The organism is Burkholderia catarinensis (assembly GCF_001883705.2).
In the GTDB taxonomy this organism is placed as follows: Bacteria; Pseudomonadota; Gammaproteobacteria; order Burkholderiales; family Burkholderiaceae; genus Burkholderia; species Burkholderia catarinensis.
Genome location: NZ_MDEQ02000018.1, coordinates 1 through 57671, shown reverse-complemented (window position 1 = coordinate 57671; position 57671 = coordinate 1). Strand labels below are relative to the sequence as shown.

Genomic DNA, 57671 nt, shown 5'->3' with positions numbered 1-57671 from the left:
CTCGGCAAGTCGCTCGACATGGTGTTGCGCGGCGGCCCGCTCGTCGCGCACCTGTACGTGTGCGAACCGATCGCGCCGGGCGGCGACCGGCGGACGACGTCCGCGGCGGCGCGCGATGCGATCGCGGCCGCGCTCGCGACGCTGCAGGCGAAGGTCGGCAAGCCGTCGGCCGAGTCGCTCGCGGAGCTGGCCACGCATGCGTATCCGGCGACCGAGATCGGTGCGGGTGCGGCCGGCGAAGGCGCCGCTGACGAGCCGGTGGCAGGGCGCGAGGGCTGACGCGCCAGTGCGCGGTGTGCCGACTCCGGGGTGGTCAGTCGGGATGGTCGGCGATGCGCTGCGTCTCGATCCCGAGTGCTCCGGATGCGTGTCGCCTGACGACGACATAGTCGTGGTATTCCGGTTGTTCGGACGAATACGCGCTCAGGTACGCTTGATTGTCCCAGTGAGAAATCTCCGGTGACGATGCGCGCTGGTAGACATCCGACACGGGACGGTTGTCGTTCTGCTGCTCGTGCGGATACCAGTCGAGATGTCGGCCGTCGAACGGCGTGTACACGCGCATGCCCGGCTTCAGGCGCCGGAACGGCTGCGCGGAGCGATGCACGGCAAAGGTCGTGTCGATCGGCGCGTGCAGGTGCGCGATCTCCCGGCCGCCGATCGTGCTGATTTCGGGACGCTGGTGCCAGAACTGGCTGATATGGCGGTTCATCACGCGCCCGAAGAGCGGGTAGCTTTTCCGGATGTCGTCAATTTTCAGCATCGGACCGACGCACTCGATGTCCGAAAATGCGTTCAACAGTTCGAGATAGACCACGATCGCATCGGGGCTCGATTCGGCGAGGTCGATATCGCAGTCCGTCACGATGTACGGGCCAGATTCTCGGGACGAAAACACCGCCGATACGGTTTCGTCGACGAGATTCAGTTCGTTGGCGTCCGAAATGGATGCCCGCTTGAACACGCGGATTCGATCGTGCTCGAGTTCGTCGAGCACGCGCAGCGTTTCAGGATCACTGCTGCCATTGTCGTGGACGACGATCTCCACGGGCACGCTCTGGCGCCAGTACGACGCGATGACGCGCCGGAGCATCGCGCCCCGGTTGTACGAAATGACGACCAGCGGCAGGGGCAGGAATCCGGACTCGCCGGGCAGTGCTTCCCGACGGGGGATTGGCGCCGGCAGATATTGGCGGCCTTCACGTTGGCCGTGCTCGAGGTAATGCTGCGCCGGATCGACGCGGGCAGCGCGTACGTCGGGATGCAACAGCAAATACGCTTCGGCAGAAAAGTCGGGCGGCAGGCTGCTCATTGATTTCCTCGATATCCGGACATCGTGTACTTTCCGGAATTTACCGTGCGAAGTCGAGGTGTTTTTCCTGCAGGTTCACGGGGGATTCATTCCCCCGACGTACCGCACGCTTCGCACTGCACCTGCGTGACCGTGCGCTGCGCCGGATCGGCCGTCAGCCGCACGGCAGACAACTGGTTTCCCCATACGCATCCCGAATCGAGCGCGACTACGTTGTCGCGCAGCATTAGGCCGAGCGCGGCCCAGTGGCCGAACACGACCGTCACGTCCGCCGTGCGGCGCCCCGGTACGTCGAACCACGGCAGGTAGCCTGGCGGCGCGCTGTCGGGGCCGCCGTTCGCCTTGAATTCCATTGCGCCGTCGGGCGTGCAGAAGCGCAAGCGCGTGAATGCGTTGAACGCGACGCGCATCCGGTCGCGTTTCTTCAGGTCCGCGCTCCACTGGTTCGGCTCATTGCCGTACAGCTTCTGCAGCGAGTCGCGCCAGTCGGGCGCGCGCAGCGCGCGCTGGAGTTCGTCGGCGAGTTCCAGCGCGAGCGTGGTGTCCCATTGCGGCAGTACGCCTGCGTGGACGAGCAGCATGCCGTGTTCGAAGTGCGCGAACGGGCGGTGGCGCACCCAGTCGAGCAGGGCTTCGGCGTCGGGAGCGTCGAGGATCTCGCCGATCGTGTCGCCCGGGCGTTCGGTGCGCAGGCCGGCAGAGACGGCGAGCAGGTGGAGGTCGTGATTGCCGAGGACGACGGTCGCACGCGGGCCGAGGTCGACGAGCGCGCGCAGCGCGGCGAGGGAGCCCGACCCGCGGTTGACGACGTCGCCGGCGATCCAGAGCGGGGTGTCGGCGGGGGGCGAAAGCTTTTCGAGCAGCGACTGGAAAGCGGAATGACAGCCTTGGATGTCGCCGATGGCGATGGGGGTGCGAGTCATAGGGCGGCGGATTTTGCGCGTGTCGACGGGGTAGGAAGAATTATCCAGAAATGATGGTTTATAGAAATTTATATTCCCGATAATTTAATAAAATGGCAAAAAATTTCGCATTCGGTAAGGGTTCGGAGCGCTGTATCAAGTTGTTAGCGGCGTGGCAATTGCGCAGGGGGGCTCCCTATAATTGTCGGTTCCCCCAACAAAATTAGCATTTCATGACTTTGGAAGCCATGTCGAGCGGTTAAAATTCCCGGTCTGACATAACGGTCACAAGTTGCTGGTTGCTGGCACTTGCGAATCTGATGCGGCAAACGCTTGACGGTGTTCGCCGCGCATTACTAGAGGGAGCCTCATGATCCTGGTTACGGGCGGCGCGGGTTTTATCGGTGCCAATTTTGTACTCGACTGGCTACGCGCATCCGACGAAGCCGTGCTCAACGTCGACAAGCTGACGTACGCAGGGAACCTGCGCACGCTGCAGTCGCTGGACGGGAACCCGAAGCATGTGTTTGCGCGCGTCGACATCTGCGACCGTGATGCGCTCGATGCGCTGCTTGCCGAGCACAAGCCCCGTGCCGTGCTGCACTTCGCGGCGGAAAGCCACGTCGATCGCTCGATCCATGGTCCCGCCGATTTCGTGCAGACCAACGTCGTCGGCACGTTCACGCTGCTCGAGGCAACCCGCCAATACTGGAACGGCCTGAGCGACGCCGACAAGGCCGCGTTTCGCTTCCTGCACGTGTCGACCGACGAGGTGTTCGGCTCGCTGTCCGCGACCGATCCGCAATTCTCCGAGACGACGCCGTACGCGCCGAACAGCCCGTATTCCGCGACGAAGGCGGGCTCTGACCATCTGGTGCGCGCTTACCATCATACGTACGGCCTGCCGACGCTGACGACGAACTGTTCGAACAACTACGGCCCGTACCAGTTCCCCGAGAAGCTGATTCCGCTGATGATCGCGAACGCGCTTGCCGGCAAGCCGCTGCCCGTTTATGGCGACGGTCAGAACGTGCGCGACTGGCTGTATGTCGGCGACCACTGCAGTGCGATTCGCGAAGTGCTCGCGCGTGGCGTGCCCGGCGAGACCTACAACGTCGGCGGCTGGAACGAGAAGAAGAACCTCGAAGTTGTGCACACGCTGTGCGATCTGCTCGACAAGGCCCGCCCGAAGGCGGCGGGTTCGTACCGCGACCAGATTACCTATGTGACGGATCGCCCCGGCCATGACCGCCGTTATGCGATCGATGCACGCAAGCTCGAGCGCGAGCTCGGCTGGAAGCCTGCGGAAACGTTCGAGACCGGTCTGGCGAAGACGGTCGACTGGTATCTCGACAATCAGGTCTGGGCCGATGAAGTCGCATCGGGCGAGTACCGCAAGTGGGTCGAGACGAACTACGCAAAACGTACCTGAGGAGAGAAGCGATGGCACGCAAAGGCATCATTCTCGCCGGCGGTTCCGGCACACGGCTGTATCCGATCACGCACGTCGTATCGAAGCAGCTCCTGCCGGTGTACGACAAGCCGATGATCTACTATCCGCTGTCGACGCTGATGATCGCGGGTATTCGCGACGTGTTGATCATTTCGACGCCCCAGGACACGCCGCGCTTCGAAGCGATGCTCGGCGACGGCAGCCAGTGGGGGATGAATATCCAGTACGCGGTGCAGCCGTCGCCCGACGGTCTCGCGCAGGCGTTCATCATCGGCAAGGAGTTCGTCGGCAACGATCCGTCGGCGCTGATTCTCGGTGACAACATCTTCTACGGCCACGACCTGGCGAAGCAACTCGAGCGTGCGCATGCGCAGGAAACCGGCGCGACCGTGTTTGCGTATCACGTGCATGATCCGGAGCGTTATGGTGTCGTCGAGTTCGACAAGTCGTTCCGCGCGCTGTCGATCGAGGAGAAGCCGGCCAAGCCGCGTTCGCACTACGCGGTGACCGGTCTGTACTTCTACGACAACCGCGTGTGCGACATCGCGGCCGATATCAAGCCGTCGCCGCGTGGCGAGCTGGAAATCACCGACGTCAACTCGCGGTATCTCGCCGACGGCGCACTGAACGTCGAGATCATGGGCCGTGGCTACGCGTGGCTCGATACCGGCACGCACGATTCGCTGATCGAGGCGGCCAGCTTCATCGCGACGCTGCAGAAGCGGCAGGGCCTCGTGGTCGCGTGTCCGGAGGAAATCGCCTATCGCCGCAACTGGATCGATGCGGAGCAGGTGCTGAAGCTCGCACAGCCGCTCGCGAAGAACGCCTACGGTCAGTACCTCAAGAACATTCTCATGGATCAAGTCGCATGGCCATCCAAGTAACGGCGACGGCGTTGCCGGAAGTCAAGATCATCGAACCGAAAGTGTTCGGCGATGCGCGCGGGTTCTTCTACGAGAGCTTCAATGGGCAGGAATTCGCCGAGCAGGTCGAACCCGGTATCGAATTCGTGCAGGACAACCATTCGCGTTCGTCGAAGGGCGTGTTGCGCGGGCTGCATTATCAGATCCAGCACGCACAGGGCAAGCTTGTTCGTGTGGTCGAGGGCGAGGTGTTCGACGTTGCAGTCGATATTCGCAAGGGTTCGCCGAACTTCGGCAAGTGGGTGGGGGTCGTCTTGTCGAACGATAACCATCGGCAGCTGTGGGTGCCGCCCGGCTTTGCGCACGGTTTCGTCGTGCTGTCGGAGGCTGCGCAATTCCTCTACAAGACGACCGATTACTGGTTCCCGGAGCACGAGCGCAGCATCGTGTGGAACGATCCCGAGATCGGGATCGAATGGCCGATCGATTTCGAGCCGTTGCTGGCCGCGAAGGATGCGGCCGGCAAGCGTCTGAGCGAAGCCGAAGTCTATGCGTGAGGTGGGTGTGAAAGCTGAACCGACGATCCTCGTGACCGGCGTGAACGGGCAGGTCGGATTCGAACTGCTGCGTTCGCTGCAAGGCCTGGGGCGTGTGGTCGCGTGCGACCGCTCGATGCTCGATCTGTCCGATCTCGAGCGGGTGCGCAGCGTCGTGCGTGACCTGAAACCGTTGATCATCGTGAATCCGGCTGCGTATACCGCCGTCGACAAGGCTGAAACGGACGTCGACGCCGCGCGTCGTCTGAATGCCGAGGTGCCGCGCGTGCTGGCGGAGGAGGCAGCGCGCAGCGGCGCGGCGCTGGTTCACTATTCGACCGACTACGTGTTCGACGGCACCAAAGAGTGCGCCTACGTCGAAACGGACGCGACCAATCCGCAGAATGTGTACGGGCTGACCAAGCTCGAAGGCGAGCAGGCCATCGCGGCAGCAGGGTGCGCGCACCTGATCCTGCGGACGAGCTGGGTGTACGGGCGTCGCGGCAAGAACTTCCTGCTGACGATGCTGAAGCTCGGCAGCGAGCGTCCGGAGCTGCGCGTGGTCGCTGACCAGATCGGCGCGCCGACCTGGTCGAAAACCATCGCAACGGCAACATCGCACATCGTGGCCCAGGCGTTGGCGACCGATGGTGCGGACTGGTGGGCGCAGCATTCCGGCGTTTATCACTTCACGTCGGCCGGCGCGACTTCGTGGCACGGTTTTGCCGAAGCCATTCTTGCGAATGCGTTGGGTGAGCGTGCGCCGAAGGTCGTGCCTATTCCGGCGAGCGACTATCCGGTGCCTGCCAAACGCCCGTCCAATTCGCGACTGTCGCACGACAAGCTGACCGAAGCGTTCGGGTTGCGGTTGCCGGACTGGGCCGATTCGCTGAAGCTGTGCCTGAGTGAGTAACTTGGGCCAGCATCCCCCGCATCAGGAGCGTACCGGTGTCGTGATCGTGTTTTATCGACCGGATCACGGTTGCGTGGCGCGCGCGAATCGACTTGCCAAAGTATGGCCATGCGTCGTGGTCGACAACACGGAGAGCGTGCCCGCGCCGGACGCGCTTGGGCTCGACGCACGCATCGACTATATCGCGAACGGGGCGAACCTCGGTATTGCGACGGCGCTCAACCAGGGTATCGAACGACTGATCGCGACGGGTTGCCGGTCGGCATTGCTGTTCGATCAGGATAGCGAACCCTCGGACGAATTGCTGGTGGAATTGCCCCGGACGCTAGCGGCCGAGCGCATGCGCAAGCATCGCGTGGCGCTGGTCGGGCCCGCGTACGAGGATGCGCGACTGGGCGGTGTGGCGCCGTTCGTCCGCTTCGGCTACCTGAAGCTGCGCCGCATTCAGCCGGAAGGGGTGCAGCCGATCGACGTCGACTTCCTGATTACGTCGGGATCGTGCGTGAACCTCGACGTGTGGCGCGACATTGGCCCGATGGACGACGCGCTGTTCATCGACTTCGTCGATCTCGAATGGTGTGTCCGGGCGCGTTCGAAAGGATATTCCGTGCTCGGGGCGCCGGCGTTGCGGCTGACGCACGAGCTGGGCGGCGAGCCGGTCAGGGTTTTCGGACGAAGCTACCCTGGCCACGGCCCGGTTCGGCATTATTATCTGTTCCGCAATGCGATCGCGCTGATCCGGCGCGCCTATGTGCCATGGAGCTGGAAGTCGACGGAGCTCGTCAAGATGCCGGTCCGGCTTGCGATCTACGCGTTGTTCATGCAACCTCGCCTCGCGCACCTGCGGTTGTCACTGCTGGGAATCTGGCACGGACTGACCGGTCGTACCGGTGCGCTGTGACGCGCACGGGACGCTGTTTTTCAATCTTCACTCAATTAGAAAGCTTGCATGCTGACTCTTTCACTTGCTGACCTCAAACAGAGCATCGCGTCCTGGCGGTTGTGGACGCTGCTCGGCTGGCTCGAAATCCGGCAGCGCTACGCGCGCTCGCGAGTCGGGCCGTTCTGGCTCACGATCAGCATGGGCGTGATGATTACTTCGCTCGGTGTCGTTTATGGCACGTTGTTCGGGCAGAAGATGAACGAATATCTGCCGTTCCTTGCGTCGAGCATCGTGCTATGGGGGCTTTTCTCGCAGACGATTCAGGAGGGGAGCATTGCGTATATCAGTAGCGGGTCCTACATCAGACAGGTTCCCACGCCGAAGCTGATTTACATTCTGCAGGTCGTATGGCGGAACTTGATCGTTCTGGCCCACAACTTCGTGATCGTCATCGGTCTTCTGGTGATCTTCGGCGTCAAGAGCTGGGAGACGCTGCCGATGTTCATTCCCGGGTTGCTCATCTACGTGCTGAATGCGATGTGGATCGCAATGCTGACAAGTTTGTTGTCGGCACGCTTTCGCGATCTTCCGCAGATTATCGGTGCGCTGCTTCAGGTCGCCTTCTATGTCACGCCCATCATCTTCCGTCCCGATGCGCTGAACCGGTTTTCATTCATCGTCGAATGGAATCCGCTTGCGTACCTGATCGATGTCGTGCGCGGTCCGTTGATTGGGCAAATGCCCAGTGCGCTGACGTGGGAAGTGACCATTGGCATGGCGGTCATCGGATGGCCGATCGCGTTGCTGATGACCGGTCGTTATCTGAAACGTCTGCCGTACTGGATCTGAAGAGGGCGACATGGCACACATCGAACTAAAGAACGTGACGCTGGATCTGCCGATCTACGACGTGCAGGGCCGTTCGCTGAAGAAACAGGTGCTTCGCATGGGACGACGCAACCGGATTGCCGAAGGCAACGACGGTGTCATCGTGGTACGTGCGCTCGACGACCTGAGTTTTCGCTTTGAACGCGGCGATCGCGTGGGGCTCATCGGGCACAACGGCGCAGGGAAGTCGACGCTACTGCGTGCAATGGCGGGCATTTATCCTCCGACGTCCGGTACTCTGTCTCGAGAAGGCAAGGCCGTGCCTTTGCTCGACATCAGCCTCGGCATGGACGAGAACTCGACGGGCATGCAAAACATCCGTTTGCGCGGCCTGCTGCTCGGTATGTCCGACGCCGAGATTCGCGAGAAGCAGAGCGATATCGCCGCGTTCAGCGAATTGGGCGACTATCTCGATCTTCCTATCCGCACGTATTCCAGCGGGATGAAGATGCGACTCGCCTTTGCCGTGTCGACGTCGGTCGATGCCGAGATCCTGTTGCTTGACGAAGTCATGGGTGTTGGCGACGCTTCGTTCATGCATAAGGCTGAGGCGCGCCTCGAAGAGTTGCATGACCGTGCCGAGATCGTCGTGCTCGCGATGCACTCGAACAGGGAAATTCGCAAGGTGTGCAACAAGGCGCTCTGGATGGAGCGTGGACGTGTGCGCGCATTCGGGGAGGTTGAAGACGTTGTGTCGCAATACGCGGCCTCGGTGGGCGAATGATCGCGGTGAAATGGAACGCCGACAGGACGGGGTGCTGAGCTGATGAAGTTGCGTAAAGCACGCTCGTTCGTGAATCGGGTGGCCGGAGACGGTGGGTTGCGACTGGTCGTGCGCAAGGCCTACGGTATTTTCCGCCGGGAAGGCCTCGCCGGCGTGAAGAGCCGCATCGCGTGGTTGCGCGCGGGTGCGCCGGGCGTGGTCGATCCGAATCTGTATGCCGAATGGGTGCGCCGCTACGATCAGATCGACGATGCGACGCGGGTGGCCATTCGCGAACGCATCGCGGGATTTGCAAGCTCGCCGCTGATTTCGGTGGTGATGCCTGTCTACAATCCCGATCCGAAATGGCTTGTGGAGGCGATCGAGTCCATCTGCGGACAGCTTTATCCGCATTGGGAACTCTGCATTGCGGATGACGTGTCGACCGATCCGGCCATTCGCCCGTTGCTTGAGCGCTATGCGGCCCAGGACCAACGGATTAAGGTCGCATTTCGCGAGAAGAACGGCCATATCTCCGCAGCATCGAATACTGCACTCGAACTCGTGACGGGTACATGGGTCGCGCTGTTCGATCACGACGATCTGTTGCCGGAGCATGCCCTTTATTGCGTCGCGGACGCGATCGTGTGTGATCCTTCAATTCGGATGATCTATTCTGACGAAGACAAGATCGACGGATCGGGCAAGCGCCGCGAGCCGTACTTCAAGTGCGACTGGAACCCCGATCTGTTTCTTTCGCAGAACATGTTCAGTCATCTGGGGGTGTATCAGAAGGCGTTGCTGGACGAGATCGGCGGATTCCGGGTGGGTTATGAAGGGTCGCAAGACTATGATCTGGCGCTTCGTTGCGTCGATCGAGCGGGTGCCGAGACAATCCATCACATTCCCCGCGTGCTGTACCACTGGCGCGTTCATGCCGAAAGCACGGCATCGGGCACAGATGCGAAGCCATACGCGGTGGTGGCCGGCGAGCGGGCGCTCAACGATCACTTCGAACGAATGGGAATTCGCGCAGTGGCCGAGTACGCAGGCAACGGTTACCGTGCACGCTATGCGATGCAGAACCCGGTGCCGCTCGTCAGCCTGATCATACCGACGCGAAACGGGCTGGACCTGATACGGCAGTGCATCAAGAGTATCGTTGGCAAGTCTACGTACGGAAACTACGAAATTATCGTCGTAGACAACGGCTCGGACGACCCGGCAACACTTGATTATCTCGCGTCGCTCAAGAGTGACGGGCGTTTTCGGGTATTGCGCGACGATCGGTCGTTTAATTTCTCGGCGCTATGCAATTCGGGTGTCGAGGCGGCGAACGGCGAGATCGTGGGGCTGCTCAATAACGATGTCGAGGTGATCTCGCCCGAGTGGCTATCGGAAATGGTCAGCATAGCAATGCAGCCGGGGGTCGGCGCAGTCGGCGCTAAACTGCTCTACCCAAACGATACGGTTCAGCACGCCGGCGTGGTGCTTGGGCTGGGTGGTGTGGCGGGGCACGTGCACAAGCACATCCCTCGTAGATCGTTCGGCTATTTCGGGCGGGCTAGCCTGATCAGTTCTTTTACCGCGGTCACGGCGGCGTGCATGATCGTGCGTAAGTCGGTCTATCGCGAGGTGGCGGGGATGAACGAACAGAATCTGAGCGTGGCGTTCAACGATATCGACTTTTGCATCCGCTTGCGGGAAGCCGGCTATCGTCATGTGTGGACCCCATACGCAGAGCTGTATCACCATGAGTCGGCGACGCGCGGATACGAGGACGACCCTGTCAAGCAGGCTCGCTTCGCGGGGGAGGTCGAGTACATGCAGACGCACTGGGCGGAATTGCTTCGCGATGACCCCTCCTACAGTCCCAATCTGACGTTGAACGACGAGGATTTCGGCCTCGCATGGCCGTCGAGAGCGCCCGCGCTTGCGTGAGCGCGTGAGCTGAGCGGTGGCGGCCGGGTTCAGCCGGAATCGATGAGTCGTACTGATCTGGCAGTCTGAAATTTGAAGGCATATCGTAACGGAGTTGACGTGAACATCTTCCCTGTAGTTTTGTGCGGCGGTAGCGGTACCCGTCTCTGGCCATTGTCGAGGGGCGGTTATCCGAAGCAGTACCTGAAGCTGGCCGGCGACCATACGCTGGTGCAGCAGACCGTGCTGCGCCTGCAGGGCATGCCCGGCGTCGAAGCACCGATCATGATCACCAACGCGGATCAGCGCTTTATCGTGGCCGATCAATTGCGCAGCATCGACGTGACAGCGTCGGCTGTCGTCCTGGAGCCGGTAGGGCGTAATACCGCGCCTGCGGTTGCCGCGGCGGCACTTCTTGCGATGGAGCAATCGCCCGATGCGTTACTGCTCGTGCTGCCGTCCGACCACGTGATTCTCGACAACGCGGTGTTCGCGGAGCTGGCCGAGAAGGCACGGGATATAGCGAGCACAGGGCATCTCGTCACGTTCGGTATCGAGCCGACGAAACCGCACACCGGCTACGGCTACATTCGCAGCGGCAACGGGCTGGGCACACACGACGGTGCGTTCAAGGTCGACGCATTCGTGGAGAAGCCGGATGCCGATACGGCCGCGCGCTTTGTGGCGGAAGGCGGCTATTACTGGAACAGCGGCATGTTCATGCTGAAGGCGTCCGCCTATCTCGATGAACTGAAGCGCTTCGAGCCGGCCGTGCTCGAACAGGTTGCGCTGTCGGTGAAGCAAGCGAAACGCGACGAGGATTTCGTTCGACTGGACGCCGATGCCTTTCAGGAAAGCCCGAACATTTCGATCGACTACGCGGTGATGGAGAAAACCGATCACGCGGTGATGGTCGCGGCTGCCGGCCTGAACTGGAGCGACATCGGTTCGTGGGCCGCGCTCGCGGAAATTTCGGATGCCGACGAGACGGGCAATACGGTGTCGGGTGATGTCCTGACTGACGAAGTGTCGGACAGCTATATCCGGGCCGAACATCGCATGGTCACGGCCATTGGCGTCAAGGATCTGATCATCGTCGAAACGGCGGACGCAGTGCTCGTGACGCACCGCGACCAGTCCGAACGTGTGAAGAAGATCGTCGAGCGCCTCAGTGCGTCGGGGCGGCACGAATCGGTGACGCACCGGAAGGTCATCCGGCCGTGGGGTTCGTACGAGAGCATCGATCAGGGCGAGCGCTTTCAGGTCAAGCGCATCATCGTCAACCCGGGCTCGTCGCTCAGCCTTCAAATGCATCATCACCGGGCCGAACACTGGATCGTCGTGCGCGGTACTGCACGGGTGTTCAACGGTGACCAGGTCATTCTGCTGAGCGAGAATCAGTCGACCTATATTCCGTTGGGTGTCACGCACCGCCTGCAGAACCCGGGGAAGATTCCGCTTGAGCTGATCGAGGTTCAGTCGGGCTCCTACCTGGGCGAGGACGACATCGTGCGTCTCGACGACAACTACGGCCGGGATGTCGTGCCGGCGACCGGCAAGTAATTGCATACGGAAGATCCGGCGTGGTCCCGATCTCGCATTTGCCGCGAGCATCGCGCGTCTGCGTAGTCGAACGGGGCCGGGAATTTCAACACACTGAATCAACTGGAATGAAAATGACTGTTGCGATCATTACTGGCATTACGGGGCAGGACGGCGCGTATCTTGCAGAGCTTCTTCTCGAGAAGGGCTACACCGTCTACGGCACCTATCGGCGCACCAGCTCGGTCAATTTCTGGCGAATCGACGAACTCGGCGTCAGCAACCATCCGAATCTTCACCTCGTTGAATACGATCTGACGGACCTCGGTTCGAGCATTCGTCTGCTTCAGACGACTAAGGCGACGGAAGTCTATAACCTGGCGGCGCAAAGCTTCGTCGGCGTGTCGTTCGACCAGCCGGCGGCGACTGCGGAGATCACCGGTATCGGCGCGCTCAATCTGCTTGAGGCGATTCGCACGGTCAATCCGGCGATCCGTTTCTATCAGGCCAGCACGTCCGAAATGTTCGGCAAGGTGCAAGCCATTCCGCAGGTCGAAAGCACGCCTTTTTATCCGCGCAGCCCGTATGGCGTTGCAAAGCTTTACGCGCACTGGATGACGATCAACTATCGCGAGAGCTACAACATCTTCGGTTGCAGCGGCATCTTATTCAACCACGAGTCGCCGCTGCGCGGCCGCGAGTTCGTGACGCGGAAGATCACGGACAGCCTCGCGAAGATCCGTCTCGGCAAGCTCGACGTTCTAGAACTCGGCAACCTCGATGCGAAGCGCGACTGGGGTTATGCGAAGGAATACGTCGAAGGCATGTGGCGCATGCTGCAGGCGGATCATCCCGATACCTACGTGCTGGCAACGAACCGGACGGAAACGGTGCGGGACTTCGTGTCGATGGCGGCGCAGGCCGCCGGCTTCGAACTCGCGTGGGAAGGTGCCGGCGAGAACGAGGCCGGCGTGGATACGCGAACCGGCAATACCGTGGTCAAGGTCAGCCCGAAGTTCTACAGGCCTGCTGAAGTCGATCTGCTGATTGGCAATCCGGAGAAAGCGGGCAAGGAACTCGGCTGGGTGCCGAAGACCACGCTCGAGCAGCTGTGCCAGATGATGGTCGAGGCGGATATTCGCCGGAACGAAGCAGGTTTCTCGTTCTAAAGCCATGGCAAAAGTCTTCGTAACGGGCCTGGACGGATTTACCGGCCGCTATATGGCGGAAGAGTTGATTCGTTCAGGTCACGAAGTCTGCGGGATCGTTCACAAGCCCAGTGGCAATGTGCCGTGGCGAACGCACGTGTGCAACCTGCTTGACTCCGATGCGTTGACTCGCGTGCTGTCCGACGAAAGGCCTGATGCCGTGGTGCATTTGGCGGCTATCGCGTTCGTTCAGCACGGTGATGTCGGCGCAATCTATCAGACCAACGTGGTCGGGACGCGCAATCTACTTGGCGCGCTGACTCGCTCCGCGAGTCAGCCGCGAGCGGTTTTGTTGGCGAGCAGTGCAAACGTCTATGGGAACTCCGACCGCGAAGTCATCGATGAATCCACTACGCCGGCGCCCGCGAACGATTACGCTATCAGCAAGCTGGCGATGGAAATGGTTGCGCGAACCTGGGAGGACAAGCTTCCGATCGTCATAGCGCGGCCATTCAATTACACGGGTGTAGGTCAGGACGAGCGATTTCTGCTTCCGAAGATCGTTCGACACTTCCGTGACCGAGCTTCGCGCATCGAACTTGGCAATCTGAACGTCGTGCGGGATTTTTCGGACGTTCGCACTGTTGTTGCGGTGTATCGGAGGTTGATCGAAGGTGAGTTTGCAGGACGTACCTTTAATGTTTGTTCCGGTGTCGGGTATTCGTTGCAGGACGTACTGTCGATGATGCGGGAAATCTCCGGACACGATCTGGATGTGGCCGTCAATCCGCTGTTCGTTCGGGCGAACGAGGTTCATAAATTGATCGGTAGTCGCAAGCAGCTCGAGGGTGCGATTGGAGGGTTCGATTCCATGGATCTTCGCGACACGCTGGCTTGGATGATGGAGAGTCGATCGAATTGAGATCGACGGGGATAGTGCGAAGGCGTCTTCGCTAACGAATGAGTCGGGCTCGCAACAGCAGAGATACGCTGTCCGCCCTTGAAGGAGCACGGGCGGGCCGACTCCCCATCGTCACATAGCGTTGCTGAATGCCGCGAATAACCAAACTGTTTCGTAAGCGACAACTTATGCCTTTTGTTTCCTACGCGCAAAATTTCGAAGACGTCATGCTGTATCGCGCGCTACAGCATATAAAAGATGGCTTCTACATTGACGTCGGAGCGTGGTCTCCCGATCAGAACTCCGTGACGCGAGCGTTCAGTGACAGAGGCTGGCGCGGGATTAACGTTGAACCCGATCCGTTCTACTTTTCTCTACTCCGGAGCAAGCGCCTGCGCGATGTCAACTTGCAGATGAGAGTTGGGGAAAACATTGAGCCGGCCAAGATGGCTGTTGGTTTCGATAGCGAACCTTCACCACTCGACGAAGAAATCGCAAGGGGGCACGTGCCGTCGGGGCGACAGGCGCAAGTGTTGGAAGGGGGACTAACGACGCTCAACGTAATCTGGCGAGAGTACGTCGGCGTTGGTCAGGTCGTGCATTTCCTCAAAATTGACGCCTCGGGGGATGAACGAAATGTCATTGTCGGCAACGACTGGACGCGTAATCGTCCGTGGGTTGTCGTTGCCAAAGCGATGGCACCGCTGTCCCAAGTAGAATCTCATTGCGAATGGGAACCAATTCTTCTGGCGGCGAATTATTCACATGTCTATTCAGACGGGCTCAACCGCTACTATGTAGCGGGCGAGCATAGAGAACTGTTCGACGCGTTCAAGTATCCGCCAAATGTGTTCGACGAGTTCGTCTCTGCCGGATCTACCGAGCTAAACACGGAAGCTGCGGAGCCCTTGCTTCGCCGTGAAGCCTCCCGGCCGTCAGCGCAAACAGAGCCGTCCCCGTTCGATGCGAGATTGGAGTTGGATGAGAGCAATCTGATTCCGACCGCGGACGACAGCCGACCGGATGACAGTGTGTCGGGGGAGATTTCACGCCAAAATCGACGGTTGAAGTATCAAGTGGCGGTTGCAGAAAGTCGTGGCGTCGAAGCCGAGTATCGTTACACCCGACAGAATCGGATAGCAAAAAGACAGATTAGCGAATTGCGGACAACGCTTGCTGGTCGCGATGCACTCATCCAACGGGCGAATCTGCGCGCAGAAGCTGCCGAGCAACAGTATGAGGCCGTGACCCAATCCATGCTGTGGCGCATTGTGTCGCCAGCACGCAGGGTTGGCGCTTTGGTGCCTTCGACGGCACGCGTATATGCACGACGAACGCTCAAGGCAATGTGGTGGACGGTTACGCCATGGAAAATGCGGGCGCGACTGGAATTTATGCGACAGCGTCGCGCCACGCAAGGATATGCGAAAACTATCGTGTCAGAGCCCATCGCCGATTTGCAAGGGCTGAAGACACCTGGCGCGGCGGCGACAGGGCAGTATGCCGAATGGATTAAGAATATCGAGGTTCGAACAAGTGATGTCGATCTGACTAAGGGCACTAAGCCGCTCGTCAGCTTCTTGTTCACAGGCGTCGATTCCACCGAAGAACTGATTCGCACGGTCGGCTCGATTCGAGCACAGTCACAACAAGGTTGGGAGATCATTGTTTCCCGTGCCGCGCTCGACACTTCCGTTGTCAAGAGTTTCGAAGATTGGGCGGTCGTCGACACGCGCATGATTTTGGTTGGCGAATCAAGCGAAAAGTTGGAGCGATCGACCGGCTTGGTCGCCGCGTTCGATCATGCTCAGGGAGAGTATGTCGCCGTGTTGGATGGCGGAGACATGTTGTCGTTCAATGCATTGAACGAAATTGCAGCAACGCTTCGCGACTTCTCGCAGGCGGATATTATCTACGGCGACGAAGATATGCAGTCCGCCGCGCAGTCGCGCGAAAGACCATACTTCAAGCCGTCGTGGTCGCCAGATCTGCTATATGCGTTCAATTATTTTGGCCGATTGACGCTGCTTCGACGCTCGCTGGTACAAATGGTAGGTGGCATCGACGTAACGGCTGGCGCTGCTGTCGAATGGGACATCAATCTCCGCGTGAGTGATGTGGCGCAGAGCATCATTCGTGTTCCTAAGGTACTTTGCCATCGTAAGCACGGTGTTGAGCAGGATCGGCCTGCGCCAGGAACGCGTGAGGCGTCGGATCATCGTGTGGTTATACAGCGGTATTGGAAGCGGAACGGTATCAATGGGGAGGTTACGGTTGCGACTCAATCGAACGGGACCCAACATGCCACCTGGGAAATCGAGCGGCCGCCGCTTGTGTCAGTAATCATCCCAACCAAGAATAAACCAGAACTCCTACGCATGTGCGTCGATGGTTTGTTGCATGCGACTGATTATTCGAACAAGGAAGTGATCATCGTTGACACCGGGTCGGATGACCCGGAGACCCTCGAATATTATCGATTTCTAAAATCCGAGCCGCAAATACGGATCGTTTACTACAGGAATAAATTTAACTACTCCGCAGCGTGCAATTTTGGTGCATCCAGAGCGCGCGGCGAGTTTCTCCTGTTCCTGAATAACGATATTGAAATCATCACGAGAGACTGGTTGCAAGAGCTAGTTCGATTAGCGATGCGCCCAGGTGTCGGTGTTGTGGGTACGAAACTCGTCTACCCGTCGCGAGAGTTGCAGCATGCGGGCGTTTCCATTGGAATCCATCTTGCGGCGCTGATGTATAGAGGTGGTCAAGATGAGGGATGGGGGGTATTTGGTTCACCGGAGCATCCTCGTAACTGGCTGGCCATCATGGGCGCTTGTCAGCTCGTACGACGAAGTGTGTTTGAAGAAGTATATGGTTTCGACGAATCCTATCTGATCGCGATGAGCGACGTGGCGTTGTGTCTGCAAGCCTGGCGCGCCGGATATCGGATCGCCTATACCCCCTACGCTTGCCTGGTGCATCACGAGGGTGCGACGAGAGGTAGTAGCAATCCGGCAGAGGATGTGCGTCGTCTCGCAGACGATATCCGTCATTTTGGTATCGACGAGGATCCGTATCTTCACCCCGAACTGGATGGTCGTCTGGCAATCCCGGCATTGCGTTTGGACGATGCGTCCGTGCGCACGACGCTTGAGCGGCACCTTGTTGAAACCGGGTCACTTCCGTTGTCGACCGGGGAGCTTCGTCTGGAGGACGAGGGTGTTTGCATGGCGATTGTCGACTTGCCGCGCGATTCGGTGCTTTGGCAACCTCAAGCCGCGCACAAGATCTTGGATATCGACAGTGCTGCGCGCTGGTGCTTAGATTTGTTGCGGCGGCGAGATGATCTCCGTGTGAGATTTCCCCGTGCGCTATCTGATGGAGGTGATGGGGAATTTGCGGACTGGCTACTCGGTAATGGCGAACGTGAATTGGGGCTCACGGCCGACGGGCTTCAATCGATCAAGCGATTGTTCGCAGAGGACTTCGGAGCGGCTGCCCGACAAGCATTCATGCAACATGAAATTCGAACGTTTTTGCCTCATGGGCTGACGCCAGCGGGATCTACCGATCTGTTCGAATGGTTTATTCGGCACGGACGTGTTGCGGCCGGTCTTCGACTTGAGCAGATTTGGTGGTTGTTTTGGCAGGCCTCCGAGGATCCTGTTCGAGAGCTCGTCGAAGCATATCGATTTACGCCAGCATGGCAGCGACTTCATTCCGATGGTTTGACGATTTTTGGGCGCGCAGCGTTTGCCGCGTGGTTTGCGGCGAAGTATCGAGTTCACGATCACTGGGTGGTGCCGGAGACATGGTCTGTCGACCTGTCGCCGGCTGAACAGATTCGTATTGCATATAACGCGCGTGAAGACTGGCGTGAACGTTTTCCGGCAGCACTGCGAGACGTGGATGCTGCGCGCGCTTTGATCCACTGGTTGCAAGCGGACGAGGCCCCATTGCCGAGCGGCGCGCGCGCGTGGTGCAAATCGCTCGACACGCTGGCAGTAGCGAAGGCGCTGGCGAAACCCGGCGTCAATGTGATCGGGCACTTCTGTTATCCGTCGGGATTGCGCGTATCCGTTGAGGCGCTGGTGAAGGGGATGCAGGAGGCTGGTGTCCAGACTTCGTTGCGGGATCTTCGTACGGACCGAAAGGATGACCCGTATCACGTCAATTTTTTCGGAACCGAGGATTTTGACGTCACCATCATCCATACGCAACCGGAGCCGTTCTTCAGTTCGGCGTTTGAATTGTCTGATTTGCTCGAGCGAGCACAACGCACCTATCGAATTGCGTACTGGTACTGGGAGTTCGATTCGGTCCCTGACAGCTGGACTGCTCATGCAAGCGGAGTCGATGAAGTTTGGACGGCCACGGAGTTTGTTGCGCAGGGGTTGCGCAATCGCTTGTCCATCCCGGTGAAGACGATTTTTCCTGGTGTGCAGCTCGGCGAATATCGCAGACGTGATCGATCTTATTTCGGCCTGAAGGATGATGAATATACGTTCCTGTTTACGTTCCACATGATGAGCGTGATGGAACGCAAGAATCCGATGGGATTGATTCGAGCATTCAGCGAAGCGTTTCGACCGGATGACTCAGTCTGCCTCGTACTGAAGACCTCATTTGGTGATCGCCACCCCGTGCAGCTTGAAGAGCTCCGTCTAGCAGCGAAGAACGCTGGAGTGAATATCAAGATCATCGATCAAGTGTACACGGCGGATGAGGTTCTTTCGCTGATGGACGCTTGTGACGCTTACGTATCGCTACATCGAAGTGAAGGGCTTGGACTCACCATGGCTGAGGCTATGCTGATGGGGAAGCCGGTGATCGCTACGAGCTATTCAGGCAACGTAGACTTCATGGATGAAACGAACAGCCTTCTGGTGCCGTACGAACTGGTGAAATTGGGGCGTCCGATTCCGCCTTATGACGCGAATCAACATTGGGCCGAGCCATCGGTGAAGGATGCCGCGAATTTAATGCGAAAAGTGTTCGAAAATCAGGAGTGGGCGAAGGAGCTGGGGGCTCGTGCTCGCGTAAGCGCTGAGCGTAAGCTTTCATTGGTTGCAGCGGGCGATCGGGCTGCGAATCGGATTGATGAAATTCGGTCGACTATGCTGGAATGATTTTGGATGGGCTGCATTGAAAAGTAGGGCCGGGAATGGATGGTAAATTAAGCTTGATAGTCGAATTGTTCGTATGCGGTAATTTTATGGTGGTGGAGATCTGATGAGCGAGTATGTTGCGAATGGTCTTGTACATGATGACGGGATCTGCTCTGGAAAAATCAGTGCGCTCGTGATTTCGTATAATCGCGCGAGCCTGATTGAGACGTGTCTTCGCGCGCTATCGTTCGCAGACGAGTTATTGGTTGTAGATAAATCGTCTAATGATGGAACCGCTGAAATTGCTCGGTCGCTTGCGGATCGAGTGATTTCTGTTCCATGGTCTCCTGTCGTTGAGGATACGCGCCAATTCGCTATTTCACAGTGCACCCATGACTGGATTCTATGTCTTGATGACGACGAATGTTTGAGTGTCGGGGCTGCAAAATTTCTTCGAAATGAAGTGGCAAACCCACGAGCGGACGCCTATTTTTTGCCGCAGCGACATTACATTCTTGGTGTCCACGACGAGCGGGCTTACTATTGGCCAGAATATCAGCTGAGATTTTTCAAGAGAGATTCTGTAGAAATTCTTTCGACGGTTCATGGTGGAATAAAGTCAAAAACGAATCGAATATATACCATTCCACCTGAAACGGGTGCCTGCATGCATCATTTATCACATGCAAGCGTGGAGCAATGGATCGAGAAGTCGAATCGTTATACTTCACGCATCGATCGGGCAAGAGATGATGATGGTGGACGTGATCTTATTACTTACGCGCACGCTCGCATTGATGGTTGGGCGAGTTTGTCGAAATCGCAGGGGCGTGGCGACTATCCTGCCGCAGTTGGTTTGCTTCGGGCCGTCTACGACATCATCGATCGATTGAAAACCTGGGAGCTCGAAGAAGGTATCGACGGCGAAAAAAATTTCCAGGAAATATGTCAGTCGCTGAAGGTGGAGTATATCTCTGAGCTGCCTCGGGATGACAAAGGTGAAAGCAAAATGAGTGTGTTAGATACTAACGACGCGTCTCTGGAGGCGGAAGGAAGTCAGAGCATCCCTCGTGCCGCCGCGGAGGTTAATACGCTTCGTGAGAATTTGCGACGAACGCGGATGCTGGTCGATGAACTGCGACGGCATTCCGACGCAGCTGAGTCGCAGCTCGATGTTCGTTTGATCGAGCAAAAGAATGAATTCGTGTGTCAATTGCAGGACGTTGAGTCCCGCTTGCGTGGCGCACAAGAACACCTTAAAGCGGTCGAGCGCGAGCGAGATGAAGCGCAGCGAGCGATTGTTGCCAGTCAAGAAGCCGAAGCGCAAGTGCGCCAAGCATTGTCTGGGTTGCTTGCAAATCGTGCGCGATCAATCACCGAAAAAGACGCGCGAATCGCGCATTTAATGCAACGCGTATCAGAAGCTGAGCAATCGGCGGCAGCAGAGGTTGTTCAAAGAACGGAGATCGAGCACCGCCTTGGAGCTGTGCTCTCGTCCGAGACGTGGAGGCTTACAGCGCCGGCTAGAGCAATCGTGGAATTGACGCGACGCTCGGTACGCCTGCAGCGTGCACGGATAGAGTTGATACGAAGAGCATTGCTTTCCAGTGATCCGGAAGCCAAACAGGTACTCTCGAATTCGTTTCGGCGGCGTATGGGTGTGAGTGGCGGCTTACCGCTATCTCAATCGGTAACAGTGCCGGCGAGTAGCGTCATGCTCGCACCGCATGAATCAGTTACGGTTTCTTATCCATCGTGGCTGTTGCGAATGGACACACCGGATGCAGAGGCGCTTGCCGCCATGGAAGCTACGTCCGTCTCGGTGCCGGAGGTTGTCGTTATCGTTCAATTGACGGCAAAAGCTGCGGCGAAGTGGAATGAAACGCTGGATGCGCTTCGAAAAATCATCGGCCTGAAATGGACTGCATTCGTGTTGGTGGAACCTGGTGCAGACAGCACACTCGTCAAGAAATGCGTGGAGGGGCTTGAAGGTGACCCTCGTTTCTCGTTCTCGCGACCGCAGTTGAACGCCGGGCAGATTACGGTGTTGATTGACTCGGGGGCGATTCCTCGCTCTCATGGACCGCGAGTTCTTGTTGATGCGCTGCGCCGAAATGAAAGATTCCGTCTGGCATATTCCGACGAAGACTCCCTTCCCGATGGCGGGTTGCCGCAGGATCCATGGTTCAAGCCTCCGTTCTCGCGCTTGCTGACAAAGCAGGGACTATTGCTTGGAAAAATGGTCGCACTTCGTTGGTCGAATGGCATGGATCTGGATGTCGCGCAGCGCATGCTGGATCAGGAAATCAGCTTTGATTCGGCGCTACAGGAAATGGCTCTATCTATCGACGAACGTGCGATCACTCATGTACCACACGTTACGTTCCATGACGCGATGCCGATAATGAAGCCGGTTCCCTTTGATCCGCCGGCATTGCCGGACTCGCTACCGGTCATCAGCATATTGATTCCGACACGTGACGGATGGCATTTGCTCGGACCGTGCCTGGAAAGTCTGCGGAAAACGGATTGGCCGAAGGATAAGCTCGAGATCATTGTGATCGACAACGGATCTGTCGATCCGGTGACGATTGAGGGAATGAGTCTGGCGGAACGCGAGGGCAGGATTCGCATATTGCGAGATCCCCGTGAGTTCAACTATGCGAGGCTCAATAACGTTGCCTCGCGCGCGTCTCGTGGTGAGTTGATTGTTTTGCTCAATAACGATACGGAGATCATTGATCCCGCCTGGCTCAAGAAGATGGCAGCGTATGCACTATTGCCTGATGTCGGTGCGGTGGGACCTAAATTGCTTTACGGTGACGGCACGGTGCAGCATGCCGGTGTAGTACTGGGGATACAAGGTGTTGCAGCTCATGCTCACCTCTTTTTGGCCCCTGACGAAGGTGGATACCGCGGGCTTGCAAATGCAACCCATGAGGTTGCTGCAGTGACGGGAGCCTGTCTGATGGTTTCGAAGGCCGCATTTAATGAAGTGGGCGGTTTGCGAGAGGAGTTGCGTGTCGCTTTTAACGATGTTGTATTTTGTCTAGATCTGCTTGCGCGTGGTCGGAAGAATATATATTTTGCAGAGGCGTTGGTAGTCCATCATGAAAGCAAAACACGTGGATACGACGACAAACCGGAAAAGGTGAAGCTGCTTCGGAAGGAAGCTCGGATCGCATGGTCGCATCATCGTGATCTGCTGTGGAAAGACCCATGCTATTCGCCGAATCTGTCGATGGAGTCGCCCTACAAACTTTCGTTTGCCCCGCGTCGACGTCCGATATGGGACGAGATGATGGTTTCGCGTCGTCCTTGTGTAATGATGCTTTCGTCGACACACGCACGTGGTCATGGTGTTGCAGTCGTGATCGAGCTGCAGGTGCGTGCGCTGCTGGCCGATGGCTATGACGTAATAATTGGTGGATTCCTTGGTGCGAACGATTTCGAATATCCGGGCTGCAAGAAGGTTGACGTCCGTGATCCCAGGTCCGCGGCTACTATTGCTGTGGAAATGGGTGTCGATGTCATCGTTGCACATACGCCGCCATTCTTCGATGTTGCGCGCTGGACTGGCAATATCCCCCCAGTAATTGCTTACGATTATGGCGAGCCGCCTCCTAATCTATTTCCGGATGCGGATGCGCGACAGGATATTCTTGATCAGAAAGCATTGAGTTTGGGGATTTGTGCGAAGGTATTTGCGATTTCTAACGCTGTGGCGCAGGAGGCCGTTACTCCGCCGGATGGTGTCATTCCGCTCGGTAATGAGCATCTGGGCCGGTGGAGTGAAGAGTCAAATAACCGTCGTTCGCGTATTCGCCGGAAGAATGGGTGGGATGACAAGTTCGTTATTCTGAATGTCTGCCGTTTCCACGCAGCCGAACGACTTTACAAAGGGGTCGATCAGTACGTAGAAATGTATGAGGCGCTCCAGTTGCTCGATCCGGTTTTAGCGGCACGTACTGTTTTGGTGTTGTGTGGGAAAGGGGACGCAGACGATATCGCCGAAATGACTGCGCGGGGAGTGTGCGTTCATGCGAACGTGACGGACGAAGAGATGGTTAACCTGTATGCAGGTGCTGATCTATACGCGAATTTCTCGCGGTGGGAGGGATACAACCTTGGTATTGGCCAAGCCCTCGCAATGGGGCTACCCGTGATCGCATCTGACATCCCGGCTCATCGAGCCTTCGGTGTTGATGTCACCAGTGATCCGACTGCAGCGGCTATCATTGCGCGCGATCATCTGAATGATAGTCGGCAGCGTAATCCGAAAATATGGGCATGGAAGGAGCCGCTTGAGAGTTTCGTTTCCGAGGTTGAGAAAGTGGCGCAAGCTCGGGCAGTAGTAAAGTAATCGTGGGTGACGCAGGTCGGCTTGTGGGGCATTCCTGCGGCCGACCGGCTCGAGTGTCGCGCGTATTATCTCGAAATATTCGGAGTTGGTCGTCTTATTCGTGCCTGCGCTAAAATCGCATCGACAATTGGATTCGATTGGCGGGCTGCAAGCATGTGTCATTGTTCGGGGCGAAAATTTGCTCGTGCTCGCTAGATCCGTACGTCACCAGCGCAGTTGCCGGCGCGAGCACTTCCACAGTTTCCCCAAATGCAATTTACGTCAGACATCGGCCCGTTGCGCGAGGACACTCTCGTCGTCGTGTTGGGCATGCACCGAAGCGGCACGAGCGTCATTACCCGCGCGATGGAGGTAATGGGCGCCGTGTTTGGCGACAACCTCATGCCTGCGGTGCCGGGCGTCAACGACAAGGGATTCTTCGAGGATCTCGATATCTATGCGATCAATCAGGAGATCCTGACTCTTGCAGGTGCCGATTGGCATAGCCTTGCCCCGATCGAATTCGACAAGATCCACGACGCGAGCCTTCGGCCGATTCGCGAGCGGGCGAGCGAACTTCTGGCGAAGAAATGCGAGAACAAGATTTTCGCGCTGAAGGATCCGCGCATCTCGCGACTGCTGCCTTTCTGGAAACCCGTTTTTGACAGTCTCGGCGTACGCGTCGTTTATGCACTGGCCATTCGGAATCCGATGAGTGTGGGCCGGTCGCTGGAGAAGCGGGATCAGTTCTCGTCAGAGAAGTCGTATCTGCTCTGGCTGCTCCATACTATCCCGCCGCTCGGCGCAACGAAGGGTGCGCGGCGCGTCCTCGTCAATTACGACAAGCTGATGGAGGATCCGCGCGCCGAGCTCGCACGCATGTCGATGCACCTCGAACTGCCGCTTGATGCATCGCGCGCGCAGGCATTCGAACGGGACTTTCTGGACGGGGGGCTGCGGCACACGCGTTTCGAGTTCCGTGATTTGTCGAATGCAAATGCAATCGAGCGGCACGTCAGTGCGTTGTTCGGTGTTCTGGAATCCGCAACGGAGATCGACGAACCGGCATTCGAGCAACGCGCGCAGTCGGTCATCGAGGAGGCACAGGCATACCTCGACGATATCGCTCCGCTCTTGCGGCTAGAGTGGCAGTTCGAGCAGGAGGCAGGTGGGCTGACAGCCGAGGTGGCTGCCAATCGCGGCGAAATCGCAGCGCAGCAACAACGCATCGACGCGCAGCAGCAGCACATCGACGCGCAGGCAAGTGAAGTGAGCGACTGGCAGGCGCGTGCCGAATCGGCGGCCGCTGCCGAAGCGCATCTGCGCGCGGAACTCGTGATCGCGAACGACGCGCAGCGCGTACTGAAAGAGTCAGTCGAATCCCGGGATCGCATCATCGCGGCCCAAGAGGCAGTGTCGGCCGGGCAACGCATGGCGCTGGAACGCGCCGAGCGTACCGTGCACGAGATTCTTCGATCCAAGTCGTGGCGGGTGACGAAGCCGTTGCGCTTTCTCGTCAGGCTGGCTTCGGGTCGCAAGTGACAGAGCTGACCATTTCCGCGTGTGCGGTCGTGATGGCGGTGTGGGCGTGGTGACGCACGGTACGCGCCAGGCTGAGCTTCGCACCGCCCTCGTGCGGCAGGGTTGCTTCGTTCGCGGCGCGCATGTATCGACATGCTCGAGCTGGCGCGCCAGATAGTGGCCGACGAGTGTGGCACACTTCGCTGTGTTGCATCCGTCATTGGTTTCGTCATAACGTGGTCTTTCATTCCTCACCCTCCGCTGCACACGGCGCGCCCGGGCCGGCCGGTACGGATCGCCTGTCGATTTCCATCGTGACGTTTCGTCCCGATCAGGCACTGCTGGCGCGGACCTTGTCCAGCGTTGAGACGGCCCGCGGGTCACTCGAGCATTCATCTCGCGAACTCGCTGTTGACGCATTCCTGGTCGACAACGGTGGGGAGGCGACCACGCTCGCCGAGATTCGGAGCGGCCTCGGCATGACGGAAATCGACTACACGACGCTGACCGGGCACGGCAACGTCGGCTACGGAAGAGGCCACAACCTTGCCATCGACGCGACCGACAGCACCTACCACCTGATTCTCAATCCGGACATCGACGTCGAGCCCGATGCGCTGGTGCGCGCGCTCGATTTCCTCAATACGCATCCGGAGGTCGGCTTGCTCACACCGTGGATCGGTGACGATCACGGTCACGCCCAGTACCTGTGCCGCCGCTTCCCGGCGCTGCTCGATCTGCTAGTCCGCGGCTTCCTGCCGGCGCGCATGCGCCAATGGTTCGCCGGGCGCCTCGCCCGCTATGAAATGCGCGACGTGATCAACGACCGCGACATCGTCTGGGACCCGCCGATCGTCAGCGGCTGCTTCATGCTGTTCCGCACCGATGTTCTGAAGAAGCTCCGCGGTTTCGACCCACGTTATTTCCTCTACTTCGAGGACTACGACCTCAGCTTGCGCACGCATGATGTCGCGCGCGTCGCGTACGTGCCGTCGGTCCGCGTGATCCATCACGGCGGCGGTGCCTCCCGCAAGGGCTTCGCGCACATCCGCATGTTCGCCGCGTCGGCCTTCAAGTTCTACAACCGCTTCGGCTGGAGGCTCTGGTGAGTCACCTCGTCATCACCGGCGCGAACGGCTTCGTCGGCCGTGCGGTCTGCCGCCGCGCGCTGGAGGCCGGGCACACCGTTACCGCACTGGTACGGCGTCCGGGCGGCTGCGTCGACGGCGTGCGCGAATGGGTGCACGGCACCGCTGATTTCGATGACCTGGATGAAGGGTGGCCGACCGATCTGGCAGCCGATTGCGTGATCCATCTCGCCGCTCGCGTGCACGTGATGCGCGACGAGTCGCCCGATCCCGACGCCGCGTTCGACGCCACCAACGTCGCCGGCACCCTGCGCCTCGCCGAGGCGGCGCGCAATCACGGTGTCCGCCGCATCGTGTTCGCGAGCAGCATCAAGGCGGTAGGAGAGGGCGATGGAGGTGTGCCGCTGTCGGAAGCATTCGAACCCGATCCGCAGGATGCGTACGGCCGTTCGAAGCTGCGTGCGGAACGGCAACTCGCGCAGTTCGGCGCGTCGGCGGGGCTTGACGTCGTCGTCGTTCGTCCACCGCTCGTCTATGGCCCGACCGTCCGCGCCAACTTCCTGCGGATGATGGACGCGGTCGCGCGCGGGATGCCGCTGCCGCTCGGCGCCATCGCCGCGCGCCGCAGCCTCGTCTACGTCGAAAACCTCGCCGATGCGCTGCTGCGTTGCGCAATCGACCCGCGCGCGGCCGGCGAATGCTTTCACGTCGCCGACGACGACGCGCCGTCAGTCGCGGGCCTGCTGCGTCTCGTTGGCGATGCGCTCGGCAAGCCGGCGCGCCTGCTGGCGGTGCCGCCGGCCCTGCTGCGTGCCGTCGGCAAGCTGACCGGTCGCAGCGCGGCGGTCGACCGCCTGACCGGCAGCCTGCAGCTCGACACGGGCAGGATCAGGCGCGTGCTCGACTGGCATCCGCCCTATACGACTCGCCAGGGCCTCGAAGCGACCGCCGCATGGTATCGTTTGCGCGATACACGAAAATAAATAAGCCACATGCTTCTCGCGAATCCCACCTGGCTCATCACGGCCGCGGTGGCCCTGGGCGCCGCACTCGCTTCGACGACGATTCTCCGTGCGCTGCTCGCCACCGGCCTTGCCTGGCGCCTCGCCACCGATATTCCGAACGATCGTTCGCTCCATACGCTGCCGACGCCGCGCGTCGGCGGATGGGGCATCGTGCCGGTGTGCGTCGTTGCACTTCTGGCGCTGGCGCCACGACTCTGGCTGATCGCCATCGCCGCAGCAGGGCTGGCCGCGATGTCGCAGATCGACGATCGGCGCGGGCTGCCGGCCCGCGTGCGATTCTCGGCGCACCTCGCGGCAGTCGTCGCGCTGATCGTCGTCTTTCCGGCCGACGCGCCTTGGTGGCTGCTCGTCGGCGTGGGCTTCGCGATGGTCTGGCTGACGAACCTGTACAACTTCATGGACGGCGCCGACGGCCTCGCGGGCGGCATGGCGCTGTTCGGTTTCGGCGGGTACGCGGTCGCGGCGCTCGATGGCGTGCATGCATCGCCCGATCTCGTCGTGGCGGGCGCGGCGGTCGCCGGCGCGGCGTTGGGCTTTCTTCTGCTCAATTTCCACCCGGCCAGACTGTTCCTCGGCGACGCCGGCTCGATTCCGCTCGGATTCCTGGCCGGCGCGCTGGGCTACTGGGGCTGGCGTACCGACGTCTGGCCGATCTGGTTTCCCGCGATGATGTTCGCCCCCTTTATTGCCGATGCATCTGTAACACTTTTGAGACGTCTGTTACGCGGAGAAAAGTTCTGGCAAGCGCACCGTGAGCACTATTATCAAAGGATGGTCCGATCGGGCGTAGGCCACGGTCGGACTGCTCTTTATTGGTACCTCATCATGCTCGCAGGCATAATTGTCGCCGTGTGGGCGAAGGGTCGCCCCGAACTGCAGCAATGGCTGTCGTTTTTCGTGTGGTATGGCGTCCTGGCATGGCTCGGATGGTTGATCGACATGCGTTGGCGCCGGTTTCAGGCGGCCGCTGAAAACAATTCTTGAGGTTTCCCGCCGATGTTTCGATCCAAAGCATCTTGGCTGTCACTGAGTGCTTTCCTGTTCGACCTGACGGCGGTTGTCGCGTCATGGTTATTTGCCTATCTCGTTCGTTTCAATGGCAGCGTTCCGCATGATTTCCTGAGCGGCGCGCTGATGGCGCTGACGTGGGTGCTGCCGGTGTACGCGCTGATGTTCCACGGGTTCGGCCTGTATCGCGGGCTTTGGGTGTTCGCGAGCCTGCCTGACCTGATGCGCATCGCGAAGGCGGTGGTCGGCGGCGGCGTGATCGTGATGATCGGCGCCGTGATGTTCCAGCCGGTGCCGATCATTCCGCGCTCGGTACTGCTCGTGTCGCCGCTGATGCTGTTCCTGGCGATGGGCGGCGCGCGCGCGCTGTATCGCGCGACCAAGGAGTATTACCTGTACGGCGGGCTCGTCGGGAAGGGCAAGCCGGTGCTGGTGCTCGGCGCCGGCACGGCCGGCGCGAGCCTCGCGCGCGAACTGTCGCGCTCCGGCGAATGGCGCCTCGTCGGCCTGCTCGATGACGACGTGACCAAGCAGGGCCGCGAGGTCTACGGCTACAAGGTGCTGGGCTCGTTCAACGACCTCAAGCACTGGACCGACGCGATGAAGGTCGAATACGCGATCATCGCGATTCCATCTGCGTCGGTCGAGATGCAGCGCCGCGTCGCGACGTTGTGCGTGCGTGCTGGCGTGAAGGCGATGGTGCTGCCTTCGCTGACCGCGCTGATGCCGGGGCAGGGTTTCCTGTCGCAGGTGCGGAACATCGATCTCGAAGACTTGCTCGGCCGCGATGCCGTGACGATCGACACGCCGCACGTCGAGGCGCTGCTGCGCGGTCGCGTCGTGATGGTGACGGGCGCGGGCGGCTCGATTGGCTCCGAGCTGTGCCGGCAGATCCTGCGTTTCGCGCCGGCGCAGCTTGTCGCGTTCGACCTGTCCGAGTATGCGATGTACCGGCTGACCGAGGAGTTGCGCGAGCGCTTTCCCGACCTGCCCGTCCTGCCGATCATCGGCGACGCGAAGGATTCGCTGCTGCTCGATCAGGTGATGTCGCGCCATGCACCGCACATCGTGTTCCACGCGGCTGCCTACAAGCATGTGCCGCTGATGGAGGAGCACAACGCGTGGCAGGCGCTGCGCAACAACGTGCTCGGCACGTATCGCGTGGCCCGCGCGGCGATCCGCCACGATGTGCGTCACTTCGTGCTGATCTCGACCGACAAGGCCGTCAATCCGACCAACGTGATGGGCGCGAGCAAGCGCCTCGCCGAAATGGCCTGCCAGGCGTTGCAGCAGACGAGCGAGCGCACCCAGTTCGAGACCGTGCGCTTTGGCAACGTGCTCGGCAGCGCGGGCAGCGTCATTCCGAAGTTCCAGCAGCAGATCGCGAAAGGCGGCCCGGTAACGGTCACGCACCCGGAGATCACGCGTTTCTTCATGACGATCCCGGAAGCGTCGCAACTCGTGCTGCAGGCGTCGAGCATGGGACGGGGCGGCGAGATCTTCATTCTCGACATGGGCGAGCCGGTGAAGATCGTCGATCTCGCGTGCGACCTGATCCGTCTGTACGGGTTCTCGGAAGACCAGATTCGGATCGAATTCACGGGGCTGCGGCCTGGCGAGAAGCTTTACGAGGAACTGCTCGCGGACGACGAGACGACCACGCGCACGCCGCATCCGAAGCTGCGGATCGCACGCGCGCGGGAAGTGCCGGACCATCTGCTCGACGAATTGTTGCCGTGGCTGATGCAGCACCGCGTGCTGAGTGACGACGAGGTGCGGCGCGATTTGCGGCGCTGGGTGCCGGAATATCAGGCGGCTGTCGCGCCGATGCTGCAGAGCGTGCCGAAGCGATCTGCGTCGAACGTTTGACGTCATCGACAACGCGCGCGGCCGACGCCACCGGGAGTATCTCCGGTCGGGTGGTGAAATGAAATATCCTCGAGAGACAGCATGCCGTTAGCCGGCTTTATCCGCCTCGCGCTGCCGTCGATGCTGGTGACGGTCGCGTTATGCCTACTGGCAGCGATCATTGCAAACCGGTCCGCCTTTTACCGCCGCCATGTCGATGAAGAAATGGCGGCCAACCGGTTTCATTCGATCGACGGGTTGCGTGGCCTGCTGGCAATCGCCGTCATGTATCACCACGCGGTGATCAGCTACTTTTTCTATGTGACGGGGCGCTGGGACGTGCCGCCCTCACGGCTCGCCACGCTGTATGGGCAGGGCGGTGTCGCGATGTTCTTCATGGTGACGGCGCTGCTTTTCTGGAGCCGGGCGCTGGCAACCGGTGGGCGCCTGGATCTGCGGCGGTTTTTCCGCTCTCGCGTGCGGCGTATCGTGCCGATGTACGTGGTTTCGGCCGGCACACTGGTCGTCACTGCGCTGGCCCTGACGCATTTCCGGCTGAACAGCTCGCCGATGCAGGTGGTCAAGGACGTTGCGGCGTGGCTCCTGTTCACGTTTCCCGGCACCCCGGATATCAATGGCTTGCCGAACACGGGCCTGATCAACACGGTCTACTGGACGCTCGTCTACGAGTGGAAGTTCTATTTGCTGTTTCCGGTGCTGACGCTGTTCACGAGCCGACGGCTGGTGTGGGTGTTGCTGATCGTGTCGGCGGTGCTGGTCGGGTGGTATTCGGCGAACCGGATCGAGTGGTATTTCGTGTGCGGCGCTTTGGCGGCAACCCTGCTTGCCCGGTACCCGAATATCCACGCGCGGCTTTGCGGCGCGACCGGCTCGGTACTCGTGCTCGTGTTGCTCGCCGTCATTCTCCGAAGTGTTTCGACGGCCTACGATCCGGTTGCCGTACTGCTGTTCCTTACCGTGTTTTTCATTATTGCGTGTGGCAACACGATGTTCGGTCTTCTGACGTCGAGGCCCGTCCGCCTCCTGGGAATGGTCAGCTACAGCATTTACCTGTCGCACAATTTCGTGCTGTATCTGGCATTCAGGCTGGTTAACCACGTCAAGGATGTCGCCGCATTGACGGTGCCTGCCTTCTGGTTCGTGACGGCTGTCGCTTCCGTGCTGGTTGTCCTGCTGTCCGTGCTGACGTATCGATACGTCGAGTTTCCTTTTCTGGGCGGGGCGGCGTTGAAACGATCGTCTCGCGCGGAAGTCGGGCAAGCGGCGCGCGTCTAGCCGGATCGTTGCCGTGCGGCCTGACAGGGCTCGGCGGCTCTATGCCCGCGCCACACCTTGCGCACGATCACCCACCGCGGCGCCCTGAACCGCACGATGCCGAGGTACGGCCGCTCGTAGGTCAGCGCGAGCAGCACCACAAGCATGAACAATCATTGCCGGCTTTTCGGCAGAGTCCGACCCGCTCGAGTTCGACTCGATCAATATCCGCGCCGGACCCGACGCACGATTGTTCCCCTTCAGCCTGAACCGCGCGATGCCGATATACAGCTAGCTGCACGCGGCTGAGCGCGAACCGCACCAACGGCCCAATCTCGGATGGAATTGGCCGTTCGCGTCCGCGCGTGCCACCAGGTTCCGTTCATTTGACTACCGTCCCATTTCTGCATATGTTTTATCACGTTAATCGGACGATTGAGCACGAAGGCGACTTTCTCTGAAAGTTGCCGTTCGTGCTCGCTCGCTTCCGATGCTTGCGTTGTCCGCTCCGGCGGCGGCGAGCAGGCCTGTCAGCGATCGGGGGCGGTAGTCAAGAGCGATTGAAAAATCAAACAAGAAATCCACAATCGATATTCATCCGATGAAAACGCGGCATATTGTCAGGGGAATGAGCGCGGCACTCATGGTGCTCGCGCTGGCCGGCTGCGGTGGCGGCGACGACGCGAGTCCTGCTGCGGCCACTGCGCAGGCCGGCAAACTGTCGGCGCTGCGAGGCGCGGGCAACGTGGTGAGTGCGGCGCCGATGAGTGCGACGGCGCCGGTCCATGTTGCGCTCGTGCTCAAGCTGAATGACGAAGCCGCGTTGAACCGCTTTCTGCAGCAAGCGCGAACGCCTGGCAGTGCCAGCTTCGGGGCCGTGCTGAGCTCCGCGCAGATTGCCGAGCGATACGCGCCCACCGCCGGGCAGGTCGCCACCGTGAAGGCCTATTTGGGAAGTAAGGGCTTCACGAACGTCAAGGTGGCCGGCAACAACATGATTGTCGAAGCCGATGCCCCGGCCAGCGTAATATCCGGCGTGTTCCAGACGACACTGGTACCGGTCGCGATGGCGGACGGCAGCAGTACGCATATCAACACCGCTCCGGAGACGGTGCCCGATGCGATCAGTGGGGTCGTTCATGGGGTTCTGGGGCTGGATACCGCGACTCGCCTCCGCCCGCATTTCGTGCGTGCTTCCGTTGCCAGCGGTGCGCCGAGCACAAACGCGTCGCCGACAACTTCCGCGGTCACGGTGGGGCACAACCCGACGCAGTTTCCCGCCATCTATTCCGTCGGCAGCGCTCCGACGGCCGCCAACACCACGATCGGCATCATTGCCGAAGGCGACGTGACGCAACCCGTCATCGACCTGGCTACGTTCGAAAGCAACAACCAGTTGCCCGCCGTTCCCGTTTCGGTGATCAAGGCCGGGACGCCTAGCGCCGACACGAGCGCAAACATGGAATGGTCGCTCGACAGCCAGACCATCGTCGGGATGTCTGGCGGCGTCAAGCAGCTCAATTTCTACGTTGCGTCATCCTTCGCGTGGAGCGATATGGCGCTCGCGATCAATCGCGCCGTGAACGACAACACTGCCCGGGTCGTCAACATGTCGATCGGCGGGTGCGAGAACTGGGCGTCGACAGCCGCCATCGACACACTGTTCGAGCTCGCCGTCGCACAGGGGCAGACTTTCTCGATTAGTTCCGGAGATTCAGGCAGTGTGGCATATGGCTGCACCGGCACGGCGGTGGAATACCCGGCCAGTTCGCCCTATGTCGTATCCGTAGGCGGCACGACGCTCTATACGAACGGGAATGGAAGCTACGCCGGCGAGACCGCCTGGGACTCCAGCGGTGGCGGCATCAGCGGCTTCGAACCGATTCCATCGTGGCAATCCAGCGTACCCGCGCTCAAGGGACGAGCATTTCGCGGCCTGCCGGATCTTGCGTTCGACGCTGATCCCAACAGCGGCGCGTTGGTCATCGTCGGCGGACGACTCGAGACGGTCGGCGGCACGAGCCTGTCTGCGCCGCTGTTTGCCGCGACCTGGGCGCGTCTGCTGTCCGGCAGTTGCGCGACGAACCTCGGGTTCGCGGCGCCCACGATATACAGCGTTCAATCGACGACCGGGTCCATCTTTCGTGACGTCACCTACGGCAGCAACGGCGCGTACAGCGCCGGTTCCGGATGGGACTTCGTGACAGGCTGGGGCTCGCCGAATGTGAGCGTGCTGCATTCCGCGATATGCGATCCGACGGCCCCGATATACGGCGGCGTGATCAGCGAAGGTACGACGCTCAAGCCGGGGCAAATCGTATATTCGGCTTCCAGAAGCCATGAACTGGCCATGCAGAATGACGGCAACCTCGTGCTCTACAACACGGCCAATGGTGCCGCGGTGTGGAATTCCGGGACGAATGGAAACGTCGGGGCGTATGCCGTCTTTCAGACCGATGGCAATTTCGTGGTCTACAGCGCGAGTGGCAAGGCGTTGTGGTACTCATCGACCAATGGCGTACCTTATGGTCAATACCTTGCGGTACAAGACGACGGCAACCTGGTGATCTACGAATCGCACGTGCCGGTATTTTCCACGGGGACCAATACTACTGGCTACGCGACCTCTTCAAGCGGCGCTGCCGTCTGGAGCGGTGGTGTCATTATCAGCAATGGCCAAGGTTTCACATCAGGCAACGGCGCAAGCGTCCTCGTCATGCAAGCCGATGGCAACCTGGTGCTGCTTCGCCAAGGTGTCGTGCAATGGAATTCCGGTACATCCGGTCACACCGGCGCTTTTGCCGCCATGCAAACGGACGGCAATCTCGTCGTTTACAGTTCGGACCATACGCCCCTGTGGTATTCCGGCACGAGCGGACATCCAGGAGGCGCCACATTTGTTCAAGATGACGGTAACGTGGTGATTTATACGCAGGTGCCGCACTGGAACACAAATACTGCTGGAACTTAGTATTCGGATTGTCGGTGACGGAAGATCGTGGGGCCGGCTGCGCTCATTGTCCGCGCCGCTCCTTCCTCACCACCATCCACCTCGGCACCCTGAACCGAACGATACTGAGGTACAGCCACACATAGGTCAGCGCGAACAGCACCACAAACACGAACAGGTGCACCGTGTGCCGCCAGAACAGCGTCGCGGGAATCACCGCGACGAGGCACAGCAGCCACAGATACGGCGAAGTAAGCGAATTGCGCCGCGTGAGATCATGCGCGTGCTTCGTCCCGACAGCCCAGCGCATCAACCGCTTGTACACGAGCATATGAAGATGCACGCCGTCCGGAATCCCCGGCGAGATCCCGCGGATGAATTTCTTCCGGTAGATCGAGAAGCAGGTCTCGAAGATCGGATACATGAACAGCAGCACCGGGTACCACGCGGACACTTCCCGATTGCGCATCACCAGCATGATCGCGAGCTCGGCAAGCATGAAGCCGATGAAATACGCGCCGCCGTCGCCGAGAAAGATCAGCCCGGCCGGGAAGTTCCACAGGAAGAAGCCGAGCACGGCGCCCATCATGATGATCGACGCGGACATCACGATCGGGTCGTGGACCTGGAATGCCACGTACGCGAGCGACGCGAACATCATGAAGCTGACCATCGAAGCGAGCCCGTTGAAGCCGTCGATGATGTTGATCGCATTCGCGAGCGCCGCGACCGCGAGCACGGTGACGAACGCCGAAATGACCACGTAACCGAGCAGGAAATCGAGCGGCGGCACGCTGATGCGCTTGACCGCGATGCCCAGCAGCCAGAACGCGAGCGCGGCCGCGCCCATCGTGCAGAGCAGCCGCGCGCGCGGCGACACGCGCTTGGTCAGATCCTCGACGAGGCCGGACAGGAACGCCGGTAGCCCGCATGCGACGATGCCCAGAATGCTGCCGGCGATCGTCGGATAGTGCCGCGACACGATCAGGGCCCCAATGACGACCCCGGCGAGGATCCCGATGCCCCCGACCCGCGGCACCGGCCGCACGTGGAATTTCTGCACGCCGGCCAGGTCGCTGTCGATCGAGAATTTCTCGTGCAGATGCGCGTAGCGCACGATGAACAGCGTGACGAGCAGGGAGACGATGAAGCCGGACGCGAAGCTGAGCATGGGATCGCTCGAAAAATGGACAGCGGATTATACAAAACCGCGCGGGTTCCCCTCCTGCCATCGCCAGTGGTCGGCACACATTTCTTCAATGCCGAGCGTCGCGCGCCAGCCGATGAGGTCGGCGGCGGCCTGCGGGTTCGCGTAGCACTCGGCGATGTCGCCGGGGCGGCGCGCGACGAGTTCGTACGGCACCGGGCGGCCCGACGCCTTCTCGAATGCGCGCACGACTTCCAGCACGCTGTAGCCTTGCCCGGTGCCGAGGTTCACGACGAAGCTCGCGTCGCGCTTCGCCAGCGCGTCGAGCGCGGCGATGTGCCCCTTCGCGAGATCGACGACGTGGATGTAGTCGCGCACGCCCGTGCCGTCCGGCGTCGGGTAGTCGGAGCCGAACACACGCAGCTTTTCCAGCTTGCCGACCGCGACCTGCGCGACATACGGCATCAGGTTGTTCGGGATGCCGGCCGGATCCTCGCCGATCAGCCCGCTCGCGTGCGCGCCGACCGGGTTGAAGTAGCGCAGCGTCGCGATCCGCCACGACGGGTCGGACACCTCGAGATCGCGCAGGATCTGCTCGGCGATCAGCTTCGACTGGCCGTACGGGTTGGTCGCGGACAGCGGGAACGATTCGTCGATCGGCGAGCGCTCGGGCACGCCGTACACGGTCGCGGACGAGCTGAACACGAACTGCCTGACATTGCGCTCGCGCATGACCTTGAGCACGGCGAGCAGGCCGCCGATGTTGTTCTGGTAGTACTCGAGCGGCTTCGCGACCGATTCGCCGACGGCCTTGAGCGCCGCGAAATGGATCGTGCCGGTGATCGGGTGCGCGTCGAACACCTTTGCGAGCGCGGCTTCGTCGCACACGTCGACCTGATGGAACGCGGGCGTCTTGCCCGTGATCCGCTCGATGCGGCGCACGGATTCGGCCTTGCTGTTGACGAGGTTGTCGACGATCACGACGTCGTAGCCGTTGTCGAGCAGCTCGACGGCCGTGTGCGAGCCGATGTAGCCCGCGCCGCCGGTAACGAGGATGGTGCCTTTAGCGGTCATTGCTGATGCGCTCCTTCAGAGTGTGAATCCGGTTAACGAATGGATGGTCTCCCTGTAGCGCTCGACGACCTGCTGCTCGTCGAACTCCGCCGCGACCTTCTGCCGGCCGCGTACGCCCATCGCCGCGCGGCCTTGCGGCCCGAGCGAGATCATGCGATTCAGTTGCTCCGCGAGGCTCGCGCTGTCGCGCACACGGCACAGGAAGCCCGTTGCGCCGTCGGCGACGACGTCGCGGCAGCCCGGCACGTCGGTCGCAACGATCGGGCGGCCCATCGCCGATGCTTCCATCAGCGTGCGCGGCACGCCTTCGCGGTACGACGGCAGCACGACGCAGTCGGCCGCCGCGATATGCGGGCGCACGTCGTGCGCCTCGCCGAGATACTCGATCACGCCTTCGTCGACCCATGCGTCGACATCCGCGCGGCCGATCGCGCTCGGGTTGTCGACGCCGAGCGGGCCGAGCAGCTGGAAGCGCGCGTTCGGGAAGCGGGCACGCACGATGCGCGCGGCCTCGACATATTCGCGCACGCCCTTGTCCCACAGCAGCCGGCCGATCAGGATGAAGACGGGGGCTTCGCCGGCGGGCAGCGGCGCGGGCGCGAACTGTTCGAGATCGACGCCTTCGCCGTGCAGCAGCCGCGCGCGGTCGGGATGCGCGAGCAACTGCTCGTCGGTGAAGGTCGCGAGATCGTCGCGGTTCAGGAACCACACTTCACGCGGGAAGCGGAACGCGAACCGGTACAGGCGCTTCGCGACGCTCGCCGCGCGGCTCTTCTGGATGAATACGTAGCCGAGCCCGGTCGTTACCGCGATCGACGGCACGCGCGCGAGCCACGCGGCAACCGAGCCGTAGATGTTCGGCTTGATCGTGTAATGGAACACGAGATCGGGCTTCAGCGCGCGGTAGCGGCGCACCAGCGCGGCGAGCGTGCCGAGATCCTCGCGCGGGCTCGTGCCTTTCGATGCGACCGCGAGCGCCACGTAGCGGCAGCCCATCTGCTCGAGCAGCGGCACCGTGCGGTCGTGCGGCGCGATCACGATGACCTCGGCGCCGCGCGCGACGAGCGCACGGATCAGCCCGTGGCGATACGTATGGATCGCCCAGGCCGTGTTGCAGACGAGCGCAATGCGCAGCGGGGAGGTGGCGGCCATGAAAAAAAAGAAAAAATAAAGCGTCGAAAATGCCGGATGCGCGTCAGGCGGACGGCCGCGCGGCAAACAGCGTCTGCTTGATTCGCTGCAACGTACGGTACGGCGTCACGAAATGCAGCAGGTTCTTGGCAAGGCCGGCCCAGTCGTACGGGTTCAGCGCGTTGAAGTGGCTCAGCAGCAGCGTGAGCGTCGATACCAGCTGGCGCCGGCGTTTGGTCGCGCTGATCCCGCCCTCGTTAAGCTCGTAATACAGGCCGAGTTCCGGCAGGTTGGCGCAATCGTAGCGTTGCATTAACCGCAAAAAAAGATCGAGATCCTCGGCCGCGCGGTATTTCGCGCGATAGTTGCCGACTTCGCGCACGGCGTCGATGCGCAGCATCACCGACGGATGCACGAGCGGCGAGCGCAGGAAGCGGGTGCGGCGCAGCGTGCGCGGATCGGCGGGCGGCGTCAGCATGAAGCGCGGCTCGCCGGCGCGCGACACGACCTGCGTCCACATGCCGACGCAGGCTACACGCGGGTGGGCGCCGAGATACGCGCGCTCTTTCGCAAGGCGCTGCGGCGCGGCGAGATCGCCCGCGTCGATGCGCGCCGCATAGCGGAAGCCGCGCGCCGCGAGCGCGTCGATGCCGGCCGCGAGCGCGCGCTCGATGCCGCCGTTCTGCGGCATGCGCAGCACCTCGATCGCGAGGCCGGGCAGGTCGGGCGCGACGATCGGCGGCGTGCTGCCGTCGTCGACGATCAGCACGTGCACGGGCGCGTCCTCGCGAAACGACGCGAGGGTCCGAACGACGTCGTCGTGCCCGTTGTAGGCCGGCATCAGCACGGCCACGTCGTCGAGCGGGGGCGGGCAATCAGGGGACGTCATGGTTGCAGCTTGAAACGGATGTAATAAAAGTTGACGGCGGCGGCGGCCAGGTAGCCGGCCGCCAGCCCGACGAGCGCGCCGTACAGGCCGAGCCGCGGGATCGCGAACAGGTTGACGAGCGCGGCGATCGCCAGCGCGAGCAGCCATTTCGACAGCAACACGAATTTTGCTTGATATTTGAGAACGATAAGATTGCCTATCGCCTCGATGCCGGCCGGCACGGACAGCCAGACGGCCCAGCGGAAGATGTCGACCGATGCCTCGTAGCCGGGGCCGAACACCTTGCCGACGATCAGCGGGGCGGCCGCGTCGAGCACGAGCGCGCCGGCGGTCATCAGGCAGGCCGTCATCGCGATCAGCCGGACGATGTTGCGGCGCAGCCGCGCGACGTCCTGCACACGGTAGACGAATGCGGGCGCGATCGTCTGCGCGAGCATCAGCGCGAGCGTGATCCAGTTCTCGTTGAGCTGCTGCGCGGCCGAGTAACGGCCGAGATCGGCGAACGACACGTGACGCTCGAGCATCAGGCGGTCGAGCTTCAGGAACAGGTACATGCAGATCAGGCCGAGCCAGAACACGGTGCCGGCCGTCGCAAAGTGCCTGAACAGCGATTTGTCCAACGTCCAGCCGAGCGCGCCGCCGTTGCGATGCCGGTAGTACAGCAGCAGCGCGAAGCCGATCGCGGCGGCCTCGAGCGCCCACAGCCACGCGAAGCGCGCGGGGCCGGCGGCCGCGCGGACCAGCAGCCAGACGAGCAGCGCCTTCGCCAGCGCGGTCATCATGCTGGTCACGAGCTGCGGCTTGCTGTAAGTCATGCTCTGCAGCCACGCGTTGATCACGCCGACGAACGGCTCGCGGAACACCATCGTGACCGCCAGGCCCGCGAGCATCGCGCCGACCAGCGGATCGAAGGCGCCCGCGGCGATCGCGATCCAGGTCGCGACGAGCGCGGCGACCGATACGGTGATGCGCAGCGCGAACGCGCTGCCGAGCACCGCGCCGAGCTGGGCGGGCGGGCGCTGGACGATGGTCGGGACGAGGATTTCCGCGCCGCACACCCAGGTGAGCGGCGCCAGTACCAGGAGGAGCGTATTCGCATACTGCCATTTGCCGAACACGTCCGGCCCGAAATAACGGGCCAGAAGACCGCTGATCGCGATCGCGACGCCGATCTGCGTGAGCCGTTCGAGCCCCAGCCAGACGAGGTTCGCGACGGCTTTCGCGACGTCCGGGTTGCCGAAGCGCTTCAGCATGCGCGGCGGCGGCGCGCGCGCAGGGCGGCCGGCAGGGCGCCAGGAGGCTGCGGATTGGCGGCGGCGGGACGGCTAGGCATTAAAATGGGCGACATGCGCGTCATCGAAACCCGCGATTATAAGTGGGATCGGGGGCGCGCCAGCCGTTCCGCTCCGTGGTCCGCCGGGGCAGGCATGTATCATGCGCGGCACCGGCGGGACGCGGCCACGCAAGCCAGACAATTTTTCATGCACGCAACTGAGAGAGAAGAGAATCGATGATCTCCCAATCCATCTTCAAGGCATATGACATCCGTGGCGTGGTCGGCAAGACACTCGACGTCGACACGGCGCGCGGGATCGGCCGGGCATTCGGCAGCGAAGTGCGCGCGCAGGGCGGCGATGCGGTCGTCGTCGCGCGCGACGGCCGCCTCTCGGGGCCGGAACTCGTCGGCGCGCTTGCCGACGGCCTGCGTGCGGCGGGCGTCGACGTCGTCGACGTCGGCATGGTGCCCACGCCGGTCGGTTATTTCGCGGCGAACGTGCCGCTGGCGCTGAAGGGCGGCGAGCGCCGCGTCGATTCGTGCATCGTCGTCACGGGCAGCCACAACCCGCCCGACTACAACGGCTTCAAGATGGTGCTGCGCGGCGCGGCGATCTACGGCGAGCAGATCCAGGCGCTGTACCGCCGCATCGTCGACGAGCGCTTCGAGACGGGCAGCGGTACCTATGAGGAGTTCGACGTCGCCGATCAGTACATCGAGCGCATCGTCGGCGACATCAAGCCGGCCCGCCCGCTGAAGCTCGTCGTCGACGCCGGCAACGGCGTCGCGGGCCCGCTCGCGACGCGCCTGTTCAAGGCGCTGGGCTGCGAACTCGTCGAGCGCTTCACCGACATCGACGGCACGTTCCCGAACCACCACCCCGATCCGGCTCACCCGGAAAACCTGCAGGACGTGATCCAGGCGTTGAAGGACACCGACGCCGAGATCGGCTTCGCGTTCGACGGCGACGGCGACCGCCTCGGCGTCGTCACGAAGGACGGCCAGATCATCTATCCGGACCGCCAGTTGATGTTGTTCGCGGAGGAAGTGCTGTCGCGCAACCCGGGCGCGCAGATCATTTATGACGTGAAGTGCACGCGCAATCTCGCGCAATGGGTGAAGTCGAAGGGCGGCGAGCCGCTGATGTGGAAGACGGGCCACTCGCTCGTGAAGGCGAAGCTGCGCGAGACGGGTGCGCCGCTCGCCGGTGAAATGAGCGGCCACGTGTTCTTCAAGGATCGCTGGTACGGCTTCGACGACGGTCTCTACACGGGCGCGCGCCTGCTCGAGATCCTCGCGAAGACGGCCGACCCGAGCGCGCTGCTGAACGGGTTGCCGGACGCGATGAGCACGCCCGAACTGCAGCTCTGGCTCGACGAAGGCGAGAACTTCCGCCTGATCGACAAGCTGCAGAAAGAGGCGAAGTTCGACGGCGCCGAGGAAGTCGTGACGATCGACGGCCTGCGCGTCGAGTACCCGGACGGCTTCGGCCTCGCGCGTTCGTCGAATACGACGCCGGTCGTCGTGATGCGTTTCGAAGCCGAGACGCAGGAAGGGCTCAAGCGCATCCAGGAAGACTTCCGCCGCGTGCTGACGGCCGCGAAGCCGGACGTCAAGCTGCCGTTCTGAGCGTCGGCGGCCTGCGGGCCGCCAGCGGCGCCGCGGCCGGTCCAGCGGTCGCGCCATCCCCGAAAAGCGGCGCACGCGACAGCGTGCGGCCGCTTTTTGTCTGTCTGACTCCCCGGGCGCGATAAAATCGCTCCTTTATGTCTGTCGCCGGCTGCCAGCCGGCGTTTTTTCAGCGTGCAAAAGATCCTGATCGTGCGCGTGTCGTCGCTGGGCGACGTCGTGCACAACATGCCGGTGATCGCCGATATCCGGCGCCGCCACCCCGATGCGCAGATCGACTGGCTCGTCGAGGAAAGCTTCGTCGACCTCGTACGGCTCGTCGAGGGCGTGCGCGACGTGCTGCCGTTCTCGCTGCGCCGCTGGCGCAAGAAGCCGTTCGCGGGCGCCACGTGGCGCGAGATCCGTGCATTCCGCCGGCGCCTCGCGGCCGAGCAGTACGACCTCGTGATCGACTGCCAGGGCCTCATCAAGACGGCCTGGGTCGCAAGCTGGGCGCGCGGTCCGCTCGTCGGGCTCGGCAACCGTACCGACGGCGCCGGCTACGAATGGCCCGTGCGCTTCTTCTACCGCAAGCGCGTGCCGATCGCGCCGCGCACGCATGTCGTCGAGCGGTCGCGGCAACTCGTCGCGGCCGCGCTGGACGACCCGGCGCCGACGCCGGCCGATCCGGTCGACTTCGGCCTCGATACGCGCGCGGCGGCGCTCGCGGTGGCCGCGCTCGGCCTGAACCTGCCGGTGCCGTACGTGGTGTTCGTCCATGCGACGTCGCGCGCCGACAAGCAGTGGCCGGACGCCGCATGGATCGAGCTCGGCCAGGCGCTCGTGCGGCGCGGCGCGTCGCTCGTGCTGCCGTGGGGCAACGATGCCGAGCGCGCGACCAGCGAGCGGCTCGCGAAGGAGTTCGGCGCGGCCGCGATCGTGCCGCCGAAGCTGTCGCTGCCGGCCGTGGTCGGGCTGATCGACGGCGCGGCCGCGACGGTCGGGGTTGATACAGGTCTGGTTCACATCGCGGCCGCGCTGAAGCGTCCGACGGTCGAACTGTACAATTTCTCGACGGCCTGGCGGACCGGCGGCTACTGGTCGCCGAACGTCGTCAATCTCGGCACGGCGGGGCAACCCCCGTCGATCGCGCAGGTGAAGTCGGCGCTCGCGGGCTTCGGTCTCCTGTAACGCTGTCACATACGCGAACCGATCATGAGCGAATCCCAGATCATCGAAGTCCCGTCCGCCGACTGGAGCGGACACAACCTGTCGGCGCCGCGAGAGCAGTTGCTGGCCGCGGTCGAGGAGGGCAAGGTGCTGTATTTCCCGCATCTGCGCTTCGCGATCGAAGGCGGCGAGGAAGCGCTGCTCGATCCGGCGCTCGCCGATCCGAACCGCAAGAACATCAGCCTCGCGCCGAACGGCGGCGCGCTCGCCGGCGTGCTCGGCGACAGCGTCACGCAGTCGGCCGTGCGCGCGCTCGTCGCGCGCTTCCAGCAGCAGGCCGGCACGCTCGTCGACGGCCTCTTTCCCGAATACCGCGGCAAGCTGCGCGTCGCGCCGACGAGCCTGCGGCTGATGCAGGTCGAGACGCGCCAGACGTCGTGGCGCAAGGACGACAGCCGGCTGCACGTCGACGCGTTCCCGTCGCGGCCGAACTACGGCGAGCGCATCCTGCGCGTGTTCACGAACGTGAACCCGGCCGGCGTGCCGCGCGTGTGGCGCGTCGGCGAGCCGTTCGAGGACGTCGCGAAGCGCTTCCTGCCGCGCATCAAGCCGCAGTTGCCGGGCGCCGCGTGGCTGCTGAACCTGCTGCACGTGACGAAGTCGCCGCGCAGCGCGTACGACCACCTGATGCTGAACCTGCACGACAGCATGAAGGCCGATCTCGACTACCAGAAGACGAGCCCGCAGGAGACGATGCCGTTTCCGCCGGGCTGCGTGTGGATATGTTTCTCGGATCAGACTTCGCACGCTGTGATGTCGGGCCAGTTCATGCTCGAGCAGACCTTCTTCCTGCCGGTCGACGCGATGGTCCGCCGCGAGTGCGCGCCGCTCGGCATTCTCGAACGCCTGAAGGGCAGGGCGCTGGTTTGAGCGCGCTCCTGCTTCGAAGCAACACGAGGGCCGCGGCATGCTGAGGGCGATCTATCGCGCACTGTGGTGGCTCGTCGCGCCTGCTGCGGTCATCCGGCTCTACGTGCGCTCTCGCAAGGAGCGCGGCTATCGCGAGCACATCGGCGAACGCTTCGGCCACGTGGCGGGCCGCTCGCGCGATGACCGCGCGCCGCTGATCTGGGTGCATGCGGTATCGGTCGGCGAGACGCGCGCGGCGCAGCCGCTGATCGACGCGCTGATGCACGCGCGCCCCGATGCGCGCATCCTGCTCACGCACATGACGCCGAGCGGCCGCGCGACCGGCGAGCAGATCTTCGGCGATCGCGTGCTGCGCTGCTACCTGCCGTACGACATGCCGGGCACGGTGCGGCGCTTCCTGCGCGCCTGGCGGCCGACGCTCGGCCTCGTGATGGAAACCGAGGTGTGGCCGACACTGATCGACGAGTGCCGTCGCGCGGACGTGCCGCTCGTGCTGACCAATGCGCGGATGTCCGCGCGTTCGTTCCGGCGCGCGGCGAAGTTCGGCACGGCGACGCGCGACGTGTTCGGCGGTTTCTCGCGCGTGCTCGCGCAGAGCCCGGCCGATGCGGAGCGGCTGACCTCGCTCGGCGCGCGCAACGTGACGGTGCTCGGCAACCTGAAGTTCGACATGACGACGCCGCCGGAACTCGCGGCGCGCGGCCACGCGTGGCGCGAGGCGATCGGCGCGCGGCCCGTGTGGGTCGCCGCCAGCACGCGCGAGAACGAGGAGGCGCTGGTGCTGCAGGCGTTCGCGGCGATGCGTACGCCCGATGCGCTGCTGGTGCTCGTGCCGCGTCATCCGCAGCGTTTCGCCGAGGTCGAGGCGCTCGTCGAGCGCAGCGGGCTCAAGTGCGCGCGACGCTCGGTATGGGCGGCCGACCCGGCCGCGCTCGCGGCCGGCCGGCCGGCTGCCGAACCGCTGCCGGGCGATGTGACGGTGCTGCTCGGCGATTCGATGGGCGAACTCGGTGCGTATTACTCGGCCGCCGACATCGCGTTCATCGGCGGCAGCCTGCTGCCGCTCGGCGGACAGAACCTGATCGAAGCGTGCGCGGTCGGCGTGCCGGTGCTGATCGGGCCGCACATGTTCAACTTCACGCAGGCGACCGCCGACGCGGTCGCGGCCGGTGCCGCGATGCAGGTCGAGGATCCGCTCGATCTCGCGCACGTGCTCGACGCGCTGTTCGCCGACAACGCGCGGCGCATCGCGATGGGCGCGGCCGGTGCGGCCTTCGCGTCGCGCCACCGCGGCGCGACCGCGCGCACGGTCGACGTGCTCGCGGCGCTGTTGCCGCCCGCCGAACGCGGCGGGCATGTGGTGCGGGACGCGCAGGACACTTCCGACGAATAGACGAAGGCGGCGCAATGCCGTCCGGGCACGCGGGGCGGCATTGCGCCGCCCGCCGCTGCGCCGCTCAGACCGTCAGCAAACCCTGCTTCTCGATGAACGCGATCACGTCCGCGACGCCGTCGAGCGCCTTCAGGTTCGTCATCACGTAAGGCCGTTCGCCGCGCATCTTCCGCGTGTCGGACGCCATCACGTCGAGGTTCGCACCGACCAGCGGCGCGAGATCGGTCTTGTTGATCACGAGCAGGTCGGACTTCGTGATGCCGGGGCCGCCCTTGCGCGGAATCTTCTCGCCGCCGGCGACATCGATCACGTAGATCGTCAGGTCCGACAGCTCGGGGCTGAAGGTCGCCGCGAGATTGTCGCCGCCCGATTCGATGAACACGATGTCGGCGTCCGGAAAGCGCGACAGCATCCGGTCGACGGCCTCGAGGTTGATCGACGCATCCTCGCGGATTGCCGTGTGCGGGCAGCCGCCCGTCTCGACGCCCATGATGCGTTCCTCGGGCAACGCGCCCGCGACCGTCAGCAGCCGCTGGTCCTCCTTCGTGTAGATGTCGTTCGTGATCGCGACGAGGTCGTACTTGTCGCGCATCGCCTTGCACAGCATTTCGAGCAGCGTGGTCTTGCCGGAGCCGACGGGGCCGCCGATGCCGACGCGCAGCGGCGGCAGTTTCTTCGTGCGGCGGGCGGGGGAGGGAGCAGGTGCGTTCATGGCGGGTAGCGTTGTGTTCAGGAGCGGAACAACCGCGAGTACTGGGTTTCGTGCCGCGCGGACAGGATGCCGAGCTGCGGCGCGAACGTGTTGACGGCGTCGGGCGGCGTCGCGAGCGCGCGGCGCACGGCCGCGTCGATCGCACCGCGCAGCGCGACGATGATGCGTTGCCCGGCGAGCTGGCCGAGCGGCACGGCTTTCAGCGCGGCGGACGTCTGGTTCTCGACCCAGCCGAATGCGTACGCGGCGAGCGTCGCGTCGGCGCCGGCGTCGTGCGCGGCGGCCGCGTAGGCGAACGCGGTCGGCAGCGCGACCGGCGACATCGCGGCAAGCGTCGCGCGGCGCGCGGCATCGCCCCATTCGAGCGACGCGCAGAGTTGCGCGAGCGACCAGCCCATCTGTTCGGTCTCGCGGCGCAGTTCCGCCGATTCGCGGCTCGCGACGAACCACGCGTTTTCGGCGGCGAGGGCGCGCGCGTCGTGCGCCTGCCAGCGCGCGAGCTGGTGTGCGAGAAACGGCAGCTCGCCGTGCGCGAGCACGTCGGTCAGGCCGCTCGCGATCCAGTCGCGCGCGGAATCGGCGTCGCGGATCAGGTTCGCGTCGAGCGCGGCTTCGAGGCCCTGCGAATAGCTGTACGCGCCGATCGGCAGCGCCGGCGACGCGAGGTGCAGCAGCGCGACGAGTTCAGTGGTGGTCATGGCCGTGGCCGTGCGTGCATCCGGGACCATGCTGGTGATCGTGATCGTGATCGTGATCGTGGTCGTGGTCGTGGTCGTGCGAATGCGAGTGCCCGTGGTGTTCGCCGAACACCTGCTGCGCGAGCGCGTAGTCCTCGGCGAACGTCGCGTCGTGCCCGTGCTTGTGGCCACCGCCGTATGCACCGGCTTCCGGCTGGAACGGCGCGCGCGCCTCTTCGACCTGCGTGCCGAGCCGGCGCAGCATGTCCGCGAGCACCGGATCGGCCTCGAGCTTCAGGTAGCCGTCGCCGATCTCGACCGGCGTGTGACGGTTGCCGAGGTGGTACGCGGCGCGCATCAGCGTGAGCGGATCGGCCGCGCGCACATACAGCACGGTCTCGGGCGCCGCGGTAATGCGCACGAGCGCACCGTCGTCGGCGACCAGCACGTCGCCGTCGCGCAGCACGGTGCCGCGCGGCAGCAGGACCGCGACGTCCTCGCCGGTGTCGAGCGTCGCCGCGAGGCGGCTCTTGCAGCGGGCGTCATAGGCGAGCGTGAGCGTCGGCGCGCGCGCGACGAGCGACGCGGCGAGTTTCACGTTCGGGGCAATGCGTTTGTCGAGAGTGCGCATGAAACTGGGAACCGGAAATCAGAACAGGAAATAGCGCTGCGCCATCGGCAGCACCGTCGCCGGCTCGCAGGTGAGCAACTGGCCGTCGGCGATCACGTCGTAGGTTTCGGGGTCGACGCTGATCGACGGGCGCCACGCGTTGTGGATCATGTCGGCCTTCGTCACGTTGCGGCAGTTGCGCACGGGCACGATCCGCTTCGCGAGGCCGTAGCGTTCCGCGATGCCCGCATCGGCCGCCATCTGCGACACGAAGGTCAGCGACGTGCGCGCGAGCGCGCCGCCGCGCGTCGCGAACATCTCGCGATAGTGGACCGGCTGCGGCGTCGGGATCGACGCGTTCGGGTCGCCCATCTGCGCGACCGCGATCATCCCGCCCTTCAGGATCATCGACGGCTTGATCCCGAAGAACGCGGGCTCCCACAGCACGAGGTCGGCCCACTTGCCGGGTTCGATCGAGCCGACTTCGTGCGAGATCCCGTGCGTGATCGCCGGGTTGATCGTGTACTTCGCGACGTAGCGTTTCGCGCGGAAGTTGTCGTTGCGCGTGCCGTCTTCCGGCAGCGCGCCGCGCTGCACCTTCATCTTGTGCGCGGTCTGCCACGTGCGGATGATCACTTCGCCGACGCGGCCCATCGCCTGCGAATCGGACGACAGCATCGACAGCGCGCCGAGATCGTGCAGGATGTCCTCGGCCGCGATCGTCTCGCGGCGGATCCGCGATTCGGCGAACGCGAGATCCTCGGCGATCGACGGATCGAGGTGATGGCACACCATCAGCATGTCGAGATGCTCGTCGAGCGTGTTGATCGTGTACGGGCGCGTCGGGTTGGTCGACGACGGCAGCACGTTCGCCTCGCCGCACACCTTCAGGATATCGGGCGCATGGCCGCCGCCCGCGCCTTCGGTGTGGTACGTGTGGATCGTGCGGCCCTTGAACGCGGCGACCGTCGATTCGACGAAGCCGCCTTCGTTCAGCGTGTCGGTGTGGATCGCGACCTGCGTGTCGGTGTCGTCCGCAACCGACAGGCAGTTGTCGATCGCGGCGGGCGTCGTGCCCCAGTCCTCGTGCAGCTTCAGCCCGATCGCGCCGGCCGCGATCTGCTCGACGAGCGGTTCCGGCAGGCTCGCGTTGCCCTTGCCGAGGAAGCCGAGGTTGATCGGCCAGCCGTCGGCGGCCTGCAGCATCCGCTCCATGTGCCACGGGCCCGGCGTGCAGGTCGTCGCGTTGGTGCCGGTGGCCGGCCCGGTGCCGCCGCCGAGCATCGTCGTGACGCCCGATGCGAGCGCCTCGTCGATCTGCTGCGGGCTGATGAAGTGGATGTGCGTGTCGATGCCGCCCGCCGTCACGATCAGCCCTTCGCCGGCGATCACTTCGGTGGCCGCGCCGATCGCGATCGTCACGCCCGGTTGGATATCCGGGTTGCCGGCCTTGCCGATCGCCGCGATGCGGCCGTGCTTGATCGCGATGTCGGCCTTCACGATGCCCCAGTGATCGAGAATCACCGCGTTCGTGATGACCGTGTCGGGCACGTCGGCGGCCACGCGCTGCGACTGGCCCATCCCGTCGCGGATCACTTTCCCGCCGCCGAATTTCACTTCCTCGCCGTAGGTCGTGAAGTCGCGTTCGATCTCGATCAGCAGTTCGGTATCGGCGAGCCTGACGCGGTCGCCCGTCGTCGGCCCGAACATTTCCGCGTACGCGCGGCGGCTCAAGCGTAGTGTCATGACGTGTTGTTCCTGGAGACCTGAAGAGCGGGGCGGGTGCTCAGAGCGGCCCCATCACCTTGCCCTGAAAACCGTAGACGGCGCGATCGCCCGCCAGCGCGACCAGCTCGACGGTGCGCGTCTGGCCCGGCTCGAAGCGCACGGCCGTGCCGGCCGCGATGTTGAGCCGGAAGCCGCGCGCGGCCGCGCGGTCGAACGACAGTGCGTCGTTGACTTCGAAGAAGTGGTAATGCGAGCCGACCTGCACCGGGCGGTCGCCGGTGTTCGCGACGACGAGCGTCAGCGTTTCGCGGCCCACGTTCAGTTCGTGCTCGCCGTCGTCGGTGAGGATTTCGCCGGGGATCATGCGTTGCCTCACGGAATCGGGTGGTGGACGGTCACGAGCTTCGTGCCGTCGGGGAAGGTCGCCTCGACCTGGATGTCGGGAATCATCTCCGGCACGCCGTCCATCACGTCGTCGCGCGTGAGCAGCGTCGTGCCGTAATGCATCACTTCGGCAACCGTCTTGCCGTCGCGCGCGGCTTCCATCAGCGCGGCGGTGATGAAGGCGACCGCCTCCGGATAGTTGAGCTTCAGGCCGCGCGAGCGACGGCGTTCGGCCAGCAGCGCCGCCGTGAAGATCAGCAGCTTGTCCTTTTCTCGGGGAGTCAGTTTCATGAAGGCAAGCGTTCAGTAAAACGTAATATTTATCGGTGCGCACGCAGCCGGACGAGTGCGCGGGTCATCGTAGCACCGCGCTGTTTTGCGTGCGTCGTGTATCGGTTATGTAAGGAGCAAGGCGTGTGCCATGTCCGTCGCAAGGGGCGCGATGCGCGTTCGTGGTGCGCGATGCATGAACGGTGTGCAACGCTGGTCGCGGCGCTGCGCCGAAACGGTGCGTCGGCCGATTGCGCTCAGGTTTGCCAGAGGCGCAGCGGTCGTGCGTCGACGCCGTGCACGATCGGCCGCAGATGCAGCCAGCAGTCGGTGAAGTGGCGCTGCAGCGCTTCCATCGACGTCGACAGCGCGCGTATGAGCACGACGCCCGGCGTCACGCAGGTCGCGCCTGCGCGCAGCGTGTCGTCGAACGGCATCCGCGCGGCGAGCGATTCGGCGAGCGCGGCGTCGCACGCGGCGCCGGCGGCCCACAGCGTGCCGTAGGCGGGAAAGCCTGCGAGACCCTGCAGCGCGCCGCGCAACGGATCGTGCGCGTCGAGCAGCGCGCGCTCGACCCACAGCGGCCGGCCGTCGGCATCGACGAGCGCCGACGTCGACGCGATGCGGCCCGCCGACCAGGTTTCGCCGGCCGCCTGCCGGCCGAGTTGCGTCGTGTCCCAGCCGATCGCGCTCGCGCCTGCACCGAGCGTCATGGTGAAGTCGAGCGACGCGTGCGCCGCGTCGAAGAACAGGTTGTTCTGCGGCAGCCAGTCGAGCTTCGCGTCGCGGCCGACCGCGATGCCGATGTGCTGCGTCGCATCGAGGCCGTTCGATTTGTACCACTTGGTCGCACCGGGCGTCGTCAGCACCGCATGCGTGCCGTCGCCGAGCGCGATGTCGATGTCGAGCCGGTCGCCGCCCGCGACGCCGCCCGGCGGGTGGACGATCACCGCGTGGCAGATCGCGTCGCCTTCCGGGTACAGCGGCCGCTGCACGCGCAGCGGGCCGTCGTGCAGCCGGTGTACGAGCGTCGTGCGCGCGCCGTGCCGCTCGAAGCCGAGTTCGAGGCGGCCGCGCCACGACTTGGCGACGGCGGGGCGGGACAGCGGGGCGTGGGAATCGGGGGCGGACATCGGCGGACGGGGAACGGGATACGGGCGCGAGGAACGTGGATGCTACCGGAACAATAATGCAGATGCCGTCTGCGTTGACAGCGCCGGGTTCGGGCGAGCCGCGGATCCGCGGCGTCACCGGCCTGGGCGGTTCCTTCGACGGGGCTTGGAAGTGTCCGGGGCCCGCCAAATTGCGGTGCCGGCCGCGAGCCCGCGACTCGCACGCTGGACGGAGCGGAGCAGAAACGGCGCCACGTCGTTGACGCGCTTACGCTGGGCTGCGTGGCGTGGTGTCGGTCACCGTGCCAGCTGGCGCATGTTCCTTGTCCAGCCTGGCGAAGTTCTCGCGGAGCGCCGACTCCTGCTGTGCGAACACCTCCGGTTTTTTCTTCTTGAGATTCTCGAGGTTGATGAGCTTCCATCTCAGGGCCGGCAACTCGTGCAGATGCGTGTATGGCATCAAGGACCAGTCGGGCTCGGCCCGGACCAGCGATATCAGGAATTGACGATGGTTTTCCGTGAGCGATGCCGGCAGTTCCCGATGGAGCCGCTTTTGCGTTTCTTCGAGCGTTGCCAGGTCGATGGGTTCGGCTGTCATGCCGACGAAATCGGCGTCATAGGCCTCTGCCATCGAATGCTTCGGTCCAAAGAGCACCTCGTGAATTGGCCTGTTATGCCCGGACAGGTAGCCCACGAACGCATCCACGATATCCGGGCGCAACCCATGGAGCGAGTACATATGCATCACGTCGAAAAGATCGCGCGGATGCTGGCGGTCCAATGCGGCCACCAGCTTGCTGCCGTAGAGCTCGGCTTCATGAAGCGTCGGGACTTCGATGCTGGTGCTGAACGTGTCCTCGGCCTGCTTCGTAAGGGAGCGCTGGACGGGGGCAAGCAATGTGCCTCGGAAGATGTAGTTGACTTCGACCTTGACCGCGGTCGCGTCGGAAATGACCACGAGCTTCACATCGTCGCCCTTCGCTTTCCCGGATGAGGAGGCGGCCGAGAACTCCGTCGCATGTCCCTCGGCCTCGATTTGCTTCCGGGTTCGATCCAGCTCTTTGTCGATCGCTTCGAGCGCTTCTTCGCGGTTCAGGCTTCGATCGATGACCACGACATCGATATCGACCGAAAGACGCGGCATGTCATGCAGGAACAGGTTTAGCGCGGTACCGCCTTTCATCGCGAAGCACGGCGTGTCGAAGACGATCGGTGCAATCGCGAGCATCAGCCGGACGGTGTCTACGTAGGTCTGGTTCATCACGGTTTGAGTGTGAGTCGCTTGCCGTTCTTCATCTTGTTCGACCATCGCGTGCCTTCGCCGAGACGGTTGACATGCTTCTGAAGGTCTCGTGCCCATGGAAAATCCGCGCCCTGTCCAAGATCTCGCACCAGCCGGACGACCTTCACGCTCGTACAGTGGTGTAGAAGCACGTCCAGCGTTTTGGCGCGCAGGTTGCGCAATCCGATCACTAGATTGGTCGTTTCCTCCATCGACTGTCCCTTTCCGATGTCGCTTGCAAGTTCCAATATGGCTCGCTCCGGAACGGACACCAGTACGTCAGGCCCCCCGGCGGGAAGCTGTGTCAGTCCGAACGAGTAGGGCAACGATTCGTCGAACAACGCAGTGGTCTGGTACGTGTAGTGCATGTGCTCCGCTACCCATGAGGGAATGCGATACGGTCGCGGGCCCCATAGAACGACCTTCTCCTTGAACGCGATGTTGTGGCGCACACCTTGCCAGGCGAGGGCTGTTTTGCCGCCGACGTGGATGCCGGGGACGCGTCGGCCTAGATACGCGATGATGCCGTCTCGCGAGGGCGTGTCACCGGTCAGCAGGTAGATGCCCTTTGAAAGGCGCTGCAGCCAGCCGGACTTGACCATGTGCGACGCCAGGGCCGCGCTGACACCCATGTTCCGAAGCATTTCGGAATCGATGGGGTAGCCGCGCAGGGTCTCCTGCATCAACCGCTGGACTGTTTTGTTGCTCATCGAGGGTGACTAGGGCATTGTCTGATTGCAGTATATATAGAGATCATTTGATTATCTGCAATTTTTTAACGCTATTGTGCCCAATCGCGCTGCACCTTGAGCCGCCCGCCCAGGACACTGGCTCACGTGCGCCTGGCGAGATGGCGGCGTATCGGGATGACAGAACCCATTACGGGGGCAACGCGTTGACTGTATGCGAGAAATAGCCGCTTTATTTGATAATATGCGAATAATTAACGCATGGATCGTGGCGGTCGGAAGCGACTTGGGCGCCGGCAACGGGAGCGCACAGTCTGTCGCAGTGCCAACTCCGCGTCGCCTCTTGCCATGGGGGGAGGCGGCGCGCCGGAATATGACAGCGTTCGTGTGAATGACCTGCGCCGGCGGCAAAGTAGCCGCATCCGGCTGACCTCAAGCACCCTCCGAACCATCCCTGCCGCAGGCGCGCAGGTCATTCACGGCAATTTGGCCATTCAGGCGCGCATCACACTGCGATCAGCTCGCGCACGCCGTTCGTTTCCATGTCCCGCGCGTCGCCGCCCGCGACGATCTCGCCGCGGCTCATCACCCAGTAGCGGTCCGCGATCGAGCGCGCGAAATCGTAATACTGTTCGACGAGCAGCACCGTCATCTTCGATTCGTCGACGAGCTGGCGCAGCGTGCGGCCGATGTCCTGGATGATCGACGGCTGGATGCCCTCGGTCGGCTCGTCGAGAATCAGCAACTGCGGCTCGCTCATCAACGCGCGGCCGATCGCGAGCTGCTGTTGCTGGCCGCCCGACAGGTCGCCGCCGCGGCGCGCGCGCATGTCCTTCAGCACCGGGAACAGGTCGTAGATGCGCTCGGGCACCTTCGACGGTGCTTTCCGGCTCGCCGCGCCGACGAGCAGGTTCTCCTCGACGGTCAGCCGCGGAAAGATGTCGCGGCCCTGCGGCACGTACGCGAGCCCGGCCGCGACGCGCGCATACGGCGGCATTGCGCCGAGCGCCGTGCCGCGCCAAGACACGCTGCCGCTTTTCGCGGCGACGACGCCCATCAGGCAGCGCAGCAATGTGCTCTTGCCGACGCCGTTGCGGCCGAGCAGCACGGTGAGCTTGCCGTCGTCGGCGGCGAGGCTCACGTTGCGCAGGATATGGCTGCCGCCGTAGTACTGGTTCAGTGCATCGATCTTCAGCATCGCATCATCGTCCAAGATAAGACTCGATCACCGCGTCGTCGCGCTTGACCTGGTCGAGCGTGCCTTGCGCGAGCACCGCGCCTTCGGCCATCACCGTCACGCGGCCCGTGTCGCCCGCGAGCGCCGCGACGAATTCCATGTCGTGCTCGACGACCATCATCGAGCAGGTGCCGCGCAGCGTGTTCAGCAACTCGGCGAGTTCCATCGTCTCGTGGTCGGTCATCCCGGCCGCCGGCTCGTCGAGCAACAGCAGCGCGGGGCGCTGCATCAGCAGCATGCCGATCTCGAGCCGCTGCTTCTGCCCGTGCGACAGTTCGCCGGCCGTGCGGAATGCGTGGCTTTCGAGGCCGGTCAGCGCGAGCGTCTCCTCGATCTTCGCCTGCGCCGCGCGGCCGAGCCGCGCGCGCAGCGACGCGAGCCAGCCCTTGTCGGTCTGCATCGCGAGTTCGAGGTTTTCCCACACCGGGTGCTGTTCGAACACGGTCGGCTTCTGGAACTTGCGGCCGATGCCCGTGCGCGCGATTTCCGGTTCGTTCATCCGCGTGAGGTCGATGGTCTGGCCGAGAAACACCTTGCCCGCATCGGGACGCGTCTTGCCGGTGATCACGTCCATCATCGTCGTCTTGCCCGCGCCGTTCGGGCCGATCACGCAGCGCAGCTCGCCTGCGTCGATCTCGAGCGACAGCTTGTTCAGCGCGCGAAAGCCGTCGAAGCTCACCTCGATATCCTCGAGGTACAGGATCGTGCCGTGCGACGTGTCGATGCCGGGCGGCACGACGCGGCCCATCGAGGCGGTGCCGCTGACGGCCAGCAATTCGTCCTCGGGCGGCGGCGTGAATTGATAGAGGGCCGTTCCGTTCATGCGCGTTTCCCCTTCGCGAGCACGATTTCGACGAGGCCCATGATCCCGCGCGGCAGCAGGAGCGGCACGAGCACGAAGATCAGGCCGAGGAAGAACAGCCAGTATTCGGCGAAGTAGGCGGTGAAGAAGCTCTTCGCGCCGTTCACCGCGAACGCGCCGATGATCGGCCCGATCAGCGTGCCGCGCCCGCCCACCGCGACCCAGATCGCCATCTCGATCGAGTTGCCGGGCGACATCTCGCCGGGGTTGATGATGCCGACCTGCGGTACGTACAACGCGCCCGCGATGCCGCACAGCACGGCCGACACGGTCCACACGAACAGCTTGTATGCGAGCGGGCTGTAGCCGAGGAACATCAGCCGCGTCTCGCCGTCGCGCACCGCGGTGACGACGCGCCCGAGCTTGCTCGTGACGATCGCGCGCGCGGCGACGAACGCGAGCACGAGCGTCGCGAACGTCAGCAGCAACAGCACCGTGCGCGTGCCGGGCGACGTGATGGACAGGCCCGCGATGCGCTTGAAGTCGGTGAAGCCGTTGTTGCCGCCGAAGCCGGTCTCGTTGCGATAGAACAGCAGCATCGCGGCGAACGTCAGCGCCTGCGTGATGATCGACAGGTACACGCCCTTCACGCGCGAGCGGAACGTGAAGAAGCCGAACACCCATGCGAGCACGGCCGGCACGAGCACGACGAGCGCGAGCGCCCATGCGAGGTGCTGCGTGCCGCTCCAGTACCACGGCAACTGGTGCCAGTCGAGGAACACCATGAAGTCGGGCAGGTCGCTGCCGTACTTGCCGTCGTGGCCGATCTCGCGCATCAGGTACATGCCGATCGCATAGCCGCCGAGCGCGAAGAACAGGCCGTGGCCGAGGCTCAGGATCCCGCAGTAGCCCCAGACGAGATCGAGCGCAAGCGCGGCGATCGCATAGCACATCAGCTTGCCGGCGAGCGTCATCGCGTACGCGGACAGGTGGAACGCGCTCGATTCGGGCGCGACGAGCGCGGCGAGCGGCACGCCGATGCCGATCGCGATGCACAGCGCGATAAGCGCGAGCCACGCGCGGCGCGGCAGCAGCGCGGGGCGCGGCGGCAGGCCGAGCGCGAAGCTTTCCTCCGCGGGTGCGGCGGCAGGGGGCTTCGGCGCGTCGGCGACCGGGTTCGGCAGCGGATGGGTGAATGAAGTCACGTCAAGCCTCCGCGCTGCGGCCCTTCGGGGCGAACATGCCTTGCGGGCGTTTCTGGATGAACAGCACGATCATTACGAGCACCGCGATCTTCGCGAGCACGGCGCCCCAGAACGGCTCGATCGCCTTGCTTGCGAGGCCGAGCCCGAAGCCGCCGAGCACGGTGCCGGCGATCTGCCCGACGCCGCCGAGCACGACCGCCATGAACGAATCGATGATGTAGTTCTGGCCGAGATCGGGGCCCACGTTGCCGATCTGCGACAGCGCGCAACCGCCGAGGCCCGCGATGCCCGCGCCGAACGCGAACGCATACGCGTCGACGCGTGCGGTTTTCACGCCGACGCACGCGGCCATCCGGCGGTTCTGCGTGACCGCGCGCACGAACAGGCCGAGCCGCGTCTTCGTCAGCACGGCCCACGCGACGAATACCACCGCGAGCGCGAACGCGAGGATCGCGAGCCGGTTGTACGGCAGGATCAGGTTCTGCATCACGGTCATGCCACCGCTCATCCACGACGGGTTCACGACCTGCACGTTCTGCGCGCCGAACAGCATGCGCGTCGCCTGGATCAGGATCAGGCTCACGCCGAACGTCGCGAGCAGCGTCTCGAGCGGTCGGCCGTACAGGTGCCGCAGCACGAGCCGTTCGAGCACGATGCCGACGAGCGCGGCCGTCGCGAACGACACCGGTACGGCAACGAGCGGATACCAGTCGAATGCGCCGGGTGCGTAGCGCTGGATCAGCGTCTGCACGACATAGGTTGCGTACGCACCGATCATCAGGAATTCGCCGTGCGCCATGTTGATCACGCCGATCAGTCCGTACGTGATCGCGAGGCCGAGTGCGGCGAGCAGCAGCACGCTGCCGAGCGACAGGCCCGCGAACAGCGTGCCGACGATCTCGCCGCGGCGCTGCAACGCATGCAATGCGTCGAGCCCCTGCTGCGCGGCGTCGCGCACGCGCGCATCGGGCTCCGCGTAGCTGCCGTCGGCGTTCTTCGCGACGAGCGGGCGCATCTGCTCGATCATGTCGAGATCGTGGCGTGCGGCTACTACCTGCACGGCTTCGAGGCGCTTCGCCGGATCGGCGTCGTGCAGCGCGGCGATTGCCCACAGTGCATCGAGGCGGCGCTTCAACGCGGGATCGGTTTCCTTCGCGCGGGCGCGGTCGATCATCGGCTTGAGCGCCGGGTCGGGCGATTTCAGCAGCGCATCGATCGCGTCGCGCCGCGCGGCGACGTCGGGCGACGCGAGCGCGAGGCCCGACAGGGCGCCCGAGATCTTCGTGCGCAGCAGGTTGTTCAGCATCACGGGCTGCGCGTCGCCGGCCGGCGTCGCGGCCTGCGTGAGCGCGTCGTGCGCGGTGTCGCCGGCCTGGATCAGCAGGCGGCCGTCGCCGGTCGCGAGCGCGTCGCCGCTCGACAGTGCGTTGAGTACTGCGACGGCGCGCGGATCGGCGTCGCCAGCGAGCCGGTCGACCGCGGCCGTCTTCGCGTCGAAGTCGTCGCCGGCGAGCGCGGCGGTATCGGCGGCCGTCAGCGCGAACGCGGCGCGCGGCAGCCCGCCCGCGAGGGCGGCGCACGCGACGATCGCGACGGCGGCTCGGCGAAAGCGTGTAGGCATCGGGAAATCCTGTCGGGCGTGGGGAAGCGAATTCATGCGGCAATGCGTTGGCGATTGCGGTGCTTCATGGCAATCGCGCCCGCCGCATCCGCACCTGCAGGCAAGCGGAGCATCGCGCCGGTGCGCGACGCCCCGCATCGCGTCAGGCGAGCACCGCGCGCTGCCGGCGCAGGAAGGCCGGGATCGACGTGACGATGTCCGGCTTGCTCTGGTTGCCTGCGATGAACGGGCTCCACGGTTGCGCGCGCACCGCGGTCTTTGTCTTCCATACGACGTTGAATTGCCCGTCGCCGCGGATCTCGCCGATCATCACCGGCTTGTGCAGGTGATGGTTGCCGTCCATCGAGAGCGTGAAGCCCGACGGCGCGGCGACGGTCTGGCCGATCATCGCGACGCGCACCTTGTCGACGTCGGTGCTCTTCGCTTTCTCGACCGCTTGCTTCCACATATGGATGCCCACGTAGGTCGCTTCCATCGGGTCGTTGGTCACGCGCTTCGCGCCGCCCGGCAGGTTGTTCGCCTTCACCCACGCGGCGAACTGGTCCTTGAATTTCGTGTTCGTCGGGTTCTTCACCGACATGAAGTAATTCCACGC

Annotated in this window: 46 protein-coding genes (1 of these 46 running past the window's edge); 25 read left to right on the top strand and 21 right to left on the bottom strand. The window is 62.9% G+C overall.

All coding sequences use genetic code 11. The features are described 5' to 3' along the window. Positions 1 to 279 carry the final stretch of a lysophospholipid acyltransferase family protein gene (locus tag BFF94_RS26120; RefSeq protein WP_219140024.1) on the top strand. 579 nt of this gene lie to the left of the window's left edge, so only the last 279 of its 858 coding nucleotides appear in the window; the start codon falls outside the window, past its left edge; it ends in the stop codon at positions 277 to 279. Positions 280 to 313: 34 nt separating this feature from the next. Here BFF94_RS26120 and BFF94_RS26115 read toward each other — a convergent pair whose 3' ends face one another. Next, positions 314 to 1312 (bottom strand): glycosyltransferase family 2 protein, encoded by a 999-nt coding sequence (locus BFF94_RS26115; RefSeq protein ID WP_128843021.1) that lies wholly within the window; start codon positions 1310 to 1312, stop codon positions 314 to 316. An 86-nt stretch (positions 1313 to 1398) separates the two neighbouring features. Continuing rightward, a complete protein-coding gene (locus BFF94_RS26110; protein WP_128843022.1) occupies positions 1399 to 2235 on the bottom strand; it encodes a symmetrical bis(5'-nucleosyl)-tetraphosphatase in 837 nt (278 codons plus the stop codon). A gap of 349 nt (positions 2236 to 2584) precedes the next feature. Here BFF94_RS26110 and rfbB point away from each other — a divergent pair, with 349 nt between their 5' ends. The 20 genes from rfbB to BFF94_RS26010 all read left to right on the top strand — a co-directional run bounded on the left by rfbB (position 2585) and on the right by BFF94_RS26010 (position 34150). Continuing rightward, entirely contained in the window at positions 2585 to 3646 is a 1062-nt protein-coding gene (rfbB, locus tag BFF94_RS26105) for a dTDP-glucose 4,6-dehydratase (RefSeq protein ID WP_128843023.1), read from the top strand. 11 nt (positions 3647 to 3657) lie between these two features. Further along, positions 3658 to 4551 carry a glucose-1-phosphate thymidylyltransferase RfbA gene (gene rfbA / locus BFF94_RS26100; RefSeq protein WP_128843024.1) on the top strand — a complete coding sequence of 298 codons (894 nt, stop codon included), beginning with the start codon at positions 3658 to 3660 and terminating at the stop codon, positions 4549 to 4551. Beyond that, a complete protein-coding gene (gene rfbC, locus BFF94_RS26095) occupies positions 4536 to 5087 on the top strand; it encodes a dTDP-4-dehydrorhamnose 3,5-epimerase (RefSeq protein ID WP_128843025.1) in 552 nt (183 codons plus the stop codon). The genes rfbA and rfbC overlap by 16 nt, the downstream gene beginning before the upstream one ends. Then, entirely contained in the window at positions 5080 to 5979 is a 900-nt protein-coding gene (gene rfbD, locus BFF94_RS26090) for a dTDP-4-dehydrorhamnose reductase (RefSeq protein ID WP_128843026.1), read from the top strand. Before rfbC ends, rfbD begins: the two co-directional genes overlap by 8 nt. Positions 5980 to 6019: 40 nt before the next feature. Further along, a complete protein-coding gene (locus BFF94_RS26085; protein WP_128843045.1) occupies positions 6020 to 6880 on the top strand; it encodes a glycosyltransferase family 2 protein in 861 nt (286 codons plus the stop codon). Between the two features lie 48 nt (positions 6881 to 6928). Beyond that, a complete protein-coding gene (locus BFF94_RS26080; RefSeq protein WP_128843027.1) occupies positions 6929 to 7711 on the top strand; it encodes an ABC transporter permease in 783 nt (260 codons plus the stop codon). Positions 7712 to 7721: 10 nt separating this feature from the next. Further along, positions 7722 to 8474, top strand: coding sequence for an ABC transporter ATP-binding protein (locus BFF94_RS26075; protein WP_128843028.1), 753 nt, complete (start codon positions 7722 to 7724; stop codon positions 8472 to 8474). 42 nt (positions 8475 to 8516) lie between these two features. Further along, positions 8517 to 10394 carry a glycosyltransferase family 2 protein gene (locus BFF94_RS26070; protein ID WP_219140023.1) on the top strand — a complete coding sequence of 626 codons (1878 nt, stop codon included), beginning with the start codon at positions 8517 to 8519 and terminating at the stop codon, positions 10392 to 10394. A gap of 99 nt (positions 10395 to 10493) precedes the next feature. Then, positions 10494 to 11936: a mannose-1-phosphate guanylyltransferase/mannose-6-phosphate isomerase gene (locus BFF94_RS26065; RefSeq protein WP_128843029.1), complete on the top strand. Its 1443-nt coding sequence runs from the start codon at positions 10494 to 10496 to the stop codon at positions 11934 to 11936. 113 nt (positions 11937 to 12049) lie between these two features. Then, positions 12050 to 13084 carry a GDP-mannose 4,6-dehydratase gene (gene gmd / locus BFF94_RS26060; protein ID WP_128843046.1) on the top strand — a complete coding sequence of 345 codons (1035 nt, stop codon included), beginning with the start codon at positions 12050 to 12052 and terminating at the stop codon, positions 13082 to 13084. A gap of 4 nt (positions 13085 to 13088) precedes the next feature. Then, positions 13089 to 13985: an NAD-dependent epimerase/dehydratase family protein gene (locus BFF94_RS26055; RefSeq protein ID WP_128843030.1), complete on the top strand. Its 897-nt coding sequence runs from the start codon at positions 13089 to 13091 to the stop codon at positions 13983 to 13985. Positions 13986 to 14152: 167 nt separating this feature from the next. Beyond that, positions 14153 to 19093 (top strand): glycosyltransferase, encoded by a 4941-nt coding sequence (locus BFF94_RS26050; RefSeq protein ID WP_128843031.1) that lies wholly within the window; start codon positions 14153 to 14155, stop codon positions 19091 to 19093. A 103-nt stretch (positions 19094 to 19196) separates the two neighbouring features. Next, a complete protein-coding gene (locus BFF94_RS26045; RefSeq protein WP_128843032.1) occupies positions 19197 to 23435 on the top strand; it encodes a glycosyltransferase in 4239 nt (1412 codons plus the stop codon). A 249-nt stretch (positions 23436 to 23684) separates the two neighbouring features. Then, entirely contained in the window at positions 23685 to 24956 is a 1272-nt protein-coding gene (locus BFF94_RS26040; protein WP_128843033.1) for a sulfotransferase family protein, read from the top strand. Positions 24957 to 25249: 293 nt separating this feature from the next. Then, positions 25250 to 26044: a glycosyltransferase family 2 protein gene (locus BFF94_RS26035; protein ID WP_372454311.1), complete on the top strand. Its 795-nt coding sequence runs from the start codon at positions 25250 to 25252 to the stop codon at positions 26042 to 26044. Continuing rightward, positions 26041 to 27006 carry a UDP-glucose 4-epimerase family protein gene (locus tag BFF94_RS26030; protein WP_128843035.1) on the top strand — a complete coding sequence of 322 codons (966 nt, stop codon included), beginning with the start codon at positions 26041 to 26043 and terminating at the stop codon, positions 27004 to 27006. The genes BFF94_RS26035 and BFF94_RS26030 overlap by 4 nt, the downstream gene beginning before the upstream one ends. Before the next feature lie 9 nt (positions 27007 to 27015). Further along, positions 27016 to 28032 (top strand): MraY family glycosyltransferase, encoded by a 1017-nt coding sequence (locus BFF94_RS26025; RefSeq protein ID WP_128843036.1) that lies wholly within the window; start codon positions 27016 to 27018, stop codon positions 28030 to 28032. Positions 28033 to 28044: 12 nt separating this feature from the next. Next, positions 28045 to 29925 (top strand): polysaccharide biosynthesis protein, encoded by a 1881-nt coding sequence (locus BFF94_RS26020; RefSeq protein WP_128843037.1) that lies wholly within the window; start codon positions 28045 to 28047, stop codon positions 29923 to 29925. 81 nt (positions 29926 to 30006) lie between these two features. After that, the gene (locus BFF94_RS26015) at positions 30007 to 31200 is read left to right on the top strand and encodes an acyltransferase family protein (RefSeq protein ID WP_128843038.1); all 1194 of its coding nucleotides are present in this window, start codon (positions 30007 to 30009) and stop codon (positions 31198 to 31200) included. A 622-nt stretch (positions 31201 to 31822) separates the two neighbouring features. Beyond that, positions 31823 to 34150 (top strand): protease pro-enzyme activation domain-containing protein, encoded by a 2328-nt coding sequence (locus BFF94_RS26010; RefSeq protein ID WP_246637411.1) that lies wholly within the window; start codon positions 31823 to 31825, stop codon positions 34148 to 34150. A gap of 43 nt (positions 34151 to 34193) precedes the next feature. Here the strand turns inward: BFF94_RS26010 and BFF94_RS26005 are convergent, their stop codons facing one another. The 5 genes from BFF94_RS26005 to BFF94_RS25985 are packed head-to-tail and all read right to left on the bottom strand — an operon-like array spanning position 34194 to position 39623. Next, positions 34194 to 35300: an MraY family glycosyltransferase gene (locus BFF94_RS26005; protein WP_128843040.1), complete on the bottom strand. Its 1107-nt coding sequence runs from the start codon at positions 35298 to 35300 to the stop codon at positions 34194 to 34196. 27 nt (positions 35301 to 35327) lie between these two features. Next, on the bottom strand, positions 35328 to 36350 hold the full coding sequence (gene galE, locus BFF94_RS26000; RefSeq protein WP_128843041.1) for a UDP-glucose 4-epimerase GalE: 1023 nt from the start codon (positions 36348 to 36350) through the stop codon (positions 35328 to 35330). Positions 36351 to 36365: 15 nt separating this feature from the next. Beyond that, on the bottom strand, positions 36366 to 37502 hold the full coding sequence (locus tag BFF94_RS25995) for a glycosyltransferase family 4 protein (protein WP_128843042.1): 1137 nt from the start codon (positions 37500 to 37502) through the stop codon (positions 36366 to 36368). A 43-nt stretch (positions 37503 to 37545) separates the two neighbouring features. Further along, positions 37546 to 38370 carry a glycosyltransferase gene (locus tag BFF94_RS25990; protein ID WP_219140022.1) on the bottom strand — a complete coding sequence of 275 codons (825 nt, stop codon included), beginning with the start codon at positions 38368 to 38370 and terminating at the stop codon, positions 37546 to 37548. Beyond that, positions 38367 to 39623: a lipopolysaccharide biosynthesis protein gene (locus BFF94_RS25985; protein WP_219140021.1), complete on the bottom strand. Its 1257-nt coding sequence runs from the start codon at positions 39621 to 39623 to the stop codon at positions 38367 to 38369. The genes BFF94_RS25990 and BFF94_RS25985 overlap by 4 nt, the downstream gene beginning before the upstream one ends. 257 nt (positions 39624 to 39880) lie before the next feature. Between BFF94_RS25985 and BFF94_RS25980 the strand changes: the two genes are divergently transcribed. The 4 genes from BFF94_RS25980 (at position 39881) to waaA (ending at position 44747) form a co-directional block, all read left to right on the top strand. Further along, positions 39881 to 41275, top strand: coding sequence for a phosphomannomutase/phosphoglucomutase (locus tag BFF94_RS25980; protein ID WP_128843044.1), 1395 nt, complete (start codon positions 39881 to 39883; stop codon positions 41273 to 41275). A 174-nt stretch (positions 41276 to 41449) separates the two neighbouring features. Beyond that, positions 41450 to 42445 (top strand): lipopolysaccharide heptosyltransferase I, encoded by a 996-nt coding sequence (waaC, locus tag BFF94_RS25975; RefSeq protein ID WP_219140020.1) that lies wholly within the window; start codon positions 41450 to 41452, stop codon positions 42443 to 42445. Positions 42446 to 42469: 24 nt separating this feature from the next. Then, on the top strand, positions 42470 to 43354 hold the full coding sequence (gene kdoO / locus BFF94_RS25970) for a Kdo hydroxylase KdoO (protein WP_219140019.1): 885 nt from the start codon (positions 42470 to 42472) through the stop codon (positions 43352 to 43354). A gap of 37 nt (positions 43355 to 43391) precedes the next feature. Beyond that, a complete protein-coding gene (waaA, locus tag BFF94_RS25965; protein ID WP_219140018.1) occupies positions 43392 to 44747 on the top strand; it encodes a lipid IV(A) 3-deoxy-D-manno-octulosonic acid transferase in 1356 nt (451 codons plus the stop codon). A gap of 64 nt (positions 44748 to 44811) precedes the next feature. Here the strand turns inward: waaA and ureG are convergent, their stop codons facing one another. From ureG to BFF94_RS25895, 14 genes are all read right to left on the bottom strand, one after another. Further along, complete coding sequence (ureG, locus tag BFF94_RS25960; protein ID WP_128843107.1) at positions 44812 to 45459, bottom strand: urease accessory protein UreG; 648 nt, start codon at positions 45457 to 45459, stop codon at positions 44812 to 44814. Positions 45460 to 45476: 17 nt separating this feature from the next. Continuing rightward, complete coding sequence (locus BFF94_RS25955) at positions 45477 to 46157, bottom strand: urease accessory protein UreF (RefSeq protein ID WP_219140017.1); 681 nt, start codon at positions 46155 to 46157, stop codon at positions 45477 to 45479. Next, on the bottom strand, positions 46144 to 46767 hold the full coding sequence (ureE, locus tag BFF94_RS25950; RefSeq protein WP_219140016.1) for an urease accessory protein UreE: 624 nt from the start codon (positions 46765 to 46767) through the stop codon (positions 46144 to 46146). Before ureE ends, BFF94_RS25955 begins: the two co-directional genes overlap by 14 nt. Before the next feature lie 18 nt (positions 46768 to 46785). Then, a complete protein-coding gene (ureC, locus tag BFF94_RS25945; protein WP_128843109.1) occupies positions 46786 to 48492 on the bottom strand; it encodes an urease subunit alpha in 1707 nt (568 codons plus the stop codon). A 40-nt stretch (positions 48493 to 48532) separates the two neighbouring features. Then, complete coding sequence (locus tag BFF94_RS25940; protein ID WP_128843110.1) at positions 48533 to 48838, bottom strand: urease subunit beta; 306 nt, start codon at positions 48836 to 48838, stop codon at positions 48533 to 48535. An 8-nt stretch (positions 48839 to 48846) separates the two neighbouring features. Then, positions 48847 to 49149, bottom strand: coding sequence for an urease subunit gamma (locus BFF94_RS25935; RefSeq protein WP_128843111.1), 303 nt, complete (start codon positions 49147 to 49149; stop codon positions 48847 to 48849). Positions 49150 to 49385: 236 nt separating this feature from the next. Continuing rightward, positions 49386 to 50261: an urease accessory protein UreD gene (locus BFF94_RS25930; RefSeq protein ID WP_128843112.1), complete on the bottom strand. Its 876-nt coding sequence runs from the start codon at positions 50259 to 50261 to the stop codon at positions 49386 to 49388. Positions 50262 to 50508: 247 nt separating this feature from the next. Continuing rightward, positions 50509 to 51501: a nucleotidyl transferase AbiEii/AbiGii toxin family protein gene (locus tag BFF94_RS25925; protein ID WP_128843113.1), complete on the bottom strand. Its 993-nt coding sequence runs from the start codon at positions 51499 to 51501 to the stop codon at positions 50509 to 50511. Further along, on the bottom strand, positions 51501 to 52232 hold the full coding sequence (locus tag BFF94_RS25920) for a type IV toxin-antitoxin system AbiEi family antitoxin domain-containing protein (RefSeq protein WP_128843114.1): 732 nt from the start codon (positions 52230 to 52232) through the stop codon (positions 51501 to 51503). Before BFF94_RS25920 ends, BFF94_RS25925 begins: the two co-directional genes overlap by 1 nt. A gap of 484 nt (positions 52233 to 52716) precedes the next feature. Then, positions 52717 to 53409, bottom strand: a complete 693-nt coding sequence (gene urtE / locus BFF94_RS25915; RefSeq protein ID WP_128843117.1) for an urea ABC transporter ATP-binding subunit UrtE — start codon at positions 53407 to 53409, stop codon at positions 52717 to 52719. Positions 53410 to 53413: 4 nt separating this feature from the next. Continuing rightward, complete coding sequence (urtD, locus tag BFF94_RS25910; protein WP_128843115.1) at positions 53414 to 54271, bottom strand: urea ABC transporter ATP-binding protein UrtD; 858 nt, start codon at positions 54269 to 54271, stop codon at positions 53414 to 53416. Then, positions 54268 to 55455 carry an urea ABC transporter permease subunit UrtC gene (gene urtC / locus BFF94_RS25905; RefSeq protein WP_128843116.1) on the bottom strand — a complete coding sequence of 396 codons (1188 nt, stop codon included), beginning with the start codon at positions 55453 to 55455 and terminating at the stop codon, positions 54268 to 54270. The genes urtD and urtC overlap by 4 nt, the downstream gene beginning before the upstream one ends. 1 nt (position 55456) lies before the next feature. Continuing rightward, a complete protein-coding gene (urtB, locus tag BFF94_RS25900) occupies positions 55457 to 57076 on the bottom strand; it encodes an urea ABC transporter permease subunit UrtB (protein WP_219140015.1) in 1620 nt (539 codons plus the stop codon). A gap of 142 nt (positions 57077 to 57218) precedes the next feature. Further along, on the bottom strand, positions 57219 to 57671 hold a 453-nt coding region (locus BFF94_RS25895; RefSeq protein ID WP_219140014.1), incomplete at its 5' end, for a transporter substrate-binding protein.

Coding starts and splice junctions, on each gene's coding strand:
- BFF94_RS26040 (WP_128843033.1), top strand. CDS start 23,685: ATGCAATTTACGTCAGACATCGGCCCGTTGCGCGAGGACACTCTCGTC.
- urtE (WP_128843117.1), bottom strand. CDS start 53,409: ATGCTGAAGATCGATGCACTGAACCAGTACTACGGCGGCAGCCATATC.
- BFF94_RS26025 (WP_128843036.1), top strand. CDS start 27,016: ATGCTTCTCGCGAATCCCACCTGGCTCATCACGGCCGCGGTGGCCCTG.
- BFF94_RS25990 (WP_219140022.1), bottom strand. CDS start 38,370: ATGACGTCCCCTGATTGCCCGCCCCCGCTCGACGACGTGGCCGTGCTG.
- waaA (WP_219140018.1), top strand. CDS start 43,392: ATGCTGAGGGCGATCTATCGCGCACTGTGGTGGCTCGTCGCGCCTGCT.
- galE (WP_128843041.1), bottom strand. CDS start 36,350: ATGACCGCTAAAGGCACCATCCTCGTTACCGGCGGCGCGGGCTACATC.
- rfbA (WP_128843024.1), top strand. CDS start 3,658: ATGGCACGCAAAGGCATCATTCTCGCCGGCGGTTCCGGCACACGGCTG.
- BFF94_RS26080 (WP_128843027.1), top strand. CDS start 6,929: ATGCTGACTCTTTCACTTGCTGACCTCAAACAGAGCATCGCGTCCTGG.
- BFF94_RS26005 (WP_128843040.1), bottom strand. CDS start 35,300: ATGCTCAGCTTCGCGTCCGGCTTCATCGTCTCCCTGCTCGTCACGCTG.
- urtD (WP_128843115.1), bottom strand. CDS start 54,271: ATGAACGGAACGGCCCTCTATCAATTCACGCCGCCGCCCGAGGACGAA.
- urtB (WP_219140015.1), bottom strand. CDS start 57,076: ATGCCTACACGCTTTCGCCGAGCCGCCGTCGCGATCGTCGCGTGCGCC.
- BFF94_RS25985 (WP_219140021.1), bottom strand. CDS start 39,623: ATGCTGAAGCGCTTCGGCAACCCGGACGTCGCGAAAGCCGTCGCGAAC.
- BFF94_RS26055 (WP_128843030.1), top strand. CDS start 13,089: ATGGCAAAAGTCTTCGTAACGGGCCTGGACGGATTTACCGGCCGCTAT.
- BFF94_RS25940 (WP_128843110.1), bottom strand. CDS start 48,838: ATGATCCCCGGCGAAATCCTCACCGACGACGGCGAGCACGAACTGAAC.
- ureC (WP_128843109.1), bottom strand. CDS start 48,492: ATGACACTACGCTTGAGCCGCCGCGCGTACGCGGAAATGTTCGGGCCG.
- rfbB (WP_128843023.1), top strand. CDS start 2,585: ATGATCCTGGTTACGGGCGGCGCGGGTTTTATCGGTGCCAATTTTGTA.
- BFF94_RS26010 (WP_246637411.1), top strand. CDS start 31,823: ATGGTGCTCGCGCTGGCCGGCTGCGGTGGCGGCGACGACGCGAGTCCT.
- ureG (WP_128843107.1), bottom strand. CDS start 45,459: ATGAACGCACCTGCTCCCTCCCCCGCCCGCCGCACGAAGAAACTGCCG.
- BFF94_RS25920 (WP_128843114.1), bottom strand. CDS start 52,232: ATGAGCAACAAAACAGTCCAGCGGTTGATGCAGGAGACCCTGCGCGGC.
- BFF94_RS25935 (WP_128843111.1), bottom strand. CDS start 49,149: ATGAAACTGACTCCCCGAGAAAAGGACAAGCTGCTGATCTTCACGGCG.
- BFF94_RS25930 (WP_128843112.1), bottom strand. CDS start 50,261: ATGTCCGCCCCCGATTCCCACGCCCCGCTGTCCCGCCCCGCCGTCGCC.
- BFF94_RS25925 (WP_128843113.1), bottom strand. CDS start 51,501: ATGAACCAGACCTACGTAGACACCGTCCGGCTGATGCTCGCGATTGCA.
- BFF94_RS26070 (WP_219140023.1), top strand. CDS start 8,517: ATGAAGTTGCGTAAAGCACGCTCGTTCGTGAATCGGGTGGCCGGAGAC.
- BFF94_RS25955 (WP_219140017.1), bottom strand. CDS start 46,157: ATGACCACCACTGAACTCGTCGCGCTGCTGCACCTCGCGTCGCCGGCG.
- BFF94_RS26020 (WP_128843037.1), top strand. CDS start 28,045: ATGTTTCGATCCAAAGCATCTTGGCTGTCACTGAGTGCTTTCCTGTTC.
- BFF94_RS25980 (WP_128843044.1), top strand. CDS start 39,881: ATGATCTCCCAATCCATCTTCAAGGCATATGACATCCGTGGCGTGGTC.
- ureE (WP_219140016.1), bottom strand. CDS start 46,767: ATGCGCACTCTCGACAAACGCATTGCCCCGAACGTGAAACTCGCCGCG.
- rfbC (WP_128843025.1), top strand. CDS start 4,536: ATGGCCATCCAAGTAACGGCGACGGCGTTGCCGGAAGTCAAGATCATC.
- kdoO (WP_219140019.1), top strand. CDS start 42,470: ATGAGCGAATCCCAGATCATCGAAGTCCCGTCCGCCGACTGGAGCGGA.
- BFF94_RS25995 (WP_128843042.1), bottom strand. CDS start 37,502: ATGGCCGCCACCTCCCCGCTGCGCATTGCGCTCGTCTGCAACACGGCC.
- BFF94_RS26115 (WP_128843021.1), bottom strand. CDS start 1,312: ATGAGCAGCCTGCCGCCCGACTTTTCTGCCGAAGCGTATTTGCTGTTG.
- BFF94_RS26075 (WP_128843028.1), top strand. CDS start 7,722: ATGGCACACATCGAACTAAAGAACGTGACGCTGGATCTGCCGATCTAC.
- BFF94_RS26050 (WP_128843031.1), top strand. CDS start 14,153: ATGCCTTTTGTTTCCTACGCGCAAAATTTCGAAGACGTCATGCTGTAT.
- BFF94_RS26015 (WP_128843038.1), top strand. CDS start 30,007: ATGCCGTTAGCCGGCTTTATCCGCCTCGCGCTGCCGTCGATGCTGGTG.
- gmd (WP_128843046.1), top strand. CDS start 12,050: ATGACTGTTGCGATCATTACTGGCATTACGGGGCAGGACGGCGCGTAT.
- BFF94_RS26110 (WP_128843022.1), bottom strand. CDS start 2,235: ATGACTCGCACCCCCATCGCCATCGGCGACATCCAAGGCTGTCATTCC.
- BFF94_RS26045 (WP_128843032.1), top strand. CDS start 19,197: ATGAGCGAGTATGTTGCGAATGGTCTTGTACATGATGACGGGATCTGC.
- rfbD (WP_128843026.1), top strand. CDS start 5,080: ATGCGTGAGGTGGGTGTGAAAGCTGAACCGACGATCCTCGTGACCGGC.